Annotated in this window: 60 protein-coding genes and 1 riboswitch (1 of these 61 running past the window's edge); of the genes, 26 read left to right on the forward strand and 34 right to left on the reverse strand. The window is 74.2% G+C overall.

The genetic code is table 11. The annotated features are described in order from the left end of the window. Positions 1–136 precede the first annotated feature (136 nt). The gene (locus CPE01_RS03110) at positions 137–343 is read left to right on the forward strand and encodes a hypothetical protein (RefSeq protein WP_146805174.1); all 207 of its coding nucleotides are present in this window, start codon (positions 137–139) and stop codon (positions 341–343) included. Between the two features lie 85 nt (positions 344–428). On the opposite strand, the gene CPE01_RS03115 is transcribed toward CPE01_RS03110, so the two are convergent. The 4 genes from CPE01_RS03115 to ligD (CPE01_RS03130) form a co-directional block, all read right to left on the reverse strand. Continuing rightward, a complete protein-coding gene (locus tag CPE01_RS03115; RefSeq protein ID WP_246783691.1) occupies positions 429–1574 on the reverse strand; it encodes an App1 family protein phosphatidate phosphatase in 1146 nt (381 codons plus the stop codon). 152 nt (positions 1575–1726) lie between these two features. Continuing rightward, positions 1727–2311, reverse strand: coding sequence for a Dps family protein (locus CPE01_RS03120; RefSeq protein ID WP_146805175.1), 585 nt, complete (start codon positions 2309–2311; stop codon positions 1727–1729). Between the two features lie 197 nt (positions 2312–2508). Further along, positions 2509–3423 (reverse strand): non-homologous end-joining DNA ligase, encoded by a 915-nt coding sequence (gene ligD / locus CPE01_RS03125; protein WP_146805176.1) that lies wholly within the window; start codon positions 3421–3423, stop codon positions 2509–2511. Then, entirely contained in the window at positions 3420–4343 is a 924-nt protein-coding gene (gene ligD / locus CPE01_RS03130; RefSeq protein ID WP_146805267.1) for a non-homologous end-joining DNA ligase, read from the reverse strand. Before ligD (CPE01_RS03130) ends, ligD (CPE01_RS03125) begins: the two co-directional genes overlap by 4 nt. Before the next feature lie 165 nt (positions 4344–4508). On the opposite strand from ligD (CPE01_RS03130), the gene ku reads away from it, so the two are divergent. The 3 genes from ku (at position 4509) to CPE01_RS03145 (ending at position 6933) form a co-directional block, all read left to right on the forward strand. Further along, on the forward strand, positions 4509–5456 hold the full coding sequence (gene ku, locus CPE01_RS03135; protein WP_146805177.1) for a non-homologous end joining protein Ku: 948 nt from the start codon (positions 4509–4511) through the stop codon (positions 5454–5456). A gap of 20 nt (positions 5457–5476) precedes the next feature. Beyond that, entirely contained in the window at positions 5477–6535 is a 1059-nt protein-coding gene (locus CPE01_RS03140) for a PHP domain-containing protein (protein ID WP_146805178.1), read from the forward strand. A 116-nt stretch (positions 6536–6651) separates the two neighbouring features. Further along, positions 6652–6933 (forward strand): HU family DNA-binding protein, encoded by a 282-nt coding sequence (locus tag CPE01_RS03145; RefSeq protein WP_146805179.1) that lies wholly within the window; start codon positions 6652–6654, stop codon positions 6931–6933. On the opposite strand, the gene CPE01_RS03150 is transcribed toward CPE01_RS03145, so the two are convergent. Next, positions 6934–7521 (reverse strand): DUF6328 family protein, encoded by a 588-nt coding sequence (locus CPE01_RS03150; protein WP_281285093.1) that lies wholly within the window; start codon positions 7519–7521, stop codon positions 6934–6936. It lies immediately after the preceding gene. Between the two features lie 41 nt (positions 7522–7562). On the opposite strand from CPE01_RS03150, the gene CPE01_RS03155 reads away from it, so the two are divergent. Then, on the forward strand, positions 7563–8663 hold the full coding sequence (locus CPE01_RS03155) for a threonine aldolase family protein (protein WP_146805180.1): 1101 nt from the start codon (positions 7563–7565) through the stop codon (positions 8661–8663). Between the two features lie 94 nt (positions 8664–8757). Here CPE01_RS03155 and CPE01_RS03160 read toward each other — a convergent pair whose 3' ends face one another. The 3 genes from CPE01_RS03160 to CPE01_RS03170 all read right to left on the reverse strand — a co-directional run bounded on the left by CPE01_RS03160 (position 8758) and on the right by CPE01_RS03170 (position 14433). After that, the gene (locus CPE01_RS03160; RefSeq protein WP_246783693.1) at positions 8758–10524 is read right to left on the reverse strand and encodes a cellulase family glycosylhydrolase; all 1767 of its coding nucleotides are present in this window, start codon (positions 10522–10524) and stop codon (positions 8758–8760) included. 77 nt (positions 10525–10601) lie between these two features. Next, positions 10602–13229 carry a glycoside hydrolase family 6 protein gene (locus CPE01_RS03165; RefSeq protein WP_146805181.1) on the reverse strand — a complete coding sequence of 876 codons (2628 nt, stop codon included), beginning with the start codon at positions 13227–13229 and terminating at the stop codon, positions 10602–10604. 214 nt (positions 13230–13443) lie between these two features. After that, complete coding sequence (locus CPE01_RS03170) at positions 13444–14433, reverse strand: LacI family DNA-binding transcriptional regulator (protein ID WP_246783694.1); 990 nt, start codon at positions 14431–14433, stop codon at positions 13444–13446. Positions 14434–14712: 279 nt separating this feature from the next. Between CPE01_RS03170 and CPE01_RS03175 the strand changes: the two genes are divergently transcribed. Beyond that, entirely contained in the window at positions 14713–17262 is a 2550-nt protein-coding gene (locus CPE01_RS03175; protein WP_246783695.1) for a substrate-binding domain-containing protein, read from the forward strand. Between the two features lie 151 nt (positions 17263–17413). Here CPE01_RS03175 and CPE01_RS03180 read toward each other — a convergent pair whose 3' ends face one another. Both CPE01_RS03180 and CPE01_RS03185 read right to left on the reverse strand, forming a co-directional pair. Then, complete coding sequence (locus tag CPE01_RS03180; RefSeq protein WP_146805184.1) at positions 17414–19249, reverse strand: DEAD/DEAH box helicase; 1836 nt, start codon at positions 19247–19249, stop codon at positions 17414–17416. A gap of 304 nt (positions 19250–19553) precedes the next feature. Further along, on the reverse strand, positions 19554–19964 hold the full coding sequence (locus CPE01_RS03185) for a CoA-binding protein (protein WP_146805185.1): 411 nt from the start codon (positions 19962–19964) through the stop codon (positions 19554–19556). 196 nt (positions 19965–20160) lie between these two features. Between CPE01_RS03185 and clsA the strand changes: the two genes are divergently transcribed. The 8 genes from clsA to CPE01_RS03225 all read left to right on the forward strand — a co-directional run bounded on the left by clsA (position 20161) and on the right by CPE01_RS03225 (position 26340). Then, the gene (gene clsA / locus CPE01_RS03190; RefSeq protein ID WP_146805186.1) at positions 20161–20808 is read left to right on the forward strand and encodes a cardiolipin synthase ClsA; all 648 of its coding nucleotides are present in this window, start codon (positions 20161–20163) and stop codon (positions 20806–20808) included. Continuing rightward, positions 20805–21884: a DUF881 domain-containing protein gene (locus CPE01_RS03195; RefSeq protein ID WP_246783696.1), complete on the forward strand. Its 1080-nt coding sequence runs from the start codon at positions 20805–20807 to the stop codon at positions 21882–21884. Before clsA ends, CPE01_RS03195 begins: the two co-directional genes overlap by 4 nt. Continuing rightward, the gene (locus tag CPE01_RS03200) at positions 21881–22213 is read left to right on the forward strand and encodes a small basic family protein (protein ID WP_146805187.1); all 333 of its coding nucleotides are present in this window, start codon (positions 21881–21883) and stop codon (positions 22211–22213) included. Before CPE01_RS03195 ends, CPE01_RS03200 begins: the two co-directional genes overlap by 4 nt. A gap of 2 nt (positions 22214–22215) precedes the next feature. Next, positions 22216–23622 carry a DUF881 domain-containing protein gene (locus CPE01_RS03205; RefSeq protein ID WP_146805188.1) on the forward strand — a complete coding sequence of 469 codons (1407 nt, stop codon included), beginning with the start codon at positions 22216–22218 and terminating at the stop codon, positions 23620–23622. A 130-nt stretch (positions 23623–23752) separates the two neighbouring features. After that, positions 23753–24205: an FHA domain-containing protein gene (locus CPE01_RS03210; RefSeq protein ID WP_146805189.1), complete on the forward strand. Its 453-nt coding sequence runs from the start codon at positions 23753–23755 to the stop codon at positions 24203–24205. A gap of 22 nt (positions 24206–24227) precedes the next feature. After that, on the forward strand, positions 24228–25007 hold the full coding sequence (ftsR, locus tag CPE01_RS03215) for a transcriptional regulator FtsR (protein WP_371861972.1): 780 nt from the start codon (positions 24228–24230) through the stop codon (positions 25005–25007). Between the two features lie 81 nt (positions 25008–25088). Continuing rightward, positions 25089–25580, forward strand: a complete 492-nt coding sequence (locus tag CPE01_RS03220) for a bifunctional nuclease family protein (RefSeq protein WP_246783697.1) — start codon at positions 25089–25091, stop codon at positions 25578–25580. A gap of 157 nt (positions 25581–25737) precedes the next feature. Continuing rightward, complete coding sequence (locus tag CPE01_RS03225) at positions 25738–26340, forward strand: MerR family transcriptional regulator (protein WP_146805191.1); 603 nt, start codon at positions 25738–25740, stop codon at positions 26338–26340. A 142-nt stretch (positions 26341–26482) separates the two neighbouring features. Here the strand turns inward: CPE01_RS03225 and CPE01_RS03230 are convergent, their stop codons facing one another. Next, positions 26483–27247 carry a ParA family protein gene (locus CPE01_RS03230; RefSeq protein ID WP_146805192.1) on the reverse strand — a complete coding sequence of 255 codons (765 nt, stop codon included), beginning with the start codon at positions 27245–27247 and terminating at the stop codon, positions 26483–26485. A 122-nt stretch (positions 27248–27369) separates the two neighbouring features. On the opposite strand from CPE01_RS03230, the gene CPE01_RS03235 reads away from it, so the two are divergent. The 8 genes from CPE01_RS03235 (at position 27370) to CPE01_RS16875 (ending at position 30854) form a co-directional block, all read left to right on the forward strand. Continuing rightward, on the forward strand, positions 27370–28032 hold the full coding sequence (locus CPE01_RS03235) for an MBL fold metallo-hydrolase (protein ID WP_146805193.1): 663 nt from the start codon (positions 27370–27372) through the stop codon (positions 28030–28032). Next, positions 28029–28184, forward strand: coding sequence for a hypothetical protein (locus CPE01_RS16325; RefSeq protein ID WP_186811388.1), 156 nt, complete (start codon positions 28029–28031; stop codon positions 28182–28184). The genes CPE01_RS03235 and CPE01_RS16325 overlap by 4 nt, the downstream gene beginning before the upstream one ends. Positions 28185–28212: 28 nt before the next feature. After that, positions 28213–28707: a GNAT family N-acetyltransferase gene (locus tag CPE01_RS03240; protein WP_146805194.1), complete on the forward strand. Its 495-nt coding sequence runs from the start codon at positions 28213–28215 to the stop codon at positions 28705–28707. Between the two features lie 22 nt (positions 28708–28729). Continuing rightward, positions 28730–29083 (forward strand): VOC family protein, encoded by a 354-nt coding sequence (locus CPE01_RS03245; RefSeq protein ID WP_146805195.1) that lies wholly within the window; start codon positions 28730–28732, stop codon positions 29081–29083. After that, positions 29080–29622 carry a GNAT family N-acetyltransferase gene (locus CPE01_RS03250; protein ID WP_146805196.1) on the forward strand — a complete coding sequence of 181 codons (543 nt, stop codon included), beginning with the start codon at positions 29080–29082 and terminating at the stop codon, positions 29620–29622. The genes CPE01_RS03245 and CPE01_RS03250 overlap by 4 nt, the downstream gene beginning before the upstream one ends. Before the next feature lie 175 nt (positions 29623–29797). Then, positions 29798–30043, forward strand: a complete 246-nt coding sequence (locus CPE01_RS03255; protein WP_146805197.1) for a hypothetical protein — start codon at positions 29798–29800, stop codon at positions 30041–30043. 153 nt (positions 30044–30196) lie between these two features. Continuing rightward, positions 30197–30730, forward strand: a complete 534-nt coding sequence (locus CPE01_RS03260; RefSeq protein ID WP_146805198.1) for an ASCH domain-containing protein — start codon at positions 30197–30199, stop codon at positions 30728–30730. Next, the gene (locus tag CPE01_RS16875; protein WP_281285094.1) at positions 30720–30854 is read left to right on the forward strand and encodes a hypothetical protein; all 135 of its coding nucleotides are present in this window, start codon (positions 30720–30722) and stop codon (positions 30852–30854) included. Before CPE01_RS03260 ends, CPE01_RS16875 begins: the two co-directional genes overlap by 11 nt. Before the next feature lie 30 nt (positions 30855–30884). Here the strand turns inward: CPE01_RS16875 and CPE01_RS03265 are convergent, their stop codons facing one another. Next, complete coding sequence (locus CPE01_RS03265; protein WP_246783698.1) at positions 30885–31637, reverse strand: phosphotransferase family protein; 753 nt, start codon at positions 31635–31637, stop codon at positions 30885–30887. Positions 31638–31818: 181 nt separating this feature from the next. Here CPE01_RS03265 and CPE01_RS03270 point away from each other — a divergent pair, with 181 nt between their 5' ends. Beyond that, entirely contained in the window at positions 31819–32268 is a 450-nt protein-coding gene (locus CPE01_RS03270) for a hypothetical protein (RefSeq protein WP_146805199.1), read from the forward strand. 58 nt (positions 32269–32326) lie between these two features. On the opposite strand, the gene CPE01_RS16330 is transcribed toward CPE01_RS03270, so the two are convergent. Next, a complete protein-coding gene (locus CPE01_RS16330; RefSeq protein WP_186811389.1) occupies positions 32327–32449 on the reverse strand; it encodes a cellulose binding domain-containing protein in 123 nt (40 codons plus the stop codon). 277 nt (positions 32450–32726) lie between these two features. On the opposite strand from CPE01_RS16330, the gene CPE01_RS03275 reads away from it, so the two are divergent. Further along, positions 32727–33188 carry a hypothetical protein gene (locus CPE01_RS03275; RefSeq protein WP_146805200.1) on the forward strand — a complete coding sequence of 154 codons (462 nt, stop codon included), beginning with the start codon at positions 32727–32729 and terminating at the stop codon, positions 33186–33188. A 60-nt stretch (positions 33189–33248) separates the two neighbouring features. Here the strand turns inward: CPE01_RS03275 and CPE01_RS03280 are convergent, their stop codons facing one another. Beyond that, a complete protein-coding gene (locus CPE01_RS03280) occupies positions 33249–34217 on the reverse strand; it encodes an aldo/keto reductase (protein ID WP_371861973.1) in 969 nt (322 codons plus the stop codon). A gap of 145 nt (positions 34218–34362) precedes the next feature. Between CPE01_RS03280 and CPE01_RS03285 the strand changes: the two genes are divergently transcribed. Beyond that, positions 34363–34707, forward strand: coding sequence for an RNA polymerase-binding protein RbpA (locus CPE01_RS03285; protein ID WP_146805201.1), 345 nt, complete (start codon positions 34363–34365; stop codon positions 34705–34707). Positions 34708–34745: 38 nt separating this feature from the next. Here the strand turns inward: CPE01_RS03285 and CPE01_RS03290 are convergent, their stop codons facing one another. The 10 genes from CPE01_RS03290 to CPE01_RS03335 form a co-directional block, all read right to left on the reverse strand. Further along, entirely contained in the window at positions 34746–35540 is a 795-nt protein-coding gene (locus tag CPE01_RS03290) for a polyprenol monophosphomannose synthase (protein WP_146805202.1), read from the reverse strand. Continuing rightward, the gene (gene lnt, locus CPE01_RS03295; RefSeq protein WP_146805203.1) at positions 35537–37099 is read right to left on the reverse strand and encodes an apolipoprotein N-acyltransferase; all 1563 of its coding nucleotides are present in this window, start codon (positions 37097–37099) and stop codon (positions 35537–35539) included. The genes CPE01_RS03290 and lnt overlap by 4 nt, the downstream gene beginning before the upstream one ends. Before the next feature lie 533 nt (positions 37100–37632). Further along, positions 37633–39246, reverse strand: a complete 1614-nt coding sequence (locus CPE01_RS03300; RefSeq protein ID WP_146805204.1) for an amidohydrolase — start codon at positions 39244–39246, stop codon at positions 37633–37635. A gap of 105 nt (positions 39247–39351) precedes the next feature. Then, positions 39352–42279 (reverse strand): DEAD/DEAH box helicase, encoded by a 2928-nt coding sequence (locus CPE01_RS03305; protein WP_146805205.1) that lies wholly within the window; start codon positions 42277–42279, stop codon positions 39352–39354. Between the two features lie 23 nt (positions 42280–42302). Beyond that, positions 42303–43220, reverse strand: a complete 918-nt coding sequence (locus CPE01_RS03310; protein WP_146805206.1) for a diacylglycerol/lipid kinase family protein — start codon at positions 43218–43220, stop codon at positions 42303–42305. Next, on the reverse strand, positions 43217–44002 hold the full coding sequence (tatC, locus tag CPE01_RS03315) for a twin-arginine translocase subunit TatC (protein ID WP_146805207.1): 786 nt from the start codon (positions 44000–44002) through the stop codon (positions 43217–43219). Before tatC ends, CPE01_RS03310 begins: the two co-directional genes overlap by 4 nt. Before the next feature lie 46 nt (positions 44003–44048). Continuing rightward, positions 44049–44363 carry a Sec-independent protein translocase subunit TatA gene (gene tatA, locus CPE01_RS03320; protein ID WP_146805208.1) on the reverse strand — a complete coding sequence of 105 codons (315 nt, stop codon included), beginning with the start codon at positions 44361–44363 and terminating at the stop codon, positions 44049–44051. Positions 44364–44552: 189 nt separating this feature from the next. After that, positions 44553–44879: a hypothetical protein gene (locus tag CPE01_RS03325; protein ID WP_146805209.1), complete on the reverse strand. Its 327-nt coding sequence runs from the start codon at positions 44877–44879 to the stop codon at positions 44553–44555. A gap of 1 nt (position 44880) precedes the next feature. After that, the gene (locus tag CPE01_RS03330; protein WP_146805210.1) at positions 44881–45876 is read right to left on the reverse strand and encodes a helix-turn-helix transcriptional regulator; all 996 of its coding nucleotides are present in this window, start codon (positions 45874–45876) and stop codon (positions 44881–44883) included. Beyond that, the gene (locus tag CPE01_RS03335) at positions 45869–46930 is read right to left on the reverse strand and encodes a helix-turn-helix transcriptional regulator (RefSeq protein ID WP_146805211.1); all 1062 of its coding nucleotides are present in this window, start codon (positions 46928–46930) and stop codon (positions 45869–45871) included. The genes CPE01_RS03330 and CPE01_RS03335 overlap by 8 nt, the downstream gene beginning before the upstream one ends. Positions 46931–46963: 33 nt before the next feature. On the opposite strand from CPE01_RS03335, the gene CPE01_RS03340 reads away from it, so the two are divergent. Next, complete coding sequence (locus tag CPE01_RS03340) at positions 46964–48115, forward strand: DUF3866 family protein (protein WP_146805212.1); 1152 nt, start codon at positions 46964–46966, stop codon at positions 48113–48115. Positions 48116–48185: 70 nt separating this feature from the next. Here the strand turns inward: CPE01_RS03340 and CPE01_RS03345 are convergent, their stop codons facing one another. The 10 genes from CPE01_RS03345 to CPE01_RS03390 all read right to left on the reverse strand — a co-directional run. After that, positions 48186–48614 (reverse strand): PH domain-containing protein, encoded by a 429-nt coding sequence (locus CPE01_RS03345; protein WP_246783699.1) that lies wholly within the window; start codon positions 48612–48614, stop codon positions 48186–48188. Positions 48615–48616: 2 nt separating this feature from the next. Then, entirely contained in the window at positions 48617–49465 is an 849-nt protein-coding gene (gene hisG / locus CPE01_RS03350) for an ATP phosphoribosyltransferase (protein ID WP_146805213.1), read from the reverse strand. Between the two features lie 20 nt (positions 49466–49485). Next, a complete protein-coding gene (locus CPE01_RS03355; RefSeq protein WP_146805214.1) occupies positions 49486–49749 on the reverse strand; it encodes a phosphoribosyl-ATP diphosphatase in 264 nt (87 codons plus the stop codon). Next, on the reverse strand, positions 49736–50491 hold the full coding sequence (gene pnuC, locus CPE01_RS03360; protein ID WP_146805215.1) for a nicotinamide riboside transporter PnuC: 756 nt from the start codon (positions 50489–50491) through the stop codon (positions 49736–49738). The genes CPE01_RS03355 and pnuC overlap by 14 nt, the downstream gene beginning before the upstream one ends. Beyond that, complete coding sequence (gene ribH / locus CPE01_RS03365; protein ID WP_146805216.1) at positions 50488–50964, reverse strand: 6,7-dimethyl-8-ribityllumazine synthase; 477 nt, start codon at positions 50962–50964, stop codon at positions 50488–50490. The genes pnuC and ribH overlap by 4 nt, the downstream gene beginning before the upstream one ends. Then, positions 50961–52355 (reverse strand): 3,4-dihydroxy-2-butanone-4-phosphate synthase, encoded by a 1395-nt coding sequence (gene ribB, locus CPE01_RS03370; protein ID WP_222592862.1) that lies wholly within the window; start codon positions 52353–52355, stop codon positions 50961–50963. The genes ribH and ribB overlap by 4 nt, the downstream gene beginning before the upstream one ends. Further along, on the reverse strand, positions 52352–52951 hold the full coding sequence (locus tag CPE01_RS03375; protein WP_146805217.1) for a riboflavin synthase: 600 nt from the start codon (positions 52949–52951) through the stop codon (positions 52352–52354). Before CPE01_RS03375 ends, ribB begins: the two co-directional genes overlap by 4 nt. Next, positions 52952–53998 (reverse strand): bifunctional diaminohydroxyphosphoribosylaminopyrimidine deaminase/5-amino-6-(5-phosphoribosylamino)uracil reductase RibD, encoded by a 1047-nt coding sequence (gene ribD / locus CPE01_RS03380; protein WP_146805275.1) that lies wholly within the window; start codon positions 53996–53998, stop codon positions 52952–52954. Between the two features lie 113 nt (positions 53999–54111). Beyond that, positions 54112–54255: riboswitch (FMN riboswitch) on the reverse strand. A gap of 75 nt (positions 54256–54330) precedes the next feature. Beyond that, positions 54331–54993: a ribulose-phosphate 3-epimerase gene (gene rpe, locus CPE01_RS03385; protein ID WP_146805218.1), complete on the reverse strand. Its 663-nt coding sequence runs from the start codon at positions 54991–54993 to the stop codon at positions 54331–54333. 54 nt (positions 54994–55047) lie between these two features. After that, positions 55048–56247, reverse strand: partial view of an RsmB/NOP family class I SAM-dependent RNA methyltransferase gene (locus tag CPE01_RS03390; RefSeq protein ID WP_146805219.1) — the 3' portion only. The gene runs 453 nt beyond the window's last position; 1200 of the gene's 1653 nt are visible here — the last part of the coding sequence; the start codon falls outside the window, past its right edge; its stop codon occupies positions 55048–55050.

Raw genomic sequence — 56247 nt, forward strand, 5'->3', positions numbered from 1 at the left:
CCGAGGAATACGTGATCTTGGCGACATGTGACTTTGGTCTCTACCGAGCGTTCGCGACGGGGTCTGCGGGGCCTGAAGCGCGCCTTGTCGCGGCCTGGCGCTAGCGGGGGTGCACGCGGGAGGGTAGAACGAGTCCATGACGCGCGACCGAGACCTCGTGTCCGACCCGTCGGCGGAGCGGATCGCCGACCGCACGCCCGACGACGCCCTCCTCGCCGCCGCGGACGCCAGGACCGGGGGAGACCCTGCTCGCGCGCCCCGTTCGCTCACGGCGACCGAGCTCGTCCCCGACGACGAGGCGGTCGCGAGCAACGACGAGTGGGACGACCCGGACCGCCTCTAGCACGGCCGCGGCCGCGCGCCGCGTCGCGGCCGCGCCGACCTCGACCGCGAGCGTCGCCCTGTCGCGGCTCGTCATGCCGGCTGCGCTAGTCGAGCGTGACACCCGCCGCCTGCACCGCCCGCAGCAGCGCGTAGCCGTCCGGGCCCTGCAGCACCGGGATGCCACGGTGCGCCGCGCGCTGCTCGGCGCGCACCGACTCGGGCGCCGGCGCGGGCAGGCCGTGCGCGAGCACGTGCTCGGCGAACGTCAGCTGACGGATGAGGACCGCGCGCACGTGCTGCGGGTTGCGTGCGGCGGTGGCCGCGAAGATCTGCGGGTCGTGCTGGCCGTCGTCACCGACGAGCACCCATCTGATCGCCGGGAAGTCCTCGGCGAGCCGCTCCAGCTGCCCCAGCTTGTGCTCGCGCCCGCTGCGGAACCACCCCGTGTTCGTCGGACCCCAGTCCGTCAGCAGCATCGGGCCGCGCGGGTAGCCGAACCGGCGCAGGAACCGGCCGATCGCCGGCGCGGCGTTCCACGCGCCCGTCGACAGGTAGAGCACGGGGATCTCCGGGCGGCCACCGGTCAGGCGGGCGTACAGCCCGGCCATGCCGGGTACCGGCTCGCGTGCGTTCTCGTGCCGCACGAGCGTGTTCCACGCCGCGACGAAGATGCGCGGCAGGCGGGTGACGAGGACGGTGTCGTCGATGTCGCTGACGATGCCCGAGCGGACCTCGGGTCCCACGACGTGCACGGGAGCGACCGCGACCGCGCCGTCGGCCGCGCGCAGCTCGACGTCGTGCCACCCGGGCTCGAGATCGCTCTCCAGGCGGACGTCGAGGTAGCCGCCGCGGTCGGTGGTCACGACGTGCACGCGGTCGCCGACCCGGACCTCGACGTGCGCGCCCGCGACCTGCGCGGTCGCGAACGAGCGCCAGCCCCGCAGCGCGGGCGCCGTGCGCGCGCCCGCCTGGGCAGCGGCACCCGAGCCCGGCAGGTCGTGCTCCTTGACGACGGGCGCGGCCAGGAGGGTGCGGGCGAACACGCGCACCCACCCCGGCGCACCGTAGCCGGCGTACGGCTCGATCCGCAGCGTCCAGCCGCGCCGGCGCAGGACGGCCGCAACCCGACGGTCGAACGCGTCCTCGAGCCGCGCGGCGGGGTGCAGCCGCGACACCGGGTTGGTCGAGCCCGGGCGAGGTGCGCCGGGCCGGACCGCCCTCAGGTCGTCGCGTGCCTGGTCGCCGCCCACGTGCAGGGTTCCTCCTGGGTCGGTCGGGTGCGTGCCGGCAGGGCCGGCGGCGCGGGTCGTGGGGTCGGGGACGACCGCAGGGTCGGACGTGTGCGCGTCCGCGCGGTGGTCCGCCTCGCTGGGACGACTCGCGCCGCCGGTCCGGCCCGAGCTCACTTCGACGCCGACGCCTTCCGGGCCGCCCCCGACGCCGCGCGCGCGGCCTGCTTCTCGGTGTGCGCCGCGGCCGTGCTCAGCGCCCCGCCGGACGACTCGAGGTGCGCACGCACGAACCAGTGGAACAGCTCGAGCTCGTGCAGGTGGCCGACGAGCAGGTCGTTCGTCACGGCGTCGAGCTCCTCGGTGTCCTCGGCGGCCTTGCGGTGCGCCGTGATCACGCCGACGTACACCTCGTCGAGCGCGCCCAGGTGCTCGTCCGTGGACGCGCGCCCGATGCTGTAGTCGTCCCACGTGCGGTTCTTGACGAGCGCGCCCGGCGTGCCGACGGGCGCCACCCCGAGCGTCGCGATGCGCTCGGCGGTCGCGTCGACCATCGCCCGCACCGCGTCGACCTGCGGGTCGATCATCTCGTGCACCGCGATGAAGTGCGGGCCGACGACGTTCCAGTGGATGTGCTTGAGCGTGAGGGCGAGGTCGTTCAGCGCGTCGAGCCGCTCCTGCAGGATCGCGGCGACCTGAGCGCCCTCCTCGGGTGTCAGGGAAGGGACGGTGTACTTCGGCAGGTCCTTGCGTGCCATGTCGCACTCCTCGTCTGGTCGTCACCACGTCTCGTCCCCGGTCGTGACCGGGCCGTCGGCCCTGGCCGGCAGCCCCCTGACCGGGGACTCCACGCTGCCGCACCCACGCGCGCCACGCCAACGCTGCGGCGCGCCTGCGCGGACCTGGGACGGACCTCGCACACGAACGTCACATGCGCGGTACGTCACGTGCGCGGTCATCCTGCCAAGTCGGGCACGGGATCGCCCGCACCGTCCGCGAACGGGTCCCCGCGCGCCTCGAGACGCCGTGCCACGTCCTGCGGGCCGAGCTGCGTCAGGTCGGGTCCGACCTCCTCCCACCACCGCGGCGCGGCGACCCGCGGCTCGTGCCGCCCGCGCAGCGAGTAGGGCGTGATGGTCGTCTTCGCCGGGTGGTTCTGCGACCAGTCCAGCAGGACCTTGTTGGCGCGCACGTCCTTGCGCATGACCGCGACGACCAGCTGGGGGTGTGCCTTGGCGAGCGCGTGCGCGAGGTCGCGGGCGTACTGGCGCACCTCGACCGCGGGCGGTCGCCGGGGCAGCGGCGCGTAGAGCTGCATGCCCTTGCTGCCCGACGTCACGGGCACGGTCGTGGTGAGCCCGTCGTCGGCGAGCCGCTGCGCGACGAGGTGCGCCACACGCGCGCACTCGGCGAGCCCGGCACCGGGGCCGGGGTCGAGGTCCACGACGAGACGGTCCGCCCCGCGCAGCGCGCCGCGCCGGGAGACCGACCACTGCGGCGTGTGCAGCTCGAGCGCCCCGGCGTTCGTGGCCCAGACCAGTCCGGCGAGGTCGTCGAGGAACGGCAGGTCGAGCTCGGTGCCCTCGTCGTCGTTGCCGGGCGCGGCGGGGATCACGCGGTGCCGCAGCCACGACGGCGCGCCGCGAGGCACGTTCTTCTCGAAGAACGGCTGTCCGTCCACGCCGTCGGGGAACCGGATGCGCGTGACCGGACGGTCCTCGAGCTGGCGCAGCAGCGCGGGCGCGACGCGGACGACGTAGTCGATGAGCTCGGCCTTCGTCGTCCCCGTCGAGGGGTACAGCACCTTGTCGAGGTGCGAGACGCGCACGGGCACGCCGCCGACGTCGACGGTCTGCTTCTCGGGGCTCATGGCGTCTCCCAGGGGTCGGGGCCGGTGTCGTCGCGCATGCCGCCGACGACGGGCTGCCGCAGCCGGCCCTGCGGTGAGCGGGTCAGGTAGCGCACCTGCACGACGACGGTCGGCTCGCACCAGTGCGTGCCACGCACGTCCGGCGGGGGGACCGTCTCGCTGAACGGGCTCGTCGAGCGCGGTGCGGCCGCCAGGGCGTCCTGCAGGCGCCGGGCCGACGTGCCGGTCAGGCCGCTGCCGGCCCGGCCGAGGTACCGCAGGCCGCCGTCGGCGGCGGGCGCGCCCAGCAGCACCGCGCCGAGGCGCCCGCTTCCGCCGGTCTCGTCCCGCCACCCGCCGACGAGCGCGGCGCGGCTGCGGTGGTGCGCAGCCTTGACCCAGTCGGACGAGCGGACGCCGGGCCGGTAGGTGGACGAGCGCCGCTTGGCGACCACGCCCTCCAGACCGTGCTCGCGCGTGACCGCCCACAGCTGCTCCCCGTCGTCGTACACGGGGGAGGGCGCCACGTGGTCGGGCAGGTGCAGCGCGGCGAGCACCGCGCGTCGCTCGTCGTACGGGCGGCCCGTCAGGTCCGTTCCCGCCGCGCGCAGGACGTCGAAGACGAGGAACGTCACCGGCCTGACCCGCGCGAGCTCGGCCGCACGCCGCGGGTCGCGCACGTGCATGCGCTCGGCGATGGCCGCGAACGACGGGATGCCGCCGTCCATCGCGACGACCTCGCCGTCGAGCAGGACGTCGTCGAGCCCCGCGAGGCCGGCGAGCTCGGGGTACGCGACCGTGATCTCGTTCTCCGCCCGGCTCCACAGCCGCACCGCGCCCGCGCGCACGTCGGCGAGCGCGCGCACGCCGTCCCACTTCACCTCGAACGCCCACTGCGCACCGCGCGGCAAGGTCCGGTCGCGCGCGGGGGTGGCCAGCATCGGGTGCACGGGTCCATCCTGCCGAGAACGGTCGCGCAGGTCGCGGCAGGCGCCCGAGCTGCAGGACACCCGACCAGCTCGGGCGACCTCGGTCGCACGTTGCCAGGGCGCGGCAGGCGCGTCGCTGGCAGGCTGGGGTGCAGGTTCGAGAGACGGAGGCGCACGATGCGGGCGATCTGGAAGGGCGCGGTCGCGTTCGGTCTCGTGAACGTTCCGGTGCGGCTGTACGCCGCCACGGGCGAGCACGAGGTCACGCTGCACCAGGTGCACGCCGCCGACGGCGGGCGCATCCGCTACCGCAAGGTCTGCAGCGTGGACGGCGAGCCCGTGACGATGGACGAGATCGCCAAGGGCTACGAGACCGCCGACGGGGAGCTCGTCGTGCTGACCGACCAGGACTTCCAGCGGCTCCCGCTCGCCACGGAGCGCGAGATCGAGGTCCTCGAGTTCGTGCCGGCGGACCAGGTGGACCCGATCCTGCTCGGCAAGACGTACTACCTCGAGCCCGACAAGACCGCGGCCAAGCCGTACGCACTGCTGCGCGGCGCGCTCGAGGAGGCCGACCGGATGGCGGTCGTCAAGGTCGCGCTGCGGCAGCGCGAGTCGATGGCGGTCCTGCGCGTGCGCGGGAAGGTGATCTGCCTGCAGACCCTCCTGTGGCCCGACGAGGTGCGTGCCGCGGACTTCCCGATCCTCGACGCGGACGTGACCGTCAAGCCGGCCGAGCTCGCGATGGCGCAGTCGCTGGTCGACTCGCTCGCCTCCGACTTCGACCCGTCGCAGTTCGAGGACCGCTACGAGGCCGCGCTGACCGAGCTGATCGAGGCGAAGGTCTCGTCGGGCGACACGCAGTCCGTGCCGCAGCCCGCGGGCGAGGAGGGGGCCGAGGGCGGGGGCGAGGTCGTCGACCTGCTCGCCGCGCTCCAGCGCAGCGTCGAGAAAGCACGCACCGCGCGCGGCGAGGCACCCGCCGAGGACGACGAGAAGCCCGCAGCCAAGCGCCGCCGCACGAGGTCCACCGAGGGCGCCACGGACGACGCGGAGGACGACGCCGCGGACGACAAGCCCAAGCCGCGCGCGAAGAAGGCGAAGGCGAAGGCCAAGGCCTCGTGAGCGCCGCCGCACGGGGCGGCGTGAGCGACGCCACGCGTCGCGACGAGGCGGTGGCGACGCTGCGCCGCATCGCCTTCCTCCTCGAACGCGCGCAGGCCACCTCCTACCGCAGCGAGGCGTTTCGCACCGCGGCCCACGTGGTCGAGCAGCAGCCGCCCGCGCGCGTCGCGACGCTCGTGGCCACGGGCGGGCTCACGGAGCTGGCATCCGTCGGGGCGCGGACGGCCGGCGTCGTCGAACTGGTCTGGCGCGGCAAGCCGGTGCCGTACCTGCTCGAGCTCGAGGACGCGCTCGTGGGCGCGGTGGCCGAGCAGGAGAAGGCCGCGGGCGACGACGTGGAGCGGGCGCGCGAGCTGCACGCCGCGCTGCGGGGCGACCTGCACGCACACTCGGAGGCGAGCGACGGGGGCGCGTCGATCCAGGAGATGCTGCTCGCGGCGCTCGAGATCGGGCACGAGTACCAGGCCATCACGGACCACTCGCCGCGGCTGACGGTCGCCAACGGCCTGTCGGCGGCGCGGCTGCGCGCGCAGCTGCAGCAGGTCGCCGCCCTCAACGTCGCGGTCGCGCCGTTCCGCGTGCTGACCGGGATCGAGGTCGACATCCTCGACGACGGCACCCTGGACCAGGACCCGACGCTGCTCGACGAGCTCGACGTCGTCGTCGCGTCGGTGCACTCGAAGCTCGCGATGGACCGGGCCGCGATGACGCGCCGCATGCTGACGGCGGTCCGTGACCCCCGCACCGACGTGCTCGGTCACTGCACCGGACGCCGGGTGCTAGGACGCCGGCGTGCCCAGAGCGAGTTCGACGCCCGTGCCGTGTTCAGCGCGTGCGCGGAGCGCGGCGTGGCGGTGGAGATCAACTGCCGCCCCGACCGTCTCGACCCGCCGCACGACCTGCTCGCGCTCGCCGCCGAGCTCGGCTGCGACTTCGCGATCGACACCGACGCGCACGCCCCGGGCCAGCTCGACTGGCAGCTCACGGGATGCGTGCGCGCCGCACGGCACGGCATCGAGGCGACCCGCGTCATCAACACGTGGCCCGTCGAACGCCTGCTCGAGCGCACGCACGCGTGACGAAAGTCGCACGCCACGCGCCTCCACCTGCGCGGGAGCGCTTCGGCGTGCGGCTAGGGTCACCCCTGCGGCTGCCGAGTCCGGAGCCGCCAGGACCAGACAGGAGTCGAACTCTCGTGAGCCTCAACCGCACCGAGCTCGTCCAGGCCGTCGCCGGCAAGGCCGGCCTGACCGCCGCCGACACCGACAAGGTGATCCGCGCCTTCCAGGACGTCCTCGTCGAGCAGCTCGCCGCCGGCGAGACCGTCACGATCCCCGGCTTCCTCGCAGTCGGCCGCGCCGAGCGCGCCGCGCGTACGGGCATCAACCCGCAGACCGGCGAGAAGCTCGAGATCCCCGCGGGCTACCGCGTGAAGCTGACCGCGGGCAGCACGCTCAAGCGCGCCGTCCAGGGCTGATCACCCGCGAAGGCCCGGCCCCGACGGGGTCGGGCCTTCGCCGTGCCCGCCCGCGGTGCGGCTGTCCGCGTCGTCGTCGGCACCGTCGGTGGGCACGTCACGCGACGACGTGCGGCTCTCCAGCACGCGCGGCAGACCCCACCAGAAGCCCGCCAGGACGACGAGGGCGGACGCGCCGACGACGATGCCCGCCGTCCGGTCCAGCACCACGTCGAACACGAACCCCGCGCTGCCCGCGATCGTGAGCCCGAGCACCGCCAGACCCCACCGGGCGAGCGAGTTCCCCGACGAGACGAGCTCGGGCTTCATGCGCTTGCGGAACAGGACGCGGTGCAGGCTCACCGGCGCGACGATCAGCGCGGTCGCGAGGATCGCCAGCAGCACCAGGACCAGGTAGAGGTCCTGCTGGTATGCGTCGAGGTCGCTGAACCGCTGCTGGAAGGGGATGGTCAGCAGGAAGCCCGTGAGGATCTGCGCACCGGTCTGCGTGACGCGCAACTCCTGCAGGAGCTCGTCCCAGTTGCGGTCCATGCGCTCGGTGTACGTCTCACGTCGGTCGGCCGCACGGGCGGCGTGGTGCTCCGGCACGTCTCCTCCTGGGGGGTCGGCCTGGATCATCCCGCAGCGCGATGCGCTGCGCGCGGCGAGGCCGAGCACGTGCCGGCACGGGGGAGACTGTGCACGTGACCTCCTTGCACGACACCACGCACCGCGACTTCGCCTCCGACAACTACGCCGGCGCCCATCCCGAGGTGATGGCCGCCCTGGCCGCGGCCAACGGCGGGCACCAGACCTCGTACGGCGAGGACGCGTGGACCGCGCGCCTGCAGGAGGTCGTCCGAGGGCTCTTCGGCGAGCAGGCCGAGGCGTTCCCCGTCTTCAACGGCACGGGCGCCAACGTGCTCAGCCTCCAGGCCGTCCTGCCACCGTGGGGCGCGGTCGTCTGCACGACCGACGCCCACATCCACACCGACGAGAACGGCGCGCCCGAACGCGTCGCCGGGCTCAAGCTCCTGCCGGTCCCGTCGCCCGGCGGCAAGCTCACGCCCGAGCTGCTCGACCGCGAGGCGTGGGGTTTCGGCGACGAGCACCGCGCGCAGCCGGGCGTCGTCTCGCTCACCGAGTCGACGGAGGTCGGCACCGTCTACACGCCGGACGAGATCCGCGCGGTCGCGGAGCACGCGCACGAGCTCGGGCTGCGCGTGCACGTCGACGGCGCGCGCCTCGCGAACGCCGCCGCGTCCCTCGGCGTCCCCCTGCGCGCGCTCACCACGGACGTGGGCGTCGACGTCGTCTCCCTGGGCGGCACCAAGAACGGCCTGCTGTTCGCCGAGGCCGTCGTGGTCCTCGCGCCCGAGGCGGTCACCGGACTGGCGTACCTGCGCAAGATGGACATGCAGCTCGCGTCCAAGATGCGCTTCCTGTCCGCGCAGCTCGTCGCGCTGTACGAGGGCGACCTGTGGCTGCGGTCGGCGGCGCACGCGAACGCGATGGCCGCGCGGCTGGCCGAGGGTCTGACGGCGGCGGGCGTCGAGCTGCTGCACCCGGCGCAGGCGAACGGCGTCTTCGCGCGCCTGTCGCCCGCGGTGGCCGACGAGCTGCGCCGGCGGTGGCGGTTCTACGACTGGAACCACGGCACCGTGCGGCTCATGTGCGCGTTCGACACCACCGAGCAGGACGTCGACGACTTCCTCGCCGCGACCCGTGAGGCGCTCGCCGCGCGCGGCTGAGCTCCGTTCACGAGCGCACGCCTGCCTCGGCGGTGGTTGACGCCGGTGGTGGGGGATCGGCACCACCCACCACCGGCGTCCGTTCAGGGTGCGCTCACGCGGTCTGGCACGTGGCGCCGTTGAGCGTGAACGCGGTCGGGCTCGCGGTGGAACCCGAGTGCGTCCCGTTGAAGCCCACGTCGATCGAGGCACCCGGTGCCAGCGTGCCGTTCCAGGCGACGTTCGTCGCCGTCACGGACTGGCCGGTCTGCGTCCACGTCGCGCTCCACCCCTGCTGGAGCGACTGCCCGCCGGGGAGGGTGAACCCGAGGGTCCACCCCGACAGCGTGGACGTCCCGGTGTTCTTGACCTTGACGTTGACCGACATCCCCGAGCTCCACGTGCTCGCCTGGTAGGTGACCGTGCAGCTGCCCGCCGGGACCGGCGTCGGCGTGCTGGTGGCCGTGGGGGTAGGGGTGGGGGTCGGCGTCGCGGTGGGCGTCGCCGTCGCGGTCGGCGTGGGTGTCGGGGTCACCGGCGGCGGGTTGCTGCCGAGGTCGCCGAGCGACTTGCCCGTCGTGCTGTTCGCACCGCCGAGCGGGACCTGGTGGTCCAGGCTCACGAACTTGCCGCCGTCCTGCCACAGCGAGGGCTTGAGCAGCGCGTACTTCGCGGAGTCCCAGGTCTTCCAGTCGTCCAGCAGGAGACCGCCGGTGTCACCCGAGTTGGGGTTGAGCGACCAGAAGGTGTGCGAGATCTTCCGCTCGATCATCAGGTCGCGCAGCGCGGTCAGCCAGCGGTCCTGGCGCTCGTCCTGACCGACGCGCCCGCCCCACTCGCCGACGAGCAGCGGCGCGATGCCCTGCTTGTGGATGAAGAGCCAGTTGGGGTCCCACACGTCGGCCTCGAGCGTCGCCTTCGTGAACGGCTTCTGGAACCACGACTGCTCGTAGACCAGGGGTCCGTAGTCGTGCGGGGAGTAGACGAGCTGGTCCTGGTTCGCGCCCAGGTCGACCGGGTGGTCCGTGACGCCGCGCAGGTTCCCGCCCCACCAGGTGTTGTAGTACTCCTTCTCGTTGGTCGAGGACCACGAGACGCCCTCCTTCGGGTACGTCTCGATGCCCTCGCACAGGATCAGGACCTCGGGGTTGATCGCGAGGATCCGACGACCTGCGGTCTGGCACACGTTCTTGAAGTTGTCCTGGTCCGTCGAGGAGTCCCACTTCGCACGGGGCGAGGAGTTCGCCGTGCCGTGCGGCTCGTTCTTGATGTCCATCGCGACGATGGTGTCGTTGTTCTTGTAGCGGGCCGTGACCCACTCCCACGCGGTGTAGAAGTCCTCGGTGGTGATCGTGCCCTTCCACCACACGGGGACGAAGTGCCCGGCGTTGTCCGCCTCGGCGCTGTGCACGTCGAGCATGACCTTGAGCCCGTACTTCTCGGACAGCTCGAGGAACCGGTCGAACACCTGCAGGCTCGTCTTGCCCGTGAGCTCGGGGTTGACGTAGGTGTTCACGCCCGACGAGACGGCGGCCTGGCCGGACTTCCACTCGAGCAGGAGCTGCGTCGAGATCGGCACACGCACGATGTTGATGCCGTGGTCCGCCATCGACTTCGTGGTGTCCTCGAGGTTGACCGACCAGAGCCCGTGGAAGACGCGCTCGGTCGCGTTGAAGCCGAACCAGTTGGCTCCCGTGAGCCAGACCTCGGTGCCGGCCTTGTCGACGATCTTGTTGCCCTGGACGTGCAGCCAGTCCTCGCCGGCAGCCTGCGCGGGGGCTGCGGCGACGGCGAGCGGCGCACCGAGCGCCGCGACGGTGGCGAGGCCGGCGATCACGCGGGAACGCAGCGTGCGGCGGCGGGGGTGAGGGAGTGCGGACACGGTTCTCCTCGTCGAGAGGTGGGGGGAGGGCGACGCCGCGGGCGGCCGTGCCGGAGCACGACCGCCCGCGGACGAGGTCACCCGACGGTGCAGGTGGCGCCGTTGAGCGTGAACGACGTCGGGGCCGTGTTGGTCCCCGAGTGCGAGGCGTTGAAGCCGATGTCGACCACGCCGCCCGGTGCGATCGAGCCGTTCCACGCCGCGTTCTTGGCGGTGACCGTCGACCCGGACTGCGTCCAGTCGGCGCTCCAGCCCTGCGTGACCTGCTGGCCGCTCGGGAAGGTGAACGACAGCGTCCAGCCGGACAGGGCCGACGTCCCGGTGTTCTTCACCTTGACGTTGGCCGACAGGCCGTTGTTCCAGCTGCTGGCCTGGTACGTCACCTGGCACGAGCCACCGGTCTGCGACGACTGCGTGGTCGCGGTGACCGCGGAGGACTGCGCCGAGGCGTTGCCTGCCACGTCCCGGGCCCGCACGGAGAACGAGTACGCCGTGGCCGGGTTCAGACCGGTGACGGTGTAGCTCGTCGTCGTCGGCGACGCGATGCGCGTGCTGCCCTGGTACACGTCGTAGCCGGCCACGCCGGAGCCGCCGGTGTTGTCCGTCGAGGCGTTCCACGACAGCGCCACGCTCGTGGTCGTGACCGTGCCGACCGTCAGGCCCGTGGGCACCGACGGTGCGGTCGTGTCGGAGACGGAGCCGGACTCGGTCGTCGCCGAGACCGCGCTGGACGCGGCCGAGACGTTGCCCGCGACGTCCTTGGCCCGGACGGTGAACGAGTACGCCGTGGCGGGCGACAGACCGGTCGCGGTGAAGCTCGTCGTCGTCGGCGAACCGATCAGCGTCGTGCCGCGGTACACGTCGTACCCGGCCACACCCGAACCGCCGGTGTTGTCCGTCGAGGCGTTCCACGACAGCGCCACGCTCGTGCTCGTGACCGTGCCGACCGTCAGGCCCGTGGGCACCGACGGTGCGGTCGTGTCGGAGACGGAGCCGGACTCGGTCGTCGCCGAGACCGCGCTGGACGCGGCCGAGACGTTGCCCGCGACGTCCTTGGCACGCACGGAGAACGAGTACGCCGTGGCCGGGGTCAGCCCGGTCGCCGTGTAGCTCGTCGTGGTGGACGACCCGATCCGCGTCGTGCCCTGGTAGACGTCGTAGCCGGCCACGCCGGAGCCGCCCGAGTTGTCGGTCGAGGCGTTCCAGGACAGGGCGACGCTCGTGCTCGTGACCGTGCCGGTCTTCAGACCCGTCGGCACCGACGGAGCGGTGGTGTCGGTCGGAGTCGTGCCGTCACCGCTGATCACGGGGTGGGCGTTCTTGACGAGGGTCACGAACTGGTCCTCGAACCACTGGCCGGCGAGCGGCGCGTTGGGCGTGGCACCCGTGAGGTTGTTGTTCAGCTTCGGCGAGACGAACGTCGGGTCGCACATGCGGTCGAACCGCTTGCCCTGGTCGTTCGGGATGTCGCTCGAGGCACCGTCCGACTCGCCCGGGGGCTTGATCCAGACGAACGCGTCGAGGTACGACGACGAGTAGCCCGAGGGCGACGCCTTCGGGAGCTCGCCGATGCCCGCGCCGAGCGGGTTGCACCACGCGCCGCGGTGCACGCGACGGTCGACGCGCGACTCGTTGACGTACGTCTCGAGGCTCGTGCTCGACGAGACCTTCGTCGGACGGTCCGGGCCGCCCCAGCCGTTGCGCGAGGTGTCGATGAGCATGCCGAGGCTCGTCGGGAAGCCCTCGGCGACGAGCAGACGGTGCATGTGCGCCGTGAAGTCGACCTCGTCGAGGTCGTTGTTCCACTCGTAGAACTTGCTCGAGCGGACCGGGTTGCCACCGACGTTCAGCGTCGGGTCGGTGAGGAAGGGCTCCTCGAGGGGCGTCGTGTTCGCGACGTCGGAGACGAAGCCCGTGATCGAGGCGAAGCCGGCGTTCGTCGTCTTGGCGACCTCGGCGAAGATCTTCGCCGACGGGCCCGCGTTCGAGTCCCAGCCGAGCCAGCCCGAGTGGCCGATGTCGATGTAGTTGTAGACGTTGCCCAGCGCGTACAGCTCGTCGAGCGCGTACTTGACGCCCTGGCGGTAGTAGGGCGCCGCCTGCTGGCACGTCGACTCGCTGATGTTGGTGATGAGGTTCGGCAGCGAGTCCGGCTCGATCGTCGCGGAGATCCGCAGGTTCGAGTACTCCGGCTGGCCGAGCAGGTCGACGATCGGGTCGATGTACTCGCTCTTGTAGCGCGCGAGGCCCGCGTCCGTGGCGGGCAGCTCGCCGTTCGACGCGAGCGCGTAGCAGTCACGTCCCGGCAGGTTGTAGATGACCAGGTTGAAGACGAGCGGCTTGCCGGCCGCCTCCTGCTGCTCCACCGCGTTGTCGAGGTGGAACTTCAGCCCGTTGCCGTCGGCGTTGCCGGTGATCGCGCTGATGCGGTCCATCCAGACGGCCGTCGGCTGCTTGGCGACGGTCCGCATCTTCGCGGCGAGGGTCGCGTCGCTCTGCTTCGCGGCCGAGGCCAGCACGGAGGCCGACCAGGTCGGGTTCACGTACTGGACGGCACCCGCGTACGGGTTGTCGACGCGCGCTTCCGCCGCGGTCGCCGTCGGCAGGAACGCCATGGAGAGGGGGAGTGCTGCGAGTGCCACCGTGGTGGCGACTCCGACGGCACGACGCCGTCGGGTCGTTGCGCGGGGTCCGTGTCGGGACACGTGGTCCTCCGAGGAGTCGAACGGCACGCCCGCGCGACAGTGTGCGGACGTCGGCCGCCGGTAGTCGTCGGCGACCGGGACCAGCGGACCATGCAAGCGCTCCCAAGAGGAGCGGCCTAATCGATTCGCCGATGCACCTGGCGTCCGGAAGCGGTTCCGCGGAGACGTCGTCCGACCGCCGCCGAGCGCGCCGGACGGCGAGCGGAGCGCGGCGTCAGTGCGCCTGAGGTGACGTGCTGCCGCGCACGGCGAGCGCCCCGACCGCGAGCGGGACACGCACCGGAGGATCGCCCGCGGCCGCGTCGAGCGTGCCCGTGACCGCGCGCGCGAGCGCCTCGCCGAGGTCCGTGGCCAGCGACGGCAGGCTCGTGAGCGCGGGCGTCGCCAGACGGCACAGGACGCTGTCGGCACCCGCCACCACGGAGACGTCCCACGGCACGACGAGGCCCGTGCGCCGGGCGACGTCGAGGGCGGCGAGCGCCATGACGTCGGTGGCCAGGACGACCGCGGTCGGGCGCACGGCCTGGGTCAGCAGGCGCCTCGTCGCACCCGCGGCACCCTCGACGGTCCCGTCGGTCGGCACGATCTCGAGTGCGACCGTGCCGTCCTGCGTCGCCGCACGCAGCCCGCGCTCGCACGCGGCGGTCCGCAGGCGGTCGGTCGGGTCGGCCACCAGCGCGATCCGCACGTGGCCGAGGCTCGCGAGGTACCGCGCGACCCGGGCGTACGCGTCCTCGTCGTCGACCTCGACCGCCGCGAGACCGGGCGCCACCTCCGTCGGACCGACCACCACGGGGCGCAGCCCGGCGTCCGTCGCGACGCGCAGCCGGACGTCGTCGTCCCGCACCTCGGGCACCACGACGACGTCGCACCGCCGTTCCGCTCCCCACCGCCGGTACAGCTCGGCTGCCGCCGCCACGTCGGCGACGACGCGCAGGTCGACGCCGAGCCCGCGCGGCAGCAGCTCGCGCTGGAACGCCGCGACGACGTCCAGCACGGGTGCGCCGTGCAGCGTCTCGCCGGCGACCACCGCGAGGCCGACGGCCTGGGCACCGGCGCGCATCGAGCGGGCGGCCGGGTTGGGTCGCCAGCCGAGCTCGTCCGCGACGCGCAGGACGCGTTCTCGGGTCGCGACGGAGACGCCGCGTCGGTCGTTGAGCGCGTACGACACGACGGCGGTCGAGACCCCCGCCACTCGTGCCACGTCGGCGATGGTCGGTCGTCGCCCCGCCCGGGGGGCTGCTTCAGATGCCACGATCACCTAGTCTGTCGCCCGATGCGGACGAATCGCATCATCTCGGCTCCGATGATGTGGACGGGGTGACCAGTGACGGCAGCGACACCTGGGCGACGGGGCCCACTTCCTGGACCTGCCCGCCGCACCGTCGGCGTGCTGGCGCCCGTCGTCGGCGGTTTCTATTTCGGGGCTGTGATCGCAGGTGTCGCACGGGCGTGCCGCGCCGGCGGGCACCGTGTCGTCGCGGTGCAGACGTATCGCGCCGGGCTGGAGCGCGAGCCCGTCGTCGCGCCTGATGACGTGCCCGTGGCGATCGACGCGGTCGACGGGCTCGTCGTGCTCTCGGGTGCGCTGCCGCACGACCGGCTCGCGGCTCTCGAGCGTTCCGGCATCCCCGTGGTGCTGGTCAGCGAGGAGGTCGCGACCGGCACCGCGCCCGTCGTGCTGCCCGACAACGCGCACGGCGTGCGCGCGTCCGTCGAGCACCTCGTGGCGCACGGGCACCGCGCGATCGGGTTCATCGGCTGTCTCACGCAGCGAGACATGCGCGAACGTTTCGACGCATATCGCGAGACCTTGCTCGCCAACGACATCGAGCCCGACGAGGGCTGGGTGTACGCCGCGAGCGACAACAACGAGCTCGGCGGCCAGACCGCCGCGCGCCTCATGCTCGCCGACGGCATGCGCACCACCGCCGTCGTCGTCGCGACCGACCGGAACGCCTCGGGCTTCGTCGCCGGACTCCGCCAGGCGGGCCTGTCGGTCCCGCGCGACCAGGCGGTCGTCGCCTTCGACCACGCGGACTTCGGCGCACGGCTCACGCCGCGCCTGACGACGGTCGACGCGCACTTCGACCGTGTCGGCGAGGCCGCGGTGCGGCTCCTGCTCGCGCGGCTGCGCGGTGAGGCCGTGCCGGTGGGCGAGCACCGCACCCCGACGTCGCTCGTCGTGCGCGAGTCCTGCGGGTGCACGCCGCTGCGCCGGATCGAGGACTCGGGTGGTGACTGGCGCGACGAGCTGCTCGACCTCGTGCGTACCGCGTTCGCGGGCGGTCGCGTGACGGTGCCCGTGCAGCACGGACCCCGCCCGGGGCACCGTGAGGGCCACGTCGACGCGCGCGGCGTCCGCGGCGGAGAGCGGCACGAGCGCCGCTCGCCGCAGGAAGCCTGGTGGCGAGCGATCGTCGAGCCGCTGACGGCCGCCCGCACCGGGGTCCAGCCGGACGACCTCGCGATGTGCCGGCTCACGGAGCTCACCACGGGGCTGCAGCCCTACCCGGACGCGCTCGAGCTCCTCGTCGCGGTGGTCCGTCGCGCGCACGACGCGCTGCTCGCCGGCGACGACCTCGACGCGGCCGCCCGGACCGCGGTGGAGCGCGCGACGACCGAGGTCATCCTGGCGCTCACGCGCGGGTGCACGACCGCGCTCCTGCAGCGCTCCGGCCGCCTGGAGTCGACCCTCGTGCACCAGTACGAGGTCGCGACCGACCTGCTGCGCAGCGACGGCGCGGACCCGCGCACGCTCGACTGGCTCCCGCGCTCCCTGCGGGGGCGCGCGTGCCTCGCGCTGTGGGCGCCGGGGACCGAGCCCGGGCCGGACCGCCCGCTGGAGATCGTGGGAGTGCGTGACGGCTCGGGCGGGCTCGCGCGTCTCGTCGGGACGCGGACCGTCCCCGCCGAGTTCCCGCCGGCGGCGATGCTCCGCGGCGGCATGACGGCCGAGGCGACGTTCGTCGTCCCCGTGACCTGCGGGAGCAGCGACTGGGGGCTGCTCGCGCTCGAGGGCGCCGTCGACACGCGCTCGACGACCGCGCGCGACCGCGCGAACCACTGGGCGGCGCTCCTCGCGGTCGCACTCGACCAGCAGAGCATGCTCGAGTCGCTGCACGAGCAGCGGATGCAGCTCGAGCAGGCCGCTGCGCGCGAACGTGCGCTGGCCGACGCGGTGCGCGCGAGCGAGGAGCACTACGCGCTCGCGTCGATGGCCGCCGACGACGGCACGTGGGACTGGGACGTCTCGGCCGGGACGGTGTACTACTCGCCGCGCTGGAAGAGCACGCTGGGCTACGACGACGAGGCCGTCGGCTCGTCGCCCACCGAGTGGCTCGAGCGTGTGCACCCCACCGATCGCGACGAGGTGTCGACGGCGATCGCGGCGGCCCTCGCGGGCGTCGACACGACACTCGAGTTCGAGCACCGCGTGCGGGCGGCCTCCGGGCAGTACCGCTGGCTGATGTGCCGCGCGATGACGGTGCTCGACGAGGCCGGCTGCCCCGCGCGGCTCGTCGGGACGGTCGTCGACGTCACCGAGCGCAAGCAGGCCGAGCTCTCGCAGCAGCGCGACGCGCTGCGCGAGTCGGAGACCGGCCTGGCGACGCGTCTGCTCTTCGTCGACCGGCTGGGTGCCGCGGTGGTCCGCGCGCACCGCGTGCACGAGTTCGACTGCGCGCTCGTCGTCGTCCGGCTGCCCGCCGTCGAGGCGCCCGGTCGGGGCGATCCCGGACCGACCGTGCGTCAGCTCGCCGAACGGCTGCAGGCGGCCGTGCGTGCGGGGGACACCGCGGCCCGGATCGCCGAGGACCAGATCGCGCTGCTCCTGGAGGACACCGCGGGCGCCGTCCCGGTCCGGGTCCGGCGCGTCGTCGACGCCCTCGAGGCCGAGCTCGGCGAGCGCATCCGGGTGGGCATGGTGCCCAGCGTGCGCGGCTGCGCCGACGCGGCCGCGGTGCTCCGCGAGGCGGACATCGCGCTCGCGCGCTCGGCCGCGTCGGCGGCGGTGGTGCGGACGCCGCGCTGACGGCGGCGTCCGCGGACCGGGCCGATCGCCCGGCGACGCGGGCGGTCGTCGGGCGATCGGCCGGCGATCGGTGCGCGGGCCGATCGCTTGCGGCTGAGGTCGTGACGGTCAGGCGATGACCGTCACGCGGTCTCGGGCCTGCCGGCCGTCGTCAGGAGCGGGCGCGGGACGGGCCGTGCCCGACGTGCCCACGGCTCGCACCGTGCCCCGGACGCGGACCCGGACCGGAGTCGAGGCGGATCCGCAGCGGACGCCCCGCGACCCGGGCACGCGACAGCCGGTCGACCGCCTCGGGCGACAGCCCGCCGGGGATGTCGACGAGCGCGAAGCTCGAGAAGATGTCGATCTTGCCGACGTCGGCACCGGTCAGGCCGCCCTCGCCCGTCAGCGCGCCGACCAGCGCGCCCGGCTGGAGGCCGTCGCGGTGCCCGACCGCGACGCGCCAGCGCGGCGGACCGCCCGCGATGTGGGTGTTCGTGCGACGCCGCTCGTGACCGGTCGCGTGCCCGTCGCGCAGGTGCCCACCGGAACGCTCCGGGCGCTCGGGCGTGACCGCCGCGCGGGCCAGCGCGTCGTCGAGATCGTCGGTCGCGCCAGGACCCGGGTCGCCCACGGCGAGGGCCAGCACGGTGGCGAGGAGCTGGTGGACGTCCACCGGGCCGTCCGCGGCCTCGAGGTGCGCCGCGACGGCGTCACGGTAGACGTCGAGGCGCCCCGCCTCGGCCCGCTTCGGCACCCGCTCGAGCAGCGCGCGCACCTTGTGGGCGCTGACCTCGGCGGGAGAGGGGATCGTGACCTGTTCGAGCGACGTGCGGGTCGTGCGCTCGATGACGCGCAGGCGTGAGCGCTCGGCCGGCGTGACGAACGTGAGGGCGACGCCCTCGCGACCCGCCCGGCCCGTACGGCCGATGCGGTGGACGTACGTCTCCGGCTCACGCGGCACGTCGTAGTTCACGACGAGGCCGAGGCGGTCGACGTCGAGACCACGTGCGGCCACGTCGGTCGCGACCAGCACGTCGAGCGCGCCGCTGCGCAGGCGCTCGACGATCTTCTCGCGGTCGCCCTGGGCGACGTCGCCGGAGATGAACGCGGCCGACACCCCACGCTCGACGAGCGCGCTGCCGAGCTCCTCGGCGGCGCCACGCGTGCGGACGAAGACGATCGCCGCGTCGGCGTCGGTGACGGCCAGCACGCGGGCCAGCGCACCCGCCTTGTGACGGTGGGGGACGACCGCGTACGTCTGGCGCACGCTCGTGACGGTCGACGACTGGCGCGCGACCGTGACCTCGAGCGGGTTCACCAGGTGCTGGTCGGCGATGCGGCGGATGGGGGCTGGCATCGTCGCGGAGAACAGGGCGACCTGACGCGTGCGCGGGGCGCGGTCGAGGATCTTGTCGACGTCCTCGGCGAACCCCATGCGCAGCATCTCGTCGGCCTCGTCGAGCACCAGGAAGCGCGCCTGGTCGAGCACGAGCGAGCCGCGCTCGAGGTGGTCGATCACGCGGCCGGGCGTCCCGACGACGACCTGCGCGCCGCGCTGGAGCGCGCGCTGCTGGGGCAGGAACGGCGCGCCGCCGTAGACCGGCACGACGGTGATGCCCGGCAGGTGCTGCGCGAACGAGGCGATCGCCTCGGACACCTGCATCGCGAGCTCACGGGTCGGGGCCAGCACGATCGCCTGGACGGCGCGCAGCTCGGGATCGACCGCGGCGAGCAGCGGGAGGCCGAACGCGGCGGTCTTGCCGGTGCCGGTCTGCGCGACGCCGAGCAGGTCGCGACCGTCGAGCAGAGCGGGGATCGCGCGCTCCTGGATCGCCGAAGGCGTGCGGAAGCCGAGGTCGTCCACGGCGCGCTGGAGCGCGTCGGGCAGACCGAGGTGGTCGAAGGTGATCGACGACGCCGCGGCGGGCGTCTGCGACGTCTGGGTGGACGTCTGCGGGGTCGTGGGGGCGTGCGAGGGCAGGGTGGTGCCCGAGGGCAGCGACATGGAGGGCCGTTCCGGTCGAGGGAGGACTGAACCGGCGCCCGGATGGCGCACGGCTGTCGCAGCCCCGACACAGGGCACCGGGAGGGGTGCCACTCGCACGAGACGCCCGCTCCGCCGGCTCACCGGCGGCGGTCGTCATCACCTTGCTCACATCTGGGGGACGCGACGAACTCCGCGATCGAACCGATCCTACCCGGGCCGGCCGCGAGCGGCGAGGAGGGGACGACGACGGCGCGCGTGAGTTCGCGCACAGCGTCCGGCTCGACAGCGCCGCCCGCCAGCGCGGCCGGGCCGCGCCGCGCGGCTACAGCCCCCGGGCCGGCCCCTCGATCGCGGGGCACGCGTCCATGACCACGTCGAGACCCGCCGCGGCCGCGCGGGCGGCGGCGTCCTCGTCGATCACGTCGAGCTGCAGCCACACGGCACGCGCGCCGCGCTCGATGGCCTCGTCGACCACCGCACCCGCGAGCCCGGCGTTGACGAACACGTCGACGACGTCGACCGTGCCCGGCACGTCGGCGAGCGTCGCGTAGCCGTGCTCGCCGTGCACGGTCGGCGCCGCGGGGTGCACCGGCACGATCGTGTGACCGATGCGCTGGAGGTAGGCCGCCACGCCGTACGCGGCGCGCGACGTGTTCGTGGACAGACCGACGACCGCCCAGCGCCCGGGCGTGCGCAGGAGCCGGTCGACGACCGCGGGATCGTTGGTGTGCACGTCGTCAGACTGGCACGCCGGTGCCGGACCTGCGAGGGACGTCCGGCCCGACCACGTCCGGCCCGACCACGTGCTGCCCGACCACGTGGCGGTCCGGCGCGGGCCCCGGTGCGTCCCGCGCGGTGCGCCGGGCCGACGGTCCGCGCCGCATAGGATCGGCGCGCAGCAGGACGAGTCGACAGGAGAGTGCCCGGGCGTGACCGAGCAGGCGCAGCAGCCAGTCCGCGGTGACCAGGAGCCGCAGGTCAGCACGCGCGTCCTCACGGTGCCCAACGTCATCAGCCTCGTCCGGCTCCTGCTGGTGCCTGTGTTCGCGGTGCTCATCGCCACGGGTCAGGACGGCTGGGCGGTGCTCGTCCTGGGCGTCTCGGGCGCGAGCGACTGGCTCGACGGCGTGCTCGCGCGCCGGCTCGGACAGGTGACGCGGCTCGGCCAGCTCCTCGACCCTGCGGCGGACCGCCTGTTCATCGCGGTCACGCTCATCGGCCTCGTGTGGCGCGGCGTCGTGCCGCTCTGGCTGCTCGTCGTGATCCTCGCGCGCGAGGTCGTCCTCGGCGTGATGCTCATCGTGCTCGGTCGCGCCGGCTTCCCGCCGCCGCAGGTCCACCTCGCAGGCAAGGCCGGGACCTTCGCGCTGCTCTACGCCTTCCCGCTGCTGCTCCTGGCCTCGTGGGACTCGTGGGTCGGCACCGTCGCCGAGGTCGCGGGCTGGGCCTTCGCGCTGTGGGGCGTGGGCCTGTACTGGTTCGCCGGTGCGCTGTACCTGATGCAGGCGCGTCGCCTCCTGGCCGCGCAGCCTCGTCGGACGCACGCGGGCGAGGCGCCGGACGAGGCGCACGCATGACGACGCGGCACACCACGCCGGCGCAGGGCCGCAGGCCCGACGCCTCGATGACCCTGCTCAACGAGGTCTACAGCACGTCCCTCGACGAGGGGTACGCCCTCGTCGCCCGACGCCGGGAGGCCGGGCAGGCGCCGCGCCCACGAGCCGCCCGCCGCGGCGTGACGCTCGTGGTGGCCGTCGCCGTGGGCCTGGCGTCCTCCGCCGCGGCGCTCGCGCTCCACCAGCCGACCGCCGCCGCGCAGCGGGCCCGCGAGCTGCTCGAGTCGAGCATCGTCGAGCGCAACGACGAGGTGAGCGCCCTCCAGGAGGAGGCGGCGACCCTCAGCACGAACATCGCCGCGCTGCAGGCGGCGCTCGTCGGGTCGGGCAGCACGGAGCTGCAGGAGTCCGCCACGGCGGGTGCCGTCGAGGCCGGCCAGGTCGCCGTGACCGGACCGGGCCTGCGCGTCGAGCTGTCGGACGCTCCGACCGCGCAGACGGACGCCTCGGACGACGACTCGCGCGTGCAGGACGTCGACCTGCAGATCGTCGTCAACGGGCTGTGGGCCGCGGGCGCCGAGGCGGTCGCGATCAACGACCAGCGTGTCACCGCGACCACCGCGATCCGCAGCGCCGGCAGCGCGGTGCTCGTCGACCTCGTGCCGCTGTCGGGTCCGTACCGCGTCGAGGCGCTGGGCAACCCGGTGACGCTGCAGACCGGCCTCGCGCAGGGGACCGCGGGGCAGCTGCTGACGGCGCTGAGCTCGAACTACGACATCGGGGTGGACATCTCGCGGCAGGACGCGCTCGCGCTGCCGGGCGTCGGTCAGGTCACGCTGCGGCACGCGACGGTCCCGGAGGGCGCGCTGCCCGAGGCGCTGCGCCCGACACCGGAGGCGTCCGCCCCGGCGCCCACCTCGTCGCAGGAGCGCACGCCGTCGTCGCAGGTCGGGGTGTCCGCGCAGGGCCTCACGGGCCGAGCAGGCGACGCGACCGCACAGGCGGTTTCGTCGAGCGGCGCGCGTGTGGCAGGGTCGGCGCAGCACGCAGCCACGGACCACGGGACCGTGGCCCGGCCGGGGGAGGACCGCCAGTGATCGCCGTCATCGGGCTCGTCGTCGGCGTCGTCGCGGGGCTCGTCCTGCAGCCCACCGTGCCGCCCGAGCTGCAGCCGTACCTGCCGATCGCCGTGGTCGCGGCGCTCGACGCGATCTTCGGCGGCGTGCGCGCGATGCTCGACGGCATCTTCGACGACCGGGTGTTCCTCATCTCGTTCCTGTCGAACGTGATCGTCGCCGCGCTCATCGTCTTCCTGGGCGACCAGCTCGGAGTGGGCACGCAGCTGTCCACCGCGGTCGTCGTCGTCCTCGGCATCCGCATCTTCTCGAACGCCGCTTCGATCCGACGGCACCTGTTCAAGGCCTGACGATGACCGACGCACGCGACGCGACGCCCGGCCGGGACGCCCCCGACCGGGACGACGACGCGCGCGACGAGCTCCCGGCCGCCACCCCGGCGTCGGGCGGGCCGGGGGACACCCCGGACGTTGCAGGCCTCGCCTCCGACCCGGCACCCGACGACGACCCGGCACCCGCCCTCGTCCCGGCACCGGACGCCAACGCCGCGGCGCAGCCGTGGGACGCGCCCGGTACCGACACGATCGGTGCCGACGCGACCGACTCCGACCTGACCGATGACGGCGCCGTCGACGACGACACGGCCCGCGACGAGTCGCCTGTCGCCGTTCCGGAGATCTTCGTGCCCGCGGATGACGCGACGCCCGGCGACGCCGCGACGCACGACGACGCGGCACCGCAGGACGAGCACGGCGTGGCGGCAGGGCGGTCCGACGACGACGCCTGGAACGACGCGATCGCGCGTGCGGCGCAGGAGGCGGCACGCGACCCGCGCGCGCAGACCCCGTTGGCGGCCCTCGTCGCAGCAGAGGTGACGACGACGGACGGCGCACGCCTGCAGGGCGGTCCCGGGGCCGGCGCCGAGGGGCCCGACACCACCGACCGGAGAACCGTCGAGGTCGACACCGCCGACGCCGACCTCGACGGGCACGACGACGAGCCGTCCTCGGCCCGTGACTCCGCAGGTGACGGCGCCCCGAGCGGATGGGCCGTGCTGGCCAGGGCGATGGCGCCGCGGGCCAACCGGTCGCAGGTCGTCGCGGGCGTGCTGTGCGCGCTGCTCGGCTTCGCTCTCGTCGTCCAGGTGCGGCAGAACGACGAGAGCGCGTTGTCCGGCCTGCGTCAGTCGGAGCTCGTCCGCATCCTCGACGAGACGACCGAGCGCGGCGACCAGCTGCGCCGCGAGGTCGCGGAGCTGCGCGGCGAGCGTGACGACCTGGCGTCGGGCTCGGACCGGCACGCGGCCGCCATCGACTCGCTGCGCCGCAGCGCGATCACGCAGGGCATCCTGTCGGGCAGGCTGCCTGCGCAGGGCCCGGGCGTGCGGGTCATGCTGATCGACCCCGACGGCGACCTGCAGCCCGTCACGATGCTCAACATGCTCGAGGAGCTGCGCAACGCGGGTGCCGAGGCGATCCAGCTCAACGACCAGCGCGTGACGGCGAGCTCGTCGTTCACCGGGACCCGGGGACACGTGCTGCTCGACGGGGTGGAGCTCGAGGCGCCGTACGAGTGGTTCGCGATCGGCGACCCCTCGACGCTGTCGATCGCCCTGCAGATCCCCGGCGGCGCCATGGCGACGGTGCGTGGGACGGGGGCGACCGGGACGGTCGAGGAGCAGGACGAGGTCGAGATCACCGCGCTGCGGCGACTGCCCGAGCCGAGCTACGCGACACCGGCGCCGCCGGAGGGCGGATGACGGCGGGACGTACCGGGCAGGACCTGGACGGAGGGCTGCGCTCGCGCGCGGCGTTGCATAGGGTGGGGCGATCGAGTCACGGCCTGACGAGGGGTCGACGACGGGCTCGACGACGGACACAGGAGGCCATATGACCGACGACGAGCGGACCTCGCGCGCCGCCGGCCCCGAGACGACCGTCAACTTCGGTCAGGTCGGCCCTGTCGAGATCGAGCAGGGCGCACCGGTCGGGCTGACGGCCGACGAGTCGGCCGCGGTGCAGGCACTGCCCGCGACGTCGGCCCTGCTCGTGATGCAGCGCGGCCCGAGCGCGGGCGCGCGCTTCCTGCTCGACGCGGACCGCACCGTCGCGGGCCGCTCGACCCAGGCGGACATCTTCCTCGACGACGTGACGGTCTCGCGCAAGCACGCGGAGTTCGTCCGCGAGGGTGCGCAGTTCGTCGTGCGGGACATCGGCTCCCTGAACGGCACGTACGTCAACCGTCAGCGCATCGACCAGGCGGCGCTGCGCTCGGGCGACGAGGTGCAGATCGGCAAGTACCGCATGACGTTCCACCCGAGCCCGCACCGCGAGGACGCATGACCCGCTCCAACGGTGGCCGCGCGTGAGCACGGCTCCGCAGACGCGTGCGCGCCAGCTGCCCGCGGACGCCGCCCCGGCGGTCCCGGAGGCCGGCGAGCACGAGCCGTGGCCCCGCGGCATCTCGCGGCGCGCGAGCATGCGCATCTCGGACGTGCTCGCTGCGCTCCAGATCGAGTTCCCGGCGGTCACGCCCTCCAAGCTGCGCTTCCTCGAGGAGCAGGGGCTGGTCGAGCCCGTCCGCACGCCCTCGGGCTACCGCCAGTACTCGCCGGCGGACGTCGAGCGCCTGCGGTTCGTGCTGCGGCAGCAGCGGGACCGCTACATGCCGCTCAAGGTCATCGGCGAGCGCCTCGCCGCGCTCGACGCGGGCGCGGAGGACGAGCCGACGCCGCGGGCCCGGCTCGCGGCGGCCGACGGTGTGCTGCGGCGCCCGGACACGCGCGTGTCCGCCGAGGCCCTGGCCGCTGACGCCGGGGTCGAGCCGCACCTCGTCGCGGAGCTCGTCGAGGCCGGCGTCCTGACCCCCGGACCCGGGGGAGGGTTCGAGCCGTGGGCGCGCGAGATCGTCGTGACCGCCGCGGCGCTGGCCGAGCACGGCATCGACGTGCGGCACCTGCGGCAGTTCCGCACCGCGGCCGAGCGTCAGGCGGACCTCGTGGCGCAGGCGGTCGCGCCGTGGCGCGGCCAGCGCAACGCGTCCTCGCGTGCGCGGGCGGCGACCATGGCCGCGGAGCTCGGTGAGCTCTGCGCGCGGATGCACACGGCGCTCGTGCGGTCGTCCGTGGCGGACCTGCTGCCCTGACCCTCCGGCGCCGGGACCGTCCTCGACGTGCCGCGCTCGCGTCGGGCGCAGATCGGCGCGTCTGGTCGTAGCGTGGTCCCCGTGGACCCGGATCTCGTCGTCGTCGAGGTGGTCGGCGTGCGTCGGCACCCGACCGTGGACGAGAACGTCGTGCTGCTGCTGGACCCCGAGTCGGAGCTCGTCGTGCCGATCCTCGTCGGGCCGCACGAGGCCGGGGCGATCGCGTCCGCGCAGGCCGGTGTCGTCCCGCCACGCCCGATGACGCACGACCTGCTGCGCGACCTGGTCCTCGCCGAGGGTGACGAGGTGCGCCGGGCGGCGATCACCCGGCTCGAGGACGGTGTGTTCTACGCGGAGCTGGAGCTGGGCAACGGCGCGCGCGTGGACTCGCGTGCGTCCGACGCGATCGCGGTCGCGCTACGGTTCGGTATCCCGGTGCTGTGCTCCGCCGAGGTGGTCGCGGTCGCGGGCGTCGAGGTGCAGCACGGCGATCCGGACGACGCGGTGGAGAAGTTCCGTGAGTTCCTCGACCGGGTCACACCGGAAGACTTCGAGAAGGGCGACGGCCCGTAGCGGGCCGGGTCACGCGGCCGGCACCGCACGAACCTTCACCCTCAGGTTGAACTTCAGACACGCCGACCGCGACACGCCCCGCGCGTCGTTGCGTCGGGGGACCCACGTGCCTAGCGTTACCTCAGGCGCGGTCGGGCGAGTGCACGGCTCATGCGCGATGAGTGGAGGAAGCGTGGCCAACGAGAACGCGGAGAACGTCCCGAGCGTCCCGCAACGCGCGCAGGGCCTCCTGTTCGACGACGACCTGCCCGACCTGGACACCGCGACGGGCTACCGCGGCCCCACCGCGTGCCGTGCCGCCGGCATCACGTACCGCCAGCTCGACTACTGGGCTCGCACGGGCCTCGTCGAGCCCTCGATCCGGCCCGCGACGGGCTCGGGCACCCAGCGCCTGTACGCGTTCCGCGACATCCTCGTGCTCAAGGTCGTCAAGCGGCTGCTCGACACGGGCGTCTCGCTGCAGCAGATCCGCACCGCCGTCGGCCACCTGCGCGAGCGCGGGGTCGACGACCTCGCGCAGATCACCCTCATGTCGGACGGCGCCTCGGTCTACGAGTGCACGTCGGCCGACGAGGTCATCGACCTGGTGCAGGGTGGGCAGGGCGTCTTCGGCATCGCCGTCGGCCGCGTGTGGCGCGAGGTCGAGGGCACCCTCGCCGAGCTGCCCACCGAGCGCGCCGAGGACGAGGCGCAGACGCCGGCGGACGAGAACCCGCACGACGAGCTCGCGATGCGTCGTCGCGCACGCTCGGCCGGCTGACACCGCCGGCGACGACCTCACGAGACCGCCGGTCGCGCGTGCGCACCGGCGGTCTCGTCGTCTGTCCGGACGGCCGGGGAGCGGGTGCCAGGTCATGACGCGCTGGCGCTCACCCCCGCCGGTGGCCCGGGGCCGCCGGGTGCTACCGACGAGGGGCGCGCAGCGCGCGGTCGAGCAGCGCGTCGAAGATCCCGGAGAGCTCGGCCGCCGCGGCGCCGGGCCAGGCGTGCACGGGCTGAGCCGCTCCCTGCGCCTGCTGGAGCGCGGCGCGCTCCGGCACCGACGGGCTCAGGAGCAGGGGGCCGTACAGGTTGCCCAGCTCCTCGAGGCGGTACGCCTGCTCGAGCGAGCGCGCACGCACGCGGTTCACCGTGATCCCGAGCGGCTGCAGCGCCGGCGCGGGACCGCGACGCAGCTCGTCGATCGTTCGCATCGCGCGGCCGACCGCCATGACGGCGAACAGCCCGGGCTCGGTGACGACCATCGCGCGGTCGCACGCGGTCAGCCCGGTCCGGGTCAGCGAGCCCAACGACGGCGGGCAGTCGACGAGCACGAGGTCGTAGTCGTGCACCCACGACAGCGCGAACCGCAGCCGGTCGAGGTCGTCGTCGCCGAGGCGGTCGTGCCGCGCGTTGCGCTCCGAGCCGACGAGCACGTCCAGCCCGGCGTCGGCCCACGTGCTCGCGACGGTGGCCGCGGCCACGGTCTGCGCGTTCGGCGCGTCGAGCACGTCGGCGATGTCGCCACCCTCGGGACGTGCGCCGAGCGACATCGTCACGTCGCCCTGGGGATCCATGTCGACGACCAGGGTGCGCAGCCCCCGTTCGAGGGCCGCGGAGGCCAGACCGAGCGTCACGGACGTCTTGCCGACGCCACCCTTGAGGCTGCACACACCGAGGACGAGCACCGGGCAACCGTATCCGGTGCGGTACGTCACGTGCGTCAGCAGACGGCGTGTGCCGTGGACGCAACGGACGAATCGGGGCGTGGCGACGTGCATCGACCCTGGTGAGAGCGGACACTGGCGCCATGACTGCGCGACTGACCCGGTGGGGCCATTCCTGCGTCCGGGTCGACGAGGGCGACCGGCACCTCGTGATCGACCCGGGGGCGTTCTCCGACCTGGACGCTGCCCTCGACGGCGTCGGCGCGATCCTGGTGACGCACGAGCACGTCGACCACCTCGCCGTGGACCGGGTCGCATCGGTCGTCACCGGGGGAGTGCCGCTGTGGGGACCGCGCCCGGTGCTCGAGCTCCTCCGCGCGGCAGGCGCCCCCGAGACGCACCTGCACACCGTTGCTGGGGGCGACCACTTCCAGGCGGCGGGCTTCGAGGTGCGGGCCCTGGGGGAGTGGCACGCGATCGTCCACCCCGACATCCCGCGCATCGCCAACGTCGCCTACCTCGTCGCAGGCGTCCTGCACCCCGGCGACGCCCATGTGCAGCCCGCCGACCCGCCGGACGTGCTGCTGCTGCCGGCCGCCGCGCCGTGGCTGCTGCTCGCGGACGCGATCGACAACGCGCGCGACGTCCGCGCCCGTCGCGTCATCCCGGTCCACGACGCCACACTGAACGAGACCGGCCTCACGCTCGTGCACGGCCTCGTCGGACGGCTGGTCCGCGAGTCCGAGCTCGTCGCGCTGGGCACGGGGGAGTCGATCGAGCTGCACGACGAGGGGGTCTCCGCATGACCGAGCCGCACGTCCCCGCTCCCGAGCCCGGGCGCACCGACGAGGTGCCCCTGCTCGAGGAGGACGAGACGGTCCCACCGCGCCCCGAGGAGGAGATCGCGGACGTCGCCCGGTCGGAACCCGACCCGCTCGGGCATGGCGGTGGCGTCTGAGCTCGTCGGCGTACGGCATCCTGTGAACGTGCAGATCTCCCTGGCAACCGAGGACGACTGGGCGCGCGTCCGCGACATCCGCCTGCGTGCGCTCCGCGAGGACGCCTTCGCCTTCGGCTCGTCGCTCGAGCGCGAGGAGCGCTTCAAGGAGAAGCACTGGCGCATGCGCGTCCGGACGGTGCCGACGTGGCTCGCGTCGGCCGACGACGGGACCGTCCTCGGCCTCGTCTCGATGCTCCAGGAGCCGGGTTCGCCCACGGACGACCGCCACGTGGTCAGCCTCTGGGTCGCACCGGAGTCCCGCCGCCGCGGTATCGGCTGGGCGCTGCTCGACGCGATCCGGCAGGCGGCCATCGCCGACGGCGCACGCACCGTCTCGCTGTGGCTCGTCGACGGCAACAACGCCGCGGGGGACCTGTACGTCCGCGCCGGCTTCGCCCGGACGGGCGAACGCATGGCGCTCCCGCGCGACCCGGACGTCACCGAGGAGCGCTACGTCCTCAAGCTGCCTCGCCACCGCTGATCCACGCTGGCAGACTGCCGAGATGGAACGGGTCCTGGGGATCGGTGGCTACTTCATCCGGGCGGCCGACCCGGCGGCACTGGGCGCGTGGTACCGCGACTGCCTCGGGCTGGACGCCGACGAGAACGGTCTGTGGCATCCGGAGCCGGGGCCGACGGTGTTCGCGACCTTCGAGCGCGAGACCGACTACCTCGGGGCTCGGGACCAGCGCACGATGCTCAACTTCCGGGTCCGCGACCTGGACGCGATGCTCGACCAGCTGCGCGCCGCGGGAGCGGACGTGTCCGCACAGACGCAGGAGATGGCGGACGTGGGCCGGTTCGGCTGGGTCACCGACCCGGAGGGCAACCGCATCGAGCTGTGGCAGCCGGCGTGAGCGAGGCCTCGTCGCGACCCGGCCCGCTCGACGTCCTCGAGACCGCGCGCCTGGTCCTGCGAGGTCGACGCGCCGACGAGGCCGTGATCTACCGCGAGCTGTGGCTCGAACGCGACCCGCGGGTGCCCGCCCATCGACGGATCGACCGGGACGGGCGGCCGACGGTCGACGAGATCGCGGCGCACGTCCGTGCGGAGACCCAGGCACCCGGCCTCGGTCTGCTCGCGGTGCAGCGCAAGGAGTCCGGCGACGTCATCGGCTACTGCGGGCTGACGCCTCGGGGGAGCGGCGCGCCCGGTGAGCCCGAGCTCGCCTACGAGCTGCTCCGCGCCGCTCAGGGCCGTGGCTACGCGACCGAGGCCGGCCGGGCCGTCGTCGCGTGGGCGCTCGACGCCGGGATCCCGCGCATCTGGGCCGAGGTGTGGGACTGGAACGTGGCGTCCCGACGCGTCCTGACCAAGCTCGGGTTCCGCGAGACCGCCCTTGTGACGCAGACGTCGCTCCACGGTCGCAGCCTGCTGACCGTGTGGGAGGAGTGAGGGGGTCCGCTCAGCCGTTCTGACATAATGTGCATTATCGGCGATTGCAGCATGCTGCGGTGGGACCAGAGATCTCCGCCTGCCGGGACGGATCGCCCGATCAGTCCGGGCGCATTCGCCGAGAACCACTCGAACGCCACCTCATGGCCGCGCGACGCCGAGCCGATGCGTCGGCGTGGGTATGGATCCGTGGCTCTCGCAGCGCTACGGCGGCGTGCGCAGGTCCGTGCGCACCCGCGCGTCGTCCGTCCGTGCACAGACGCCCAGCAGGCGCGCCCGGCGGGACGCCGACCGTCTGCTCGACGCGCTCGACCGCGAGCTGCGTGCGCGTCGCGCCCGGCGCCGCGCCACCGTCCTCATCGGCGCGATCAGCGCGGCTGTCGCGACGGCGCTCGTCGGGCACGCTCTCGGCCTGCTGTAGCGCACGATCCACGCGACGGCGCGACGCCGCCGTGACGTGTCCGCACGCTGGCGTCGGAACCGACGTCGCGCCGCGCAACCGGTGTCGTACAACTGTTCGAACCGCGGTGCTGCGTCGTTCGACGGCGACGGCGGCTGCTGGCACGCTGCACGCATGAACGACCGACCTGCGACGTCCCTGCCCGCCGTCGACCGGGCTGCCGCCGACGCGTTCTGGGCGGCCTACAGCGCCGCCCACCCCAGCGCGGCCGCCGGTGCACCGGAGTACACGGTCGAGTACTTCGGCGACTCCCCCAGGCTCGCCGACCAGCTGCTGCGCGCCGTCACGCACGGCCCCAAGCGCGCGACCGCCGAGCTCGTCGACGCGTACGTCGCGGGCGGAGACCTGCTGCCGCGGATCGGCGGGCACTGGATCGCGTGCGACGGCACCGGCCGGCCCGCCGCGATCTTGCGCACGACCGACCTACGGCTCGCGACGTTCGACGAGGTGGACGAGGCGTTCGCGTACGACGAGGGCGAGGACGACCGGACGCTCGAGAGCTGGCGGCGTGAGCACCGCCGGTACTGGACGCGGACGTGCGCCGCGCGCGGGGCGACCTGGTCCGAGCAGGACGAGATCGTGTGCGAGCGGTTCACGGTCGTGTGGCCACCCGAGCTCGCCGACGAGCCGACGTCGCATGAGCGGTGAGAGCGAGCACCTGAACCGCCGGCTGCTGCGCGCGCGGGACGCGATGGACCGGCGCCACGGCAGGGACTTCGGCATCCGCGACCCGTTCGGCAACCACGTGCGCATCGGCGACGTCCGACCCTGACGAGCGCGCCCTTCGGTGCGCCGCCACGGGTCAAGCGGTCGTGGCCAAGGCCTCCGCGATCATGCGGTGGCCCTGCGCCTCGAACGCCTCGTCTCCGACCTGGAACGCCCACGCCGCGGTTCCGACCGCCTCGCGCAGCCGCACACGCGCCCATGCGGTCGGTTCGCGTGGATCTGCCCCGTACCCGTCGAGGAACGCGTGCTCGAGCGCCGGGTCGCGCCCGAACTCCTGTGCGGCGAGCCGGGCGAGATCGACCATCGCGGGCCGCAGCGCGGCCCGACCGAAGTCGATGACGCGCACCACTCCCCCGTCCACGAGCCAGTTGCGGGGCTGCCAGTCGCCGTGGGTCGGCACCACGCGCGCGGGTGGGGTCGGCCAGGAGGCGACGACGGCGCGGATGTGCTCGACCACCTCGTCGTCCACCCGGTGCGGCGAGTCGAGCCACCGCAGCAACCGCGCGTTCTCGCGATGCTCGTACTCGTCGTCCAGGACAGGCTCCTGCGCGTGCAGCGCTGCGAGGAGCTCGCCCGCCTGACGGTAGGTCGCGGGGTCGGCTGCGGCGGGCGTGGCGAGCGCGAGGTCGCCGGGGAGCCACCTGGTGACGAGCAGCTTGGCTGTGCGGTCGGCACGGACGAGCTCGGGGGCGCGCCCCGCGGCGACCCAGGGGCCCAACCACTGCTCGTGCGCCGTGATCTCGCGCGCGAGGTGGTGGTCCGCGTCGTCGCCCGCCTTGACGACGAGGCGTTCGTCGTCGTGGGCGACCTCGAGCACGGTCGTGCCCACGAGACCCCAGCTGTGGTCGCGTAGCACCCGAGCGCCGGGAAGCCACCGCTCCACCAGCTCCCGCTGGCGAAGGCTGAGGCGATGGTGGTCGAGCGGCACCGACCGATCCTAGGACGGGCGGACGCGGCCGAACCGGCGAATGGGCGTGACCGGAGCCCGCGGATCCGCCAGGGTCGCGTGCATGGCGAACTGGGTGACGGCGGACGAGATCACGGCAGCACGCGACGCGTTCGAGCTCGCGATCGACGGCTGGGAGCGTCCCGTGGCGCACGGCGTGGGCCTCGTTCCGTCCGACGCGCCCGGGCCGCTCCCCGAGCACTTCCCGCTGGTCAACGCCGAGGGGCACCTTCTCCCGGGGGTCGTCGTCGCGCACGTCGTCGGCCACGCGTCCGGGACCGCCGCCTACCGGCTCACCCGTGCGCAGCTCGAGCGGGCCGTCGCGATGCTGCAGCCCGCCGAGGCGTGCGAGGTCTACCAGCACCCGAACCTGTGGACGTGGCGGGACACCTATCTCCCGGCGCTCGACGCCGATCCGGGCGCCACGCTCGTCGCCGTGTTCCTGGGCGACGAACCCGAGCACGCGCCGGACCCGGCGATCGACGCGTTCCGCGCCGCACGCACGAAGCGCTGAACGTCGCGATACGACCGGGAGCGCCGCCGCCGACGTGCGGCGCTGCGGGTGCTCGTGGTCAGCCGTCGAGCGCCTCGCCGAGGTTCGTCACGGTGACGTCGGCACCGAACCCGCCGCCCCACCGGCTCGTGACGGTGTACGCCGCCGAGCAGCCGGCCGCTCCCAGGGCGGGGGGTGCCACGCCCACCGCTGCGGCCACCATCCCGACGGCACCGGCCGCCCCCAGCGCCGCCGCCACTCGCGCCCGGTACGCCCTCGTCCGCCGCATGAGCGCCAACCCACGAGCGCGCCGCCGCGGCGCGGCAGGGCTGCGTCCACCCGCTTGCGGGCGCACATCGATTCGTCGTCGCGCCGGACGCGTGTCCGCGACCCGACCCCAGGCCCGCGGACCGCTCCCCCGTCCACCGCCGGGGCTGGGCGTCCTGCGGCCGTCGGTGCGGCTCTGCGACCGTGCGGCCATGACACGACGACCACCGCACACCTGGGACGCCGACGGACCGGACGACGACCTCGCGGACCTCGCCGCGCTCGTCGGCACCCGCATCGCCTCCCCTGCTGCGGCCGCGCGGCTGGTGCAGGATCTCGTCGGGCCGGAGGCCTACGGGCCGCCCGCGCTGTGGTGCGTGCTCCTGGACGCCGACGACCGCGTGCTCCCCCTCGTCCTCGCGATCAGCGAACGACCGCTGGCGGTCTCGGACGGCTTCGCGCAGTACCTCGCCGACGACCTCGCCGCGGTGCTCGAGCAGCACGCCGTGGGCGGTTCGGTCGTCGTCGCACTGGTCGGCGATGGCGACGAGGACGTGTGCGGGCAGCTGAGCTGGGTCGTCGAGCTCGAACGCACCCTGGGCGGAGCCGGGGTGCCGATGCACGCGATCGTCGCGGTCGGGCCGCACGGCCCGGCCGTGCTCGCCCCGGTGTAGAGCGGTGTGAGCTCAGCCGGCGTGAGGGTCAGGCGGGGTGAGCCGCGGCCCACGCGTGCGTCAGGCGGGAGCGACCTCGTCGATGGCCGCGAGCTGCTCGAGGTCCGGCTCCCACAGGATCGAGGCCACGTTGGCGTGCAGCTGCTCCGGCGTGCGCGCACCCGCGATCACCGACGCCACGCCGGGCTGCGCGGCGAGGCCGCCGAGCGCCAGCGTGGCGAGCTGGACGCCCCACTCGTCGGCGAGAGCCGCCAGCGCCTCGATGCGGTCGAAGTCCGCGCCCGCCAGCCGCTCCGGCAGTCGCGTGAGGCGCGCGCCCTCGGGTGCGCTCTCGCCGCGGCGGTACTTGCCGGTGAGCAGGCCCGAGGCGAGCGGCGTGTACGGGATGAGCCCGACCCCCGACGCCTCGACCGCGGGCACGAGCTCCGCCTCCGCACGGCGATCGAGCAGGCTGTAGCGGTTCTGCGCCGAGACGAACGGCGTCAGGCCGCCCGTCCGGGCGGTCCAGTCGGCCTGCACCACCTGCCACGCGGCGAAGTTCGACGAGCCGATGTACCGCACCTTGCCCTCGACGACGAGCTCGTGCAGCGCGGCGAGCGTCTCCTCGACGGGTGTCCCATCGTCCGGGGCGTGCATCTGGTACAGGTCGATCCAGTCGGTGCCGAGCCGCCGCAACGACGCCTCCACCGCACGACGCACGTACCGCCGCGAGCCGCGCGCACCCCAGTCCGGCCCGTTGACGCCCGCCATGTCCAGGCCGAACTTGGTCGCGATGACGACGTCGTCGCGCCGCCCGCGCAGCGCCGCACCGAGCAGCTCCTCGCTCCTGCCCGGTGTGTCGCCGTAGACGTCCGCGGTGTCGAACAACGTCACACCCGCCGAGAGTGCGGCGTCCACCAGGGACGTGACACCATCGTCAGGAAGCGTCGCGCCGAACGTGTTGCAGCCGAGTCCTGCGGTCGAGACGACCAGTCCCGAGTCGCCCATCCGGCGGTACGTCATGTCGGTCGGTGTCGAGGTCGCGGACATCACTCCTGCACAGTAGGCCCCCCGGGCCGCTCCGCGTGCGTTCACGATCCCTTCACGTCACGCTGGAACACTGAAGAGCTCTCCACCGTTGAGCCCGGTGGAACTCATACTCGACGAGCCGCGATCCGGCACGGAGGTCATTCTCATGGCGAACAGGTCCCTGCGCGGTATGCGCATCGGGTCGCAGAGCATGGAGACCGAGGAGGGCGTCGACTTCGCCCCTCGCCTCCAGGCGCACTACGACTGTCCCAACGGGCACACGATCATCCTCCCGTTCTCGGTGGAGGCGGATGTCCCCGTCGTCTGGGAGTGCCGGTGCGGTGCCGAGGCGCTCCTGCGGGACGCGTCGAAGCCCGAGGCCAAGGCGACCAAGCCGGCCCGCACCCACTGGGACATGCTGCTCGAGCGCCGCACGATCGGTGAGCTCGAGGAGCTCCTCGACGAGCGCCTCGACCTGCTGCGCGCCGGCAAGCTGCGCCGCAGCGCGTGACCGACCGAGCGCCGGGTCGACCCGGCGCCTGACCCGGCTCAGCGCCCGACGGCCTGGCCCTCGCGGCCGCTGCGCGTCACCTTCCTGAACGCTCCCGCCACCCGGCGGGAGCGTTCTGCTATCCCCCACCGGGTGACGTTCACGAGGGCCTCGACGACGATGTCACGGCTCATCTTCGACGCGCCGAGCTCGCGCTCGACGAACGTGATGGGCACCTCGACGACGCGCGCGCCCGCGGCGAGCGAGCGCAGCGTCATGTCGATCTGGAAGCAGTACCCGCGCGACGCGACGTCCCCGAGCGCGAGCTCGCGCAGCAGGTCGGCGCGGTAGGCGCGGAACCCGCCCGTCGCGTCGCGGACCGGGATGCCGAGCAGCAGTCGGGTGTAGGTGTTCGCCCCGCGCGAGAGGACCTCGCGGTTCTTGGGCCAGTTGACGACGCTCCCGCCGGGAACCCAGCGCGAGCCGAGGACGAGGTCGGCGTCAGGCAGCGCGGCGAGCAGCGCCGGCAGGTCCTGCGCGCGGTGCGAGCCGTCGGCGTCCATCTCCACGATCACGTCGTACGAGCGCTCGAGGGCCCACCCGAAGCCCGCGACGTACGCCTTCCCGAGCCCCTGCTTGGCGGTGCGGTGCAGGACGGAGACGGACCGCGCGACGCCCGCGTCACGCTCGTCGGCCGCGATCTGCTCGACCAGCTGCCCGGTCCCGTCGGGTGAGCCGTCGTCGACGACGAGGACGTCGGCGTCGGGCACGTGCTCGCGCAGTCGCGACAGCGCACCGGGGATCGACTCCTTCTCGTTGTACGTCGGGACGACGACGAGGACTCGTGCACTCACGCGGGCTCCCCCCGGTTCGTGCCGCGCAGGCGCGCGGCTCCTACAGCCCCGAAGAGCACGGCGCACACGGCCAGGGCGTCGATGCCCCAGGCCGGCCACGCCCCGAGGCGCGTTGCCCACGTCTGCGACGTGCGCAGCGGAAGGGTAGCGATCATCTGGTCCGCAGTGAACAGCTCCGTGCTCTGGGTGAGCGCTCCGTTCGGCTGGATCACACCGCTCACGCCCACCGTCGAGATCTGGACGGTGGCCCGTCCGTGCTCGACGGCGCGGATCCGGGACATCGCGAGCTGCTGGGTCGACTCGTCGGACCGGCCGAACGTCGCGTTGTTCGTCTGCACGACGATGATCTCGCCCCCGGCCCGGACGGCGGACCGCACGAGCGCGTCGTAGGCGACCTCGAAGCAGATCACGTCGCCGATGCCGACGGTGCGGCCGAGTCGCTCCGACGCGAGCGGGATCACACCCTCGCCCTCCCCCGGCAGCATGTCGCGGGTGACGCGGTCGACCGCGGACGAGAACAGGCGCGCGACGGAGCGCAACGGGATGTACTCGGCGAACGGCGCCGGGTGGCGCTTCGAGTAGGTCGCAACCACGCCTTGTTCGGGCTCCCACAAGACTGAGGTGTTGTATCGCCCGCCGGACTCGGGGTACTCGACCGTGCCGACGAGCATGGGCGCGCCGACGGCCTGGGCGGCGTCGTCGATCGCGGTCGCTGCCTGCTCGTCGACCTGCGGGTCGATGTCCGTCCCGTTCTCCGGCCAGAGCACCAGGTCGAGCTCGCCGGGCTCGACCTGGTCGAGCAGCGCGTGCGTGCCCCGCACGTGGTTGTCGAGCACCACGGCACGCCGTCCGAAGGCGTCGAGCCCCTGCCCCGGGACGTTGCCCTGCACCGCGCCGACCTTCAGCGTGCCCGCCTCCGCGCCCGTCGGCAGCGGCACCGAGAAGCCCACGAGGACCAGCAGCACGGCCGCGAGGGCGCTGCTCGCCGCGGTGACCAGGCGTGCGTGGCGCAGGGCGATCAGCGCTCGGCCCAGGAGCACGCCGCCGGCGCAGACGACCGCGCTCAGCAGCGGCACGCCGCCGATCGCCGCGAACCCGAGGACCGGCGAGTCCGACTGCGAGAACGCCAGGCGCCCCCAGGGGAACCCGCCGAACGGCCACGCCGCGAGGCCCTCCTCGAGCGCGACCCAGATGACGACGAACACGGGCAGCTGCCACCAGGGGCTGCGCCAGACGGCCTCGCCCCGACGCGCCCACGTCCAGGCGGCACCGAAGACCGCGACGTACGCCGCGCACGCGAGCGAGAGCATGAGCCACGGCACGGGACCGACCGCCTCGTCGGCCCACGTGATCAGCGCGGGGTAGAACGCGAGCCCCCAGAGCAGCCCGACCAGGGCGTTCCAGCGCGCGCTGTCGCGCCGTAGCGCCAGGTAGAGCAGCGCCATGCCGAGGAACGCCGCCGGCCACACACCGGGTCCTGGGAAGGCGACGCGCGTCGCCAGGCCTCCGGCCACGGCGAGCAGCAGCGTCCACCATCGGGGCGGTGAGGCGGTGGGCACCGCGCCAGCCTAGGCGAGAAACCGAGGCGTGCCGGACGCCGCATCGAGGACCACTCGGCTGTGCCAGGAGGCAGGTCGGCGCTCGGTCAGGCCGTCCGGGCCGACCGACCGGCCCGCGTGTCCTTCGTACCGGTCGCGCGCCAAGCGCGACGACCGTTGTCTACTGAACACGCGGGCCCGGCCGGAGCCTGTGGGACCACCGCCGGACGGCGGCCCCGCTCCTGGGCGGTGGCTGGTGCGACCGGCTGGTGACCTCCTCGTCACGACACCCCCTGGGCGGCGGGTCACCCGGAAAACTACCGCTCTCAGAAACGGTGTCAAGCCCGCGTCGACGCAGGCCACGGGACTCGTCGCAGGTCAGCGCGCAGCGTCCCGGACTGGTCGGTTGTCCGTGTCCGGCGTGTCGCCCGCGTGTCGCAATCTCGACCTCGTCGTGTCCGGACCGTGACCCGCGGACGACGCCCGCGCTCACCCGAGCGGGGGCCACGCGAGCGAGGCGAAAATCACCCGCTCGTCCTACGCGGCGCCCCGGGCTACGCCAGGCTGTCGAACAGGACCACCCCGTCGCGCACGGTCCGCAGGCACCGGGGCGGCACCTCGTTCGCCCCCAGCAGCGGAAGCAGCGGCGTGCCGGCCTGGGCGTCCGGGCTCCACGCGGACAGCCGCCCGTCCGGCGCCTGCACCGCGAGGTGCTCGGCGCGCCAGATGGCCAGGTGCGCGGGCGCGCCGACGCGCAGCTCGCCGATGTGGTCCATCCCGGCGAGCCGCCACCCGCCGCGCGTCGCGGCGCGGAAGGCCGCCCGCGCCGAGAGCCGCTGCTCGCTCGCGTGGTGCTCCACCGCCGCGCGCACGCCCGCCCACGGGTCGAGCGGGGTCACGGGTGCGTCCGAGCCGAACGCGAGCGGGATGCCCGCGCCCGCGAGATCGGCCAGCGGGTTCAGCGCCGCCGCGCGAGCGCGCCCCAGGCGCGCCGCGTACATCCCGTCGGGACCGCCCCACGCGGCGTCGAACGCCGGCTGCACGCTCAGCCGCACGCCGAGCAGGACGAGCGCCGCGAGGGTGGGCGCGTCGACCATCTCGGCGTGCTCGAGCCGCACGCCGGTGCGTGCGATCGCCGCGGGCCCCTCGACGTCGATCGCAGCCCGCAGGCCGATCAGCACCTCGTCCATGGCGCGGTCGCCGATCACGTGGAAGCCGGCCTGCACGCCCGCGCGCGACGCCGACGTGATGTGGTTGGCGATGCGCTCGGCGGTGAGGTGGAGCACGCCGTCGCCGGGCGCGTCGACGTACGGCGCACGCAGCGCCGCGGTCCGGGAGCCGATCGAGCCGTCCACGTTGAGGTCGCCGCCGAGCCCCGTCAGGCCGGGGACCGCCGCGAGCACCTCCCGTGCGTCGTCGACCGTCTCGCACGCCTCGCCCCGATAGGCGACCAGGTGCGGCAGCCCGCCCGCCGGGTCGCGCGTGAGCTCGAGGAGCTCGACCAGGCCCTGGCGCGTGTCGATGAACGGGGCGGAGTTCTCGTGCACCGAGACGATGCCGCGGGCCGCCGCGTGCTCGAGCGCCAGGCGGTACAGGCGCGTGCGTCGAGCGGGGTCCATCGAGCGTGCGGCCTCGCGTGCGGCGTGGTGCGCGTCGCGCTCCACCCGTCCGTCCGCGGACCACCCGGGGAGCCGCGACAGGCCGAGCCCCTCGGCGAGGGAGGTCGAGACCACCGCGGAGTGGATGTCCGCACGCGCCAGGTACACCTGCCGGCCGCGCGCGGCCGCGTCGAGCTCGTCGCGGGTCGGACCGCGTCCCTCGGGCCAGCCGGTCTCGTCCCAGCCGAAGCCCAGCAGCACGTCGTCGCCGGCACGGGCGTCGGCTGCCCGACGGACCGCGCCGAGCGCCTCGTCGAGCGACCGGGCGGTGCTGAGATCGACGGACTCGAGCGCCATGCCGGTCTCGAGCACGTGCACGTGCGCGTCGACGAAGCCGGGCGTGACGATCGCGCCGTCCAGGTCGACGACCTCGTCGGCGCGCGCGGCGAAGCCGTCGGCCGTGTCGTCCGCGCCGAGCCAGGCGACAGTGCCGTCCTCGACGAGCAGGGCCTCAGCGAACGGGTCTGCCGGGGAGTGCACGACGCCGCCGCGGTACAGGGTGGAGCTCACACGCGCACGATAGGGCACCCGCAGCCCACGGGCCTGCTCCCCGCGCTGCGCGACCGCGCGCGAGCCCGCAGGTCACGGCCTGGACCGGTCGGGACGCGAGCAGCGTCACACCGAGGAGTAGGCCACCACCCCACGGCGCAGCGCGGTCACGGCCGTGGCCGCCGTGGTCCGGATCCGCTCGTGCGGGCCCGCCTGGGCGAGCTGGTCGAGCACGTCGATGACCTGCTTGCACCACCGCACGAAGTCGCCCGCGGTCAGGTCGGAGCCCCGCAGCACCGCGTCGAGGCTGCGGCCCGCGGCCCACCGGTGCACGGCCTCGACCAGGCCGAGGTCGAGCGGCTGGATGGTCTCGAGGCGGTGCGCCGACTCGAGGTCCTCGAGCTCCGACCAGGCCCGGACGGTGCCTTCGAGCGCGACGCCCAGGCGCGAGCGCGGACCGCCCGGCACGTGGGGTTCGGTGTCCTCCTCACGTCGCGAGCGGTACACGACGGTCGAGACCGCGGCGGCGAGACCGGGCGCGTCGAGGTCGTCCCAGACGCCGCGCCGCAGGCACTCGGCGAGCAGCAGGTCGTTCTCCGCGTAGATCCGCCGCAGCCACCGGCCGTCGGCGGTGACCCGCAGCGCGCGCGGACCGTCCGCGGGTTCGAGGTAGCCGAGCGTGACGAGCACGTCGCACGTGCGGTCGAAGACCACGGAAATCGAGCCGGTGCGACCGGCGATGCGCCCGACGAGCGCGTCGTGCTCGGCCTTCAGCCGCGCCCAGCGCTCGGCCCAGCGTGCGTGCTCGTCGCGGTCGGGGCACGCGTGGCACGGGTGCGACCGCAGGCGCCGCCGCAGCTGCGCGACGTGCGCGTCGTCGTCGGAGCGCGGGGGCGTGCGACGGCGCTCGTGGGGCGCCGGCGTGAGGTCCGCGACCGCCTCGCGCAGGCGGGCGGCGAGCTCACGCCGCGTGGCCGGCACGCGCACGCTCAGGTCGCGCGGCACCCGCAGGTGACCGACGGTGCGTACGCCCGCACCGACGTCGGCCACGGTCAGGCGCAGCACCTGACGGTCGGTGGTCAGGACGGTCGGACGTGGGCCGTCGAACCCGCCCTTGACCCCGGGGTCGACGACGACCGCGAAGCCGCTGCGCCGCCCGCCGGGGACCTCGAGCACGTCCCCGGCACGCAACCCCTCGAGCGACGCGAGCGCCCGGGCGCGACGCGCACCCGCCTCCTGACGGCTCGCGTCCTTCTCGGCGCGTGAGATCTCGCGTCGCAGCGCCGCGTAGTCCGCGAAGTCGCCGAGGTGGCACTGCATCGCCTCCGCGTAGCCCTCGAGCGCCTCGGTGTGCGCCTGCGCCTGCCGGGCCAGTCCCACCACGCCACGGTCGGCCTGGAACTGCGCGAACGACGTCTCGAGCACCTCCCGTGCGCGCTCGCGACCCACCTGCGCCACGAGGTTGACCGCCATGTTGTACGTCGGGCGGAAGCTCGAGCGCAGGGGGTACAGACGCTTGGACGCCAGGCCCGCGAGCTGCACGGGGTCGAGGCCCTGGTGGGCGACGACGACGGCGTGCCCCTCGACGTCGATCCCCCGACGACCCGCGCGCCCCGTGAGCTGGGTGTACTCACCGGGCGTCACGTCCACGTGCCGCGAGCCGTCCCACTTCACGAGCTTCTCGAGCACCACGGACCGCGCGGGCATGTTGATGCCGAGCGCCAGGGTCTCCGTGGCGAACACGACCTTCACCAGACCGCGGGAGAACAGGTCCTCGACCGTCTCCTTGAACAACGGGAGCATGCCGGCGTGGTGCGCAGCGACGCCGCGCGTGAGGGCGTCGGCGAGCTGCCAGTAGCCGAGCACCTCGAGGTCCTCGGGTGGGACCGCGGCGCACCGCTGCTCGACCACCTGACGGATCTCGGCCTGCTCGGCGGGCGTCGTCAGACGCACCCCGGCGGCCAGGCACTGCTCGACCGCGGCCTCGCACCCGGCACGCGAGAAGATGAACACGATCGCGGGCAGGAGGCCCTCACGGTCGAGCAGGTCGACGACCGCGAACCGGGGTGCGGGGCGGATCCCCGGCCCGCCGCCGCCGGGCCGCCCACCCCCGGGGCGGTGGCCTCCGCGGCCCCGGTAGCCGCGGTCGCCGGGACCGCGTCGGTCGTCCGACGAGCGCGCGGCGAGCAACCGGCGCAGGTCCGGGTTGATCGGCGGGTCGACGCCCGGGTCCGTGGGGTCGACGTGGCCGGCGTACAGCTCGAGCAGCTCGTCACGTACCAGGACGTGCTGACCGAGCGGCACGGGCCGGTGCTCGCTCACGACGACGGTCGTGTCACCGCGCACGGTGGCGAGCCAGTCGCCGAACTCCTCGGCGTTCGAGACCGTCGCCGACAGCGAGACGAGCTGCACGTCGTCGGGCAGGTGGATGATGACCTCTTCCCACACCGGACCCCGGAACCGGTCGGCGAGGTAGTGCACCTCGTCCATCACGACGAAGCCCAGCCCGGCCAGCGTGCCCGACCCCGCGTAGAGCATGTTGCGCAGGACCTCGGTCGTCATGACGACGACCGGGGCCTCGGAGTTCACCGTCGTGTCGCCCGTGAGCAGCCCCACCTTGTCCGGGCCGTAGCGGCGGACCAGGTCGGCGTACTTCTGGTTGGACAGCGCCTTGATCGGCGTCGTGTAGAACGCCTTGCGGCCCGCGACGAGCGCGAGGTGCACGGCGAACTCGCCGACGACCGTCTTGCCCGCCCCGGTCGGCGCCGCCACGAGCACCCCGCTGCCGCGCTCGAGCGCGCGGCACGCCTCGACCTGGAAGTCGTCGAGCTGGAACCCGATCAGCTCGCGGAACGCCGCGAGCTCACCGCGCTCGTCGGCCGCACGACGGCGCGCGGCCGCGTACCGCTCGGCAGGCGAGAGCTCGACCTCGTCGGACGGGCGCGACTGCGGAGCGCGGGGCCGCGAGGCGCTCGACGCTGCGTCGAGCGGGCCCGAGGACGCCGCCGACGGACGCTCGGACGGCTTGCGGCGATGGCGGGAGCGGGACGGCACCTGCCCACCCTAGGCACGCCTGGTCAGGCCAGGACGGACAGCGCGCCGGGCACGACGCTCAGCTGCAGGGGCAGCGGGCCGATCCGCTCGCCGTCCGCGAACGCCGGTGGCGGCACCGCGCCGAGGGCGGGCACCGCCTCGACGAGCACGTCACGTGCGCGCAGCACCTGCACGCGCGGGTCGCCCACGTGCTTGCCATGGTAGAGGCCGGGAAAGATCCGCACGACGCCGCTCTTGGTGAACGGCCCGGCGACGACGACGTCGAGCAGCCCGTCGTCGACACGCGCGTCGGGCGCGATCTTCACTCCCCCGCCGAACCACCGGGCGTTGGCGACCGCGACCACGGTCCCGGGCGACTCCCACACCTGGCCGTCGTACGTCACGCGGTACCCGAACGGCCGGAACCGGCCGAGCTCACCGGCGAGCGCGCGCACGTAGCGCGCCGAGCCCTTCGGCCACGCGTACCCGTTCGCGCGCGCGTTGACCGCGGCGTCGATGCCGCACGAGAGCACACCGACGAACCACTCGCGCCGTCGGGTGCCCGGCGGGCCGACCCGCACGGCGTCGATCGCGCGGGGCCCCGTCGCGAGGCCGTGCTGGATCGCGGTCACGGACGCGGCGACGTCTCCGCGCGGGAGCTCGAGCGTGCGGGCGATGTCGTTGCCCGTGCCGGCCGCGACGATGCCGAGCGGCACCTCCGTGCCGGCGACGACGTTCGCACCGAGGTGCACCATGCCGTCACCACCGACCACGACGAGAGCGGCCAGCCCGCCGAGGGCGCCCGCACGCGCGCGGTCCGTGGCCTGCGCGAGCGACGGGCCGGAGAGGTCCTCGACCTCGAAGCCGAGCCCGCTCAGGCGCGCGTGCGCCTCGCGACCTGCAGCCGAGCCCCGGCCCTTCCCCGCGGTCGGGTTCACGACCAGCCCGATGCGGGCCGTCATGCGAGCCGATCCTGCTCGGGGGGCATCGACCCGTCGAGCGCCGGGAGACCCTCGGCGCGTCGCCGCCGGTCGACCCGGCGGTCGTGCAGCGCGCACACCCCGAGCGCCACGAAGTACAGGCCGCAGATCGGCAGCGCGACGACGATCATCGTCAGCGCGTCGGGCGTCGGGGTCATGACCGCCGAGAACGTGAAGGCCACCAGGACGGCCCAGCGCCACGCCCGGCGCCACGTCTCGGCCCGGCCGATCCCCGCGAAGTTGAGGGCGACCATGAGGACCGGGAGCAGGAACGCGAGCCCGAACGCGAGCAGCAGCCGCATGACGAAGCTGAGGTACGTCTGCGCGTCGATGAGGTTGGTCGCGTCCTCGGGCGTGAACTCCGTGAGCAGGCGGACCGCGTTGGGCAGGGCCCAGAACGCGAGCGCCGCACCCGCGAGGAACAGCGGCACCGCGCCAGCCAGGAAGCCGACCGCGTAGCGCCGCTCCTTCGTCGTCAGACCGGGAGTCACGAACGCCCACAGCTGGTAGATCCACCACGGGCTCGACACGAAGACGCCCAGGAACAGCGAGACCTTGATCTTCATGTCGAACGACGTCGCGACGCCCGCGAAGTTCAGCGCGACGATCGTGTCGCGGTCCGCGGCGACGTCCCTCAGGGGCTGCTGCAGGAGGTCCAGCACCGGGACGTAGAGGAACCAGCCGGCGATCGCGCCGACGACGAGTCCCAGCGCGGCGAAGAACAGGCGGCGACGCAGCTCGAGCAGGTGCGCCCGCAGGGGCATCCGTCCGCCGGGGGCGGACCCCCGACGATCGGTGGCCACGGGTCCCTCAGGAGGTCGAGCTCGAGTCGCTCTCGCTCGGCCGGTCCGCCGGCGACGGCCGCTCGGCCTGCGGCGAGGCGCCGGGCACCGGCGGTGCGGCGGGCGCGGTGGACGGCGAGACGGGCGGCACGGGCGCGGCGGGGGTCGTGGGCGCGTGCGTGGCGGGCGCGTCGTCGCCGGTGAGGTCCTTCATCTCGCGCTTGAAGATGCGCAACGACTGGCCCACGCTCTTGGCGAGGTCAGGCAGGCGCTTCGCGCCGAACAGCAGCAGGATCACCACCACCAGGACGACGATGTGCCAACCCTGCAGGTTCCGTGCCATGTGAGTCCCTCTTCGCGTCCGGAGTCGCCCGATCCTAACCGGCCGCGGTCGCGCGACGCGCACCCCGACGACGCACACGCCACGCGACATGCGCCGCATGTGACGGTCAGCGCCGGCCGGTCGTCGGCACAGGCGGTCGTGGGTCCAGGCGGCGGTCAGGTCCAGGCGGTGATCTGGTCCGGGCGGTGGTCAGGTCCAGTAGGTGCGCCAGCCGCGCGCGGTGGCCGCGTGCTGCTCGGCACGCGCCTCGCGACGGGCCCGTCGGTCCGCACGCAGCCGCCACACCGCCGCGCGGAGCTCGTCGCGGTCCGTGAAGAGCGTGGCCGAGGTGTCGGGACGCTCCCGGGCCGCCAGCTCGGCGAGCTGCTCGGCGCGCGTCGCGAGCTCGCTCGCGGCCTCGCCCGCGCGGGCGAGCTCACGCCCGAGCGCGACGACCGAGCGCCACAACCGACGGGCCAGGAAGAACGCGCCGACGAGCGTCCCCACCACGAGCACCGACCACAGGGCGAACCACACGTCAGGCTCCCCCGTGGTCGTCGCGGACGCGCGACGTGCGCGCGAGCGGCCCGTACGCCGCCAAGGCCGCCCGCGCGGTGCTCGCGACCTCGGCCGCGACCGACCTGGGACGCACGTCGATGATCTCGTTCGCGGCCTGCATGACCAGGTGCCGTAGCCACGCCGGGCTCACGACGCGCAGGTCGATCTCGAACGAGCCGTCCTCGAGGTTGCGCACCTCCTGCACGGGCGTCGACTCGGCGATCCACCTCCCCGGGCTCGCGAGGTGCACGGTGACGAGCTCGCCGTCGTCGCCCGGTGCGAACTCGCCGCCGGACTCGACGCGGTGGTGCTCGGCGGGCTCGTCGAGCACACGTGCCGTCAGGATGCGGTCGACCCGGAACAGCCGCTCCCCCTCGACCGCATGGCACCAGCCGAGCAGGTACGAGCGGTCGGTGTCGGTCACGAGCCGGATCGGGTCGACGTCACGCTCGGAGGAGACGTCGGCGGCGTTCACGTACCGCAGGTGGAGCCGACGTCCCTCGCGCAGCGACGTCGCGAGCGCCGCCGCGACCTCGGGCGCGGCCGCGAGCGTCAGCGACACGTCGACCGTGCCGGCGGCGTCGCCCACCGCAGCGGTGAGCTTCGCGAGCGCCGAGCGGACGACCTGCGCGCGCTCGTCGTCGAGCGCGCCCCCCAGGCCGGCGTCCAGCGCGCGCAGCGACGCGACGAGCGCGACGCCCTCGCGCGCGCTCAGCCGCAGCGGACGCGTCATGTTGCGCGACTCGGTGAGCCGCACGACACCGCGCTCGTACGACGAGAAGTCGAAGTCGATGAGGTCGTACGGCAGGTACCCGGGCGTCCCGCTGACCCACAGCGTGTCGATGTCCGCCATGACCTGCTCGCTGGTCACGCCGAACTGCCGGGCGAGCTCCTCGACGGACGCGCCCTCGTGCCGGTCGAGGAACGCCACCAGGCCGAGCAGCCGGACCACGCGGTCGCTCGCGCGCTCAGCCACGCTCCACCTCCAGCACCTCGGCGTCGTCCACGGGCGCCCGGTCGAGCACCGCGTCGAGCGCCGCGGCGCGCTCCAGCAGGTCCAGCACACGTCCCCGCACGTCGGGCGGGTCGAGCACGAGCACCGCGTCGCCGTAGCCGACGAGCTCCTCGGCGAGCTCCCACGCGTTGCGGAATGCGACGTGCACGACGTCACGTCCGACGACCAGCGGCCCGACGACGGGGTCCTGCGACCAGTCGGGCGCGCCCGGGGGCGCCTCGATCGCGCGCACGCGCGTCGCCTCGGCCCGCTCGGGGAGCACCGCGAGCGTCGCGATGCGCGCCGGTCCCTCGCGCCACGCGGCCATGGCCTGCTCGACCTGCTCGGGGCTGGGCGCCGGGAACGCGCCCGGCTCCCCCACGGTCTTGATCGAACCCTCGATGCGGCTGAGCCGGAACGACCTCGTCGCCTGACGGTCCTGGTCCCAGCCGAGGAGCACCCAGCCACCCCGCCGCGCGATGAGCTGCCACGGCTCGACGCGCCGCTCGCGCACCTCCCCGGTGCTGGCCGCGCGGTACGTCAGGCGCACCACCTGGCGCGCCTGCGCGGCGTCGAGCAGCGGCGCGAACACCGCCCCGCCCGACCGCACGCGGGGCGCGAGGCCCGCGACCAGGTCGGTCGCACCCGGGCCCTGGCCGACCGCGCGCAGCTTCGTGAGCGCACGCGCGGTGTCCCCGCGCATCGTGCGGTCCTGCCACGTCTGGGCCGCGAGCGTCAGCACGCCGAGCTCCGCCGCGGTCAGGTCGATCGCGGGCAGCGCGTACGCGTCGAGGTCGATGCGGTAGCCGATGTCGTCTCCGTGCCCCGCGTCGGTCACCGTCACGAGCGGGATACCGAGGTCGCGCAAGGTGTCCTTGTCGCGCTCGAACATGCGCTCGAACGCCTCGTCGCTCGGGGCGTCGGCGTATCCGGCCACGGAGGCGCGCACCTGCTCCTTCGTCATGCGCCCGTGCGTGTTCACGAGGGCGATGAGGAGGTTGAGCAGGCGCTCGGCGGGGTCGATCGGACTGGGCATCGGGTCCACCGTAGTGGCCGGTAGCGTGGAGACGTGATCACGTGGCGTGCGGGTGTCGTCGAACAGGTCGGGACGTCGTGGCAGGGGGCCACCGAGCTGACGGTGGCTCTGGACCAGCCGTGGGCTGACCCGACGCTGCCGGCGAGGGTCAAGTCGCTCGCGTACCCCGCGCTCGTCGGCTCCCTCGAGCGGGGCCGTCGCGTGTGGGTCAACGTCTCCGCGCTGGCCCGCGGGCTCGGCACGGGCGGGTACGCGCTGGTCATCGCCCCGGCGGACGGCCAGCCGGCCGACCCGCCTCCGTCGCCGGGCCACCTCGTCAAGGCGCGCTACACGCCGCTGCAGGCCATGGTGCTCGGCGTCGACGACCAGGAGTCCGAGCACCACGACACGATGCGGGACGCCGACGACCTGGACGGCCTGCCCGTCGTCGTCGCCGACCTGCACTCCGCTCTCCCCGCGATCGTCGCGGGCGCCCGCCTCGCGGCCGAGCGCGCGGGTCGTGCCGTGCCGAGCATCGCGTACGTGATGACGGACGGCGGGGCGCTGCCCGCGTGGTTCTCCCGCTCGGTGGCGGGGTTGCGTGACGCCGGCTGGATCTCCACGTGCATCACCGCCGGCCAGGCGTTCGGCGGCGACCTGGAGACCGTCTCGGTGCACACCGCGCTCCTGGCGGCCAGGCACGTCGCGGGTGCGGACCTCGCGGTCGTGGTCCAGGGACCCGGCAACCTCGGCACGGGCACGCGGTGGGGCTTCTCAGGCGTCGCGGCCGGAGAGGCCATCAACGCGGCCGCGGTCCTGGGCGGGCGACCGGTCGCGTCGCTGCGCGTCTCGGGTGCCGATCCCCGCGAGCGTCACCTCGGGATCTCGCACCACTCGCTGACCGCGTACGGGAAGGTCGCGCTCGTGCCCGCGGACGTCGTCGTCCCGGTCTTCGACCCGGCCGAGCCCGGGCTGGGACCCCTGAGCGCTCGGGTGCGCGAGCAGGCCGCCGTGCTCGTCGAGCCGGAGGGCCGTCATCGGCTCGTCGAGGTCCCGGCCGGTCCCGACGTCTGGCACGCGCTCACGACGTCACCCGTGCGGCTGTCGACCATGGGCCGCGGCCTGGACCAGGACCCGTCGGCGTTCCTCGCGGCGGCCGTCGCCGGGGTCCACGCGGTCGCGCTGCTCGACCAGCCTGCTCGGTAGCGCGGGACGCCGCAGCAGCACCGGGCGGCGCGAGTCGGGCGGTCGGGGCTGCTCGGTCGTCGGCGGTGCGTCAGTCGTCGCGCTCGGTGCCGCTGCGCGCCGCCACCAGCGTCGACAGGCGCTGCGCCTCCGCGAGGGCGCGCTCGCCGTCGGCGCGCTGGATCCCCATGACGGCCAGCGTGTCACCGTCGGCGAGGTCGAGCTGGACCCACGGGCGGTCGCCGAACCGGACCGCGACCACCTGCGGCCACGTCAGACGCGTCGTGACCATGAGGTTGCGGACGGTCAGGCCGTCCTCGTCGGGCACCGCCGCGACCGACGCCTGACGCCAGCAGAACCAGACGATCGCGAGGGCGAAGAGCACGAAACCCGCGACATCCAGCGACGACAACGGCATCAGCACGACGAGCAGCACGGTAGCGAGCACCACGACGACGGCCAGCGCGAGCGAGGCGATCCGCGCCAGGCGAGGTCGGAACGGCGCGAGGGCCTGCGCCACGGCTACAGCCGGCAGGCGTGGATCGAGGTGACGAGGATTGCGCGCGCACCCAGGTCGTAGAGCTGGTCCATGACGCGGTTGGTCTGGTCGCGCCGGACCATGGCGCGCACGGCCGCCCAGTCGCTGTTGTGCAGCGGCGAGACGGTCGGCGACTCCAGACCCGGCGTGATGGCGACGGCCTGGTCGACGAGCTCGAGGGGGCAGTCGTAGTCCATCAGCACGAACTCGCGCGCGGTGAGCACGCCCTGCAGGCGCCGGGTCAGCACGTCGAGCCCGGCAGGCACCTCGACGTCGGAGCGTCGCGCGAGCACCGCCTCCGAGCGCAGCAGCGGCTCCCCGAACACGTCCAGACCTGCTGCGCGCAGCGTCGAACCGGTCTCGACGACGTCGGCGATCACGTCGGCGACGCCCAGCCGGATCGCGCTCTCGACCGCACCGTCGAGGCGGACGATCGCGCTGGGCTCGATGCCGCGCTCGGCGAGGCTCGCGCGCACCAGGACCGGGTAGGACGTCGCGACCCGCCGGCCGGCGATCTGCTCGAGGTCGGTCAGCGTGCCTGCGGTCGTGGCGAAGCGGAACGTGGAGCGCGCGAACCCGAGCGGCAGGTGCTCGACCGCGGCGGACTCGGAGTCGAGCAGCAGGTCGCGCCCGGTGATACCGACGTCGACCGTGCCCGCGCCGACGTACACCGCGATGTCGCGCGGGCGCAGGAAGAAGAACTCGACGTCGTTGTCCGGGTCGGGCAGGACGAGCTCGCGCGAGTCGCGCCGCTGGCGGTAGCCGGCCTCACGGAGCATCTCGACGGCGGGCTCGGACAGCGAGCCCTTGTTTGGGACGGCGATGCGCAGCACAGGAGTTCCTTCGGACGGGCTCAGAGGTGGGCGTAGACGTCGTCGAGCGTGAGCCCGCGCGCCAGCATGAGCACCTGCAGGTGGTAGAGCAGCTGCGAGATCTCCTCAGCGGTGCGCTCGTCGCCCTCGTGCTCCGCGGCCATCCAGACCTCGGCGGCCTCCTCGACGATCTTCTTGCCGATCGCATGCACGCCCGCGTCCAGCTCGGCGACGGTGCCGGAGCCCGCAGGCCTGGTCACCGCCTTCTGCGACAGCTCGGCGAACAGCGCGTCAAAGGTCTTCACGTCGGCCAAGGGTAGACGGTGCGCCGCGCCCGCCCGTCGCGGGTTCGGGGGCTGGGACGTCCGTCGCCACGACGAGGGGTGGCGCGAGGCGCTGCGCGCGCCACCACACGACGAACCCGTAGGCGACGACGCACCCGTACACGAGGTACAGGACGGCCGACGGGTAGTAGCCCGCCGAGAGCAGCAGCGGGACGCCGACGACGTCCACCCCGATCCAGATCAGCCAGAACTCGATCCAGCCGCGGGCCATGCCGTACGTCGCGAGCAGCGAGCCCGTGAAGATCCAGGCGTCCGCCCACGGCCCCCACGAGCCGAGCTCACGGAACACCCACGCGAACGCGACCGTACCGACCACGGCCGCCGGACCGAGCAGCGCCCACCCGCGCAGGCCCGCCCAGCGCGGCTCGACCGCGGGGGCGTCCGGGACGCCGGCGTCCAGCGCGGCCCGTCGGGTCCGGCTCCAGCGCATCCAGCCGTAGACCGACACGACGACGAAGAACACCTGGCGACCGGCCTGCCCGTACAGGTCGCGGTGCTGCGGCGTGTCGAAGACGGCACCGAGGAACACCGTGAAGAGCAGCACGTTGCCGACGATGCCCACGGGCCAGGCCCACACCTTGCGGCGCAGCCCGCCGACCGCCGACGCGAGGCCGAACAGGTTGCCGACGATCTCGCGCCACAGGATCTCGTGGCCCGCGATCGTCACGGTGGCGTCGAACAGCCACCCCACCGGGCCGCTCACGCGCGGGTCAGGCCACGCAGCGCCGCGACCGTGGCGACGGCCGCCTGGGCGGCCTCGTACCCCTTGTCCTCGACCGAGCCGGGCAGCCCGGCACGGTCGAGCGCCTGCTGCTCGTCGTCGCACGTCAGCACGCCGAAGCCCACCGGCACGCCCGTGCTCACCGCGACGTCGGTCAAGCCCGTGGTCGCCCCCGAGCACACGTACTCGAAGTGCGGCGTGCCGCCCCGGATCACGACGCCGAGCGCCACGACCGCGTCCGCCCCGCCGCGCGCGGCGACGGCCGCCGCGACCGGGAGCTCGAACGTGCCGGGCACGCGCACGACCGTGACGTCCTCCACGTGGGCCTCGGCCAGCGCGCGGCGTGCGCCGTCCAGCAGACCGTCCATCACGACGGTGTGCCACGAGGCCGCGACGACGACGACGCGCAGGCCCGTGCCGTCGACGGTCAGGGTGGGTGCTCCGGCGCCGCTCATGCGAGGTCCTCCAGGGGTGCGTAGGTGTGGTCGGCCCGGTCCGCGCCCGGCGTCGCCGGTGCGGCGTGGACGGGTGCGACGGGGATGGGGTCCCGCACGGAGGCGGGGTCGTTCGCGGCGTCGAGGTGCAGCACGTGGCCCATCGACGTCGCCTTGGTGCGCAGGTACGCCTCGTTCTGCGGCGTGCGGCCCACCTCGAGGCCGCGCACCTCGACGACCTCCACGCCGTGCGCGCGCAGGCCCGCGACCTTGGCGGGGTTGTTCGTCAGGAGCTGGACGCGCTCGACGCCGAGCGCACGCAGGATCGCGGCCGCGCTGCCGTACTCGCGGCGGTCGGCGGGCCACCCGAGGTCGAGGTTCGCCTCGACGGTGTCCCGCCCCTCGTCCTGCAGCGCGTACGCCGCGACCTTGGCGAGCAGGCCGATCCCCCGGCCCTCGTGCCCGCGCAGGTAGACCACGGCGCCGCCCTGCTCGGCCGCGATCTCGAGCGCCGCGTCGAGCTGCGGGCCGCAGTCGCAGCGCGCCGAGCCGAACGCGTCGCCGGTGAGGCACTCGCTGTGCACCCGGACGACGGGCGTCGCGGCCAGGCCGCTCGTCGGCACGAGCGCGACGTGCTCGTCGCCCGTGCGCAGGTCCCGGAAGCCGTGGATGCGGAAGTCGCCGTGCCGGGTCGGCAGGTACGCGGTGTGCGTCGCGTGCACACGCGGACGGCCCTCGCCCGGCTGCGGGGTCTCGACGACGTCGTCGTGCTCACGCCGCCACGCGACCAGGTCGGCGATCGTCAGGAGGACCAGACCCTCCGCCTGCGCGAGCCGGGAGGCCTCGGGGAGCCGGACCATCGAGCCGTCGTCGTTCACGAGCTCCGCGATGGCCCCGACGGGCCGCAGACCCGCGAGCCGGCACAGGTCGACGGCGGCCTCGGTGTGGCCCGCGCGGTGCAGGACGCCGCCCGGCACCGCGCGCAGCGGCAGGACGTGCCCCGGCCGGATGAGGTCGACCGGCCCGCTCGCGGGGTCCGCGAGGACGCGCAGCGTGCGGGCGCGGTCCGCCGCCGAGATCCCGGTCGACACGCCGGTCGCGGCGTCGACCGTGACCGTGTAGGCGGTCCGGCGCGGGTCCTGGCTGTGCGGCACCATGAGCGGCAGGTCGAGCGCGTCCGCTCGTGCGGACGGCATCGGGGCGCACAGGTAGCCCGACGAGTGCCGGATCGTCCAGGCCACCCACTCGGGCGTCGCGGACTGCGCCGCCAGGATGACGTCGGCCTCGTTCTCCCGGTCGGGCGAGTCCGCGACGAGCACCGGCCGCCCTGCGCGCAGCGCCTCGAGCGCCTGCTCGACGGTCCCGGTCACGACGTCCCCGGTCACGACCTCGTCGCGGCGGCGCTCACTCATCGGGCCACCGCCGTCAGCAGCCGCTCGGCGTACTTCGCGAGCACGTCCACCTCCAGGTTCACGGGCGAGCCCACGGACAGCCCGCCGAGCGTCGTGTGCTCGAGCGTCGTCGGGATCAGCGAGACGCCGAACGACTCGTCGCCCACGTGCGTGACGGTCAGCGAGACGCCGGACACCGCGATCGAGCCCTTCTCGGCGACGTAGCGCGCGAGCGGGGCGGGGACAGCGACCTCGACCTCGTCCCACCGCTCCCCCGGGTCGCGTCGCAGGATCGTGCCGACCCCGTCGACGTGCCCCTGGACGACGTGCCCGCCGTACCGCCCGCCGACGGCCAGCGCGCGCTCGAGGTTCACCGGCGCACCCGGCACGAGCGTGCCGAGCGCCGTGCGGCGCAGCGACTCGGGCATGACATCGGCCGCGAACGTCCCGTCACCGGGAAGCTCGCTCACGGTCAGGCACACGCCGTCGACGGCGATCGAGTCGCCCAGGTGCGCGTCGGACGTGACGAGCGGCCCGCGGACCCGCAGGCGCGCGTCGGACCCCAGGTCCTCGATCGCGACGACGGTGCCGAGCTCCTCGACGATCCCGGTGAACATTCAGACCTCCCGGACGGGTGTGGCGACGACGAGCACGTCCGGCCCGAGCGGCAGCACGCTGACCGGCTCGAGCCGCACGGCTGCGGCGATGGACGTGATGCCGAGCTCGCCGACGGCGACCGGCCCGGCACCGAGCAGGACGGGTGCGACGTAGGCGTGCACCTCGTCGACGAGCCCGGCCCGCAGGAACGCGGCGGCGAGCGTGGGGCCACCCTCGACGAGCACGCGGCGCACCGGCGGGCCGGGCAGCGCGGCCAGCTCGGTGAGCACCTGGGCCGGGTCGTGCGTGCGGACCTGCACGAGCTCGCCCCCCGGCCCGCGCAGGCGCGCGTCCGCGGGGACGTCCCGGAAGCCGACGACGACGCGGCGCGGCTGGTGGCCGGCGAGCGAGCCGTCGGCGGTGCGGGCCGTGAGCGAGGGGTCGTCGCGTAGTGCGGTGCCGGTCCCGACGACGATCGCGTCGACCTGAGCCCGCAGCTCGTGCGCGTGCCGACGCGCGACCGGACCCGTGATCCAGCGGCTCGACCCGTCGAGAGCGGCGACCCGCCCGTCGAGCGTCGTGGCGGTCTTGAGGGTCACGAACGGACGGTCCTTGCCGACGCGCGGCAACCACGAGCCGAGCAGCTCGCGGCCCTGCTCCGCGAGCACGCCGGTGGTCACGTCGACCCCCGCGGCCCGCAGCACGTCCGCGCCGCCGGCGGCGACGGGGTTGGGGTCCTCGACGGAGACGACGACGCGTGCGACCCCCGCCTCCAGGAGCGCCTGCGTGCACGGCCCGGTGCGGCCCGTGTGCGAGCACGGCTCGAGCGTGACGACCGCGGTCGCGCCGCGGGTGTCCTCGCCGCGGCTGGCGGCGTCGGCGAGGGCGGCGACCTCGGCGTGCGGCGTGCCCGCACCGCGGTGCCAGCCCTCTGCGATCGTCGTCGTCCCCGGCCCGCCGGCTGCGCGCGAGTCGGTCGGGTCGGCGGGGCGCAGCAGCACGCAGCCCACACGAGGGTTGGGGTCGTGCTCGGGACCGCGCCGGGCCAGCTCGAACGCGCGCACCATCGCCGCACGCTCGTCGGCTGTGCTGGTCACGTCCACCTCCCGGGCCACGACGGGCTCCGGGGGTCACGTGGGAGGCACCACGCGACAACGGCACGCACCACGGGTGCGCGCCGCCACGTACTTCCTCCCATCCGGACTTTCACCGTCGGTCCTGGAGTTCCACCAGGTCAACCACCCGGTCGACGATCGCTCGTCTGGCGCGTGGGTCGCGGACTGTCACCGCCGGCTCGGACTTTCACCGACCCCGGAGCACGTGTACTGCGGACACGACGTGCGTCATGTCCTCCTCGGATGATGCCACATCCCGACGAGCGATCGTCCAGGCGCCCTGCTCAGGCCCAGATCGTGGACGCGAGCTGCCGCAACGCGGCGATCTCGCCCTCGACGTCGTCGGCCCCGTACACCGCGGAGCCCGCGACGAACACGTCCGCGCCCGCCTGCGCGATCCGGGCGATCGTCTCGCGCGACACGCCACCGTCCACCTGGAGCCAGGTCCCGGTGCCTGCGCGCGTGATCGCCTCCCGCGTGCGCCGGACCTTCGGGAGCGTGCCCTCGATGAACGACTGCCCGCCGAAGCCCGGCTCGACCGTCATGACGAGCACCATGTCGAGCTCCGGCAGCAGGTCGAGGAACGGCTCGACCGGCGTCGCGGGACGCACCGCGACGCCCGCGCGCGCGCCCAGGCTGCGCAGCTCGCGTGCGAGCCGCACGGGCGCCTGCGTCGCCTCGGCGTGGAAGGTCACCGACGCCGCACCGGCGCGCGCGAACTCCGGCGCCCAGCGGTCCGCGTCCTCGATCATGAGGTGCACGTCCACGGGGACCGGCGAGATCTCCGCGATCCGCTTCACGACCGGCAGACCGAGGGTCAGGTTCGGCACGAAGTGGTTGTCCATGACGTCCACGTGCACGAGGTCCGCGGTCGCGATCCGGCCGAGCTCGCGCTCGAGGTTCACGAAGTCGGCGGACAGGATGCTGGGCGCGATCTTGACGGACACCGGATCAGCCTAGCGAGGCCCCCGCCGCACCCGCTCGGCGCACCGCCGACGCCGCTACCGGCGTCGCAGCAGCGTCAGGTGCATCGCGTCGGTGCCGTGCACGTGCGGCCACAGCTGCAGGTCGGACCGGTCCCCGACGAGGTCCAGGGGTCCGGCGGCGACCTCGCGCGCGACCGCACGCGCGTCGAGCACCTCGACGTCGAGACCGTCCTTGGCCGCTGCACGGACCGCGTCCGTCACGACGAGGCGTGTCTCGACGAGGTGCGGCGAGCACGTCACGTACGCGACGACTCCCCCCGGCCGGACCGTGCGCAGCGCCGAGCCCAGGAGCTCGCGCTGCAGCCCCGCGAGTCCCGCGAGGTCGGCGGGCGTGCGGCGCCACCGCGACTCGGGACGACGACGCAGCGCGCCCAGCCCCGTGCACGGGGCGTCGACCATGACGCGGTCGTACGCGCCGGGCTCGGCCGTGCCGAACGCGCGCCCGTCACCGGTCCGCACGTCCTCGACCGCGCTGCCGGCCACGGCCCGCAGCGCCTGCTCGACGAGGCGCGCGCGGTGGGGCTGGACCTCGTTCGCGACCAGGCGCGCGCCGCGGCCGGCCGCCAGCGCCGCGAGCAGAGAGGCCTTCCCGCCCGGACCCGCGCACAGGTCGAGCCAGCGCTCGTCGCGGCCGTCGAGCGGTGCCGCGGCCAGGGCGAGCGCGACCAGCTGGCTGCCCTCGTCCTGGACGCCCGCGCGGCCTGTGCGCACCGCGGGGACACCCGCCGGGTCGCCGCCACCGGGGAGCACCGCGTACGGCGAGACCCGGCCGGGTGCCGCGCCCGGGCCGATCTGCTCGGCGACCTCGTCGGGCGTCACCAGGCCCGGCCGCGCGACCAGCGCGACCCGGGGAGCCGCGTTGTCGGCGGCCAGCAACGCCGCGACCTCGTCCGCAGGGCGGCCGTCGCCGACGAGGGCCTCGCGCAGGGCTCGCACGATCCACGCCGGGTGGCTCTCGGTCACCGCGAGCCTGGCCAGCGGGTCGTCGCCGGCCGGGTCCGCGGCGTCCCCGATCAGCTCGAGCCACTGCGCGAGCTCCTGACGCGAGATCGCACGCAGCACCGCGTTGACGAACTGCGACGCACCCGTCCCGACGCGCGAGCGCGCGAGCCCGACCGTCTGCGACACCGCCGCGTGCGCCGGCACTCGCATGCCGAGCAGCTGGTGGGCGCCCAGCCGCAGCAGGTCCAGCACGGGCGGGTCGACGGCCGTGAC

Origin of the sequence: Cellulomonas persica (assembly GCF_007989825.1) — a bacterium.
In the GTDB taxonomy this organism is placed as follows: Bacteria; Actinomycetota; Actinomycetes; order Actinomycetales; family Cellulomonadaceae; genus Cellulomonas; species Cellulomonas persica.

Bases quoted from the DNA above. Each gene is read 5' to 3' on its own strand.
- CPE01_RS03110 (WP_146805174.1), top strand. From the start codon at position 137: ATGACGCGCGACCGAGACCTCGTGTCCGACCCGTCGGCGGAGCGGATC.
- CPE01_RS03120 (WP_146805175.1), bottom strand. From the start codon at position 2,311: ATGGCACGCAAGGACCTGCCGAAGTACACCGTCCCTTCCCTGACACCC.
- ligD (WP_146805176.1), bottom strand. From the start codon at position 3,423: ATGAGCCCCGAGAAGCAGACCGTCGACGTCGGCGGCGTGCCCGTGCGC.
- ligD (WP_146805267.1), bottom strand. From the start codon at position 4,343: ATGCTGGCCACCCCCGCGCGCGACCGGACCTTGCCGCGCGGTGCGCAG.
- ku (WP_146805177.1), top strand. From the start codon at position 4,509: ATGCGGGCGATCTGGAAGGGCGCGGTCGCGTTCGGTCTCGTGAACGTT.
- CPE01_RS03155 (WP_146805180.1), top strand. From the start codon at position 7,563: ATGCGCTGCGCGCGGCGAGGCCGAGCACGTGCCGGCACGGGGGAGACT.
- CPE01_RS03180 (WP_146805184.1), bottom strand. From the start codon at position 19,249: ATGTCGCTGCCCTCGGGCACCACCCTGCCCTCGCACGCCCCCACGACC.
- CPE01_RS03195 (WP_246783696.1), top strand. From the start codon at position 20,805: ATGACGACGCGGCACACCACGCCGGCGCAGGGCCGCAGGCCCGACGCC.
- CPE01_RS03205 (WP_146805188.1), top strand. From the start codon at position 22,216: ATGACCGACGCACGCGACGCGACGCCCGGCCGGGACGCCCCCGACCGG.
- CPE01_RS03210 (WP_146805189.1), top strand. From the start codon at position 23,753: ATGACCGACGACGAGCGGACCTCGCGCGCCGCCGGCCCCGAGACGACC.
- CPE01_RS03225 (WP_146805191.1), top strand. From the start codon at position 25,738: ATGAGTGGAGGAAGCGTGGCCAACGAGAACGCGGAGAACGTCCCGAGC.
- CPE01_RS03235 (WP_146805193.1), top strand. From the start codon at position 27,370: ATGACTGCGCGACTGACCCGGTGGGGCCATTCCTGCGTCCGGGTCGAC.
- CPE01_RS16325 (WP_186811388.1), top strand. From the start codon at position 28,029: ATGACCGAGCCGCACGTCCCCGCTCCCGAGCCCGGGCGCACCGACGAG.
- CPE01_RS03245 (WP_146805195.1), top strand. From the start codon at position 28,730: ATGGAACGGGTCCTGGGGATCGGTGGCTACTTCATCCGGGCGGCCGAC.
- CPE01_RS03260 (WP_146805198.1), top strand. From the start codon at position 30,197: ATGAACGACCGACCTGCGACGTCCCTGCCCGCCGTCGACCGGGCTGCC.
- CPE01_RS16875 (WP_281285094.1), top strand. From the start codon at position 30,720: ATGAGCGGTGAGAGCGAGCACCTGAACCGCCGGCTGCTGCGCGCGCGG.
- CPE01_RS03270 (WP_146805199.1), top strand. From the start codon at position 31,819: ATGGCGAACTGGGTGACGGCGGACGAGATCACGGCAGCACGCGACGCG.
- CPE01_RS03275 (WP_146805200.1), top strand. From the start codon at position 32,727: ATGACACGACGACCACCGCACACCTGGGACGCCGACGGACCGGACGAC.
- CPE01_RS03280 (WP_371861973.1), bottom strand. From the start codon at position 34,217: ATGTCCGCGACCTCGACACCGACCGACATGACGTACCGCCGGATGGGC.
- CPE01_RS03285 (WP_146805201.1), top strand. From the start codon at position 34,363: ATGGCGAACAGGTCCCTGCGCGGTATGCGCATCGGGTCGCAGAGCATG.
- CPE01_RS03310 (WP_146805206.1), bottom strand. From the start codon at position 43,220: ATGACGGCCCGCATCGGGCTGGTCGTGAACCCGACCGCGGGGAAGGGC.
- tatC (WP_146805207.1), bottom strand. From the start codon at position 44,002: ATGCCCCTGCGGGCGCACCTGCTCGAGCTGCGTCGCCGCCTGTTCTTC.
- tatA (WP_146805208.1), bottom strand. From the start codon at position 44,363: ATGGCACGGAACCTGCAGGGTTGGCACATCGTCGTCCTGGTGGTGGTG.
- CPE01_RS03335 (WP_146805211.1), bottom strand. From the start codon at position 46,930: ATGCCCAGTCCGATCGACCCCGCCGAGCGCCTGCTCAACCTCCTCATC.
- ribH (WP_146805216.1), bottom strand. From the start codon at position 50,964: ATGAGCGGCGCCGGAGCACCCACCCTGACCGTCGACGGCACGGGCCTG.
- ribB (WP_222592862.1), bottom strand. From the start codon at position 52,355: ATGAGTGAGCGCCGCCGCGACGAGGTCGTGACCGGGGACGTCGTGACC.
- CPE01_RS03375 (WP_146805217.1), bottom strand. From the start codon at position 52,951: ATGTTCACCGGGATCGTCGAGGAGCTCGGCACCGTCGTCGCGATCGAG.
- ribD (WP_146805275.1), bottom strand. From the start codon at position 53,998: ATGGTGCGCGCGTTCGAGCTGGCCCGGCGCGGTCCCGAGCACGACCCC.